Source organism: Nocardiopsis tropica (genome assembly GCF_042660575.1).
Lineage (GTDB): Bacteria > Actinomycetota > Actinomycetes > Streptosporangiales > Streptosporangiaceae > Nocardiopsis > Nocardiopsis tropica.
Genome location: NZ_JBHSUF010000008.1, coordinates 169,915 through 227,585, shown reverse-complemented (window position 1 = coordinate 227,585; position 57,671 = coordinate 169,915). Strand labels below are relative to the sequence as shown.

At 73.5% G+C, this 57,671-nt stretch carries 44 protein-coding genes (2 of these 44 only partly in view); 23 read left to right on the top strand and 21 right to left on the bottom strand.

Going from position 1 to position 57,671, the window contains the following annotated elements; genetic code table 11:
- From ACFQBR_RS15080 to ACFQBR_RS15050, 7 genes are all read left to right on the top strand, one after another.
- Positions 1–603, top strand: partial view of an amidohydrolase family protein gene (locus ACFQBR_RS15080; RefSeq protein WP_267947022.1) — the 3' portion only. The gene continues 780 nt to the left of window position 1, outside the view; only the last 603 of its 1,383 coding nucleotides appear in the window; its start codon lies off the left edge, out of view; the stop codon is at positions 601–603.
- A gap of 553 nt (positions 604–1,156) precedes the next feature.
- Positions 1,157–1,564: a hypothetical protein gene (locus ACFQBR_RS15075; RefSeq protein WP_267947023.1), complete on the top strand. Its 408-nt coding sequence runs from the start codon at positions 1,157–1,159 to the stop codon at positions 1,562–1,564.
- Between the two features lie 602 nt (positions 1,565–2,166).
- Positions 2,167–2,970 carry an ABC transporter ATP-binding protein gene (locus ACFQBR_RS15070; RefSeq protein ID WP_267947024.1) on the top strand — a complete coding sequence of 268 codons (804 nt, stop codon included), beginning with the start codon at positions 2,167–2,169 and terminating at the stop codon, positions 2,968–2,970.
- Positions 2,971–2,996: 26 nt separating this feature from the next.
- Positions 2,997–3,830, top strand: coding sequence for an ABC transporter permease (locus ACFQBR_RS15065; RefSeq protein WP_267947025.1), 834 nt, complete (start codon positions 2,997–2,999; stop codon positions 3,828–3,830).
- Between the two features lie 23 nt (positions 3,831–3,853).
- Positions 3,854–4,972 carry an ABC transporter substrate-binding protein gene (locus tag ACFQBR_RS15060; RefSeq protein ID WP_267947026.1) on the top strand — a complete coding sequence of 373 codons (1,119 nt, stop codon included), beginning with the start codon at positions 3,854–3,856 and terminating at the stop codon, positions 4,970–4,972.
- Between the two features lie 144 nt (positions 4,973–5,116).
- Positions 5,117–6,187: an LLM class flavin-dependent oxidoreductase gene (locus tag ACFQBR_RS15055; protein WP_267947027.1), complete on the top strand. Its 1,071-nt coding sequence runs from the start codon at positions 5,117–5,119 to the stop codon at positions 6,185–6,187.
- A gap of 223 nt (positions 6,188–6,410) precedes the next feature.
- On the top strand, positions 6,411–6,662 hold the full coding sequence (locus tag ACFQBR_RS15050; protein WP_352982345.1) for a DUF2795 domain-containing protein: 252 nt from the start codon (positions 6,411–6,413) through the stop codon (positions 6,660–6,662).
- A gap of 4 nt (positions 6,663–6,666) precedes the next feature.
- Here ACFQBR_RS15050 and ACFQBR_RS15045 read toward each other — a convergent pair whose 3' ends face one another.
- Positions 6,667–7,617: a fatty acid desaturase family protein gene (locus tag ACFQBR_RS15045; protein WP_344177042.1), complete on the bottom strand. Its 951-nt coding sequence runs from the start codon at positions 7,615–7,617 to the stop codon at positions 6,667–6,669.
- 292 nt (positions 7,618–7,909) lie between these two features.
- Between ACFQBR_RS15045 and ACFQBR_RS15040 the strand changes: the two genes are divergently transcribed.
- The 3 genes from ACFQBR_RS15040 to ACFQBR_RS15030 all read left to right on the top strand — a co-directional run bounded on the left by ACFQBR_RS15040 (position 7,910) and on the right by ACFQBR_RS15030 (position 11,921).
- Complete coding sequence (locus ACFQBR_RS15040; RefSeq protein ID WP_344176741.1) at positions 7,910–8,809, top strand: aminoglycoside phosphotransferase family protein; 900 nt, start codon at positions 7,910–7,912, stop codon at positions 8,807–8,809.
- Positions 8,810–8,884: 75 nt separating this feature from the next.
- Complete coding sequence (locus tag ACFQBR_RS15035) at positions 8,885–10,378, top strand: PucR family transcriptional regulator (RefSeq protein ID WP_378553628.1); 1,494 nt, start codon at positions 8,885–8,887, stop codon at positions 10,376–10,378.
- Between the two features lie 232 nt (positions 10,379–10,610).
- Positions 10,611–11,921: an MFS transporter gene (locus ACFQBR_RS15030; protein WP_344176737.1), complete on the top strand. Its 1,311-nt coding sequence runs from the start codon at positions 10,611–10,613 to the stop codon at positions 11,919–11,921.
- Positions 11,922–12,009: 88 nt separating this feature from the next.
- On the opposite strand, the gene ACFQBR_RS15025 is transcribed toward ACFQBR_RS15030, so the two are convergent.
- Positions 12,010–12,888 (bottom strand): alpha/beta fold hydrolase, encoded by an 879-nt coding sequence (locus ACFQBR_RS15025; protein ID WP_344176735.1) that lies wholly within the window; start codon positions 12,886–12,888, stop codon positions 12,010–12,012.
- 229 nt (positions 12,889–13,117) lie between these two features.
- On the opposite strand from ACFQBR_RS15025, the gene nhaA reads away from it, so the two are divergent.
- From nhaA to ACFQBR_RS15010, 3 genes are all read left to right on the top strand, one after another.
- Positions 13,118–14,389, top strand: coding sequence for a Na+/H+ antiporter NhaA (nhaA, locus tag ACFQBR_RS15020; protein ID WP_344176733.1), 1,272 nt, complete (start codon positions 13,118–13,120; stop codon positions 14,387–14,389).
- A gap of 303 nt (positions 14,390–14,692) precedes the next feature.
- A complete protein-coding gene (locus ACFQBR_RS15015) occupies positions 14,693–14,896 on the top strand; it encodes a cold-shock protein (protein WP_267947035.1) in 204 nt (67 codons plus the stop codon).
- Positions 14,897–15,149: 253 nt separating this feature from the next.
- Complete coding sequence (locus ACFQBR_RS15010; protein WP_267947036.1) at positions 15,150–16,586, top strand: DEAD/DEAH box helicase; 1,437 nt, start codon at positions 15,150–15,152, stop codon at positions 16,584–16,586.
- Between the two features lie 243 nt (positions 16,587–16,829).
- Here ACFQBR_RS15010 and atzF read toward each other — a convergent pair whose 3' ends face one another.
- The 3 genes from atzF to ACFQBR_RS14995 form a co-directional block, all read right to left on the bottom strand.
- Positions 16,830–18,527, bottom strand: a complete 1,698-nt coding sequence (gene atzF / locus ACFQBR_RS15005; protein WP_378553624.1) for an allophanate hydrolase — start codon at positions 18,525–18,527, stop codon at positions 16,830–16,832.
- A complete protein-coding gene (gene uca, locus ACFQBR_RS15000; protein ID WP_344176729.1) occupies positions 18,527–22,132 on the bottom strand; it encodes an urea carboxylase in 3,606 nt (1,201 codons plus the stop codon). The genes atzF and uca overlap by 1 nt, the downstream gene beginning before the upstream one ends.
- A 68-nt stretch (positions 22,133–22,200) precedes the next feature.
- A complete protein-coding gene (locus ACFQBR_RS14995) occupies positions 22,201–22,971 on the bottom strand; it encodes a GntR family transcriptional regulator (RefSeq protein WP_344176727.1) in 771 nt (256 codons plus the stop codon).
- A 336-nt stretch (positions 22,972–23,307) separates the two neighbouring features.
- On the opposite strand from ACFQBR_RS14995, the gene ACFQBR_RS14990 reads away from it, so the two are divergent.
- Positions 23,308–24,261, top strand: a complete 954-nt coding sequence (locus ACFQBR_RS14990) for a TAXI family TRAP transporter solute-binding subunit (RefSeq protein ID WP_344176724.1) — start codon at positions 23,308–23,310, stop codon at positions 24,259–24,261.
- 27 nt (positions 24,262–24,288) lie between these two features.
- Here ACFQBR_RS14990 and ACFQBR_RS14985 read toward each other — a convergent pair whose 3' ends face one another.
- From ACFQBR_RS14985 to ACFQBR_RS14975, 3 genes are read right to left on the bottom strand one after another with little or no spacing between them, the layout of a single operon-like run.
- The gene (locus tag ACFQBR_RS14985) at positions 24,289–25,689 is read right to left on the bottom strand and encodes a HAMP domain-containing sensor histidine kinase (RefSeq protein WP_344176722.1); all 1,401 of its coding nucleotides are present in this window, start codon (positions 25,687–25,689) and stop codon (positions 24,289–24,291) included.
- Between the two features lie 3 nt (positions 25,690–25,692).
- Positions 25,693–26,370, bottom strand: a complete 678-nt coding sequence (locus ACFQBR_RS14980) for a response regulator transcription factor (RefSeq protein WP_267947042.1) — start codon at positions 26,368–26,370, stop codon at positions 25,693–25,695.
- A 41-nt stretch (positions 26,371–26,411) separates the two neighbouring features.
- Positions 26,412–30,323: an HD domain-containing protein gene (locus ACFQBR_RS14975; RefSeq protein ID WP_344176720.1), complete on the bottom strand. Its 3,912-nt coding sequence runs from the start codon at positions 30,321–30,323 to the stop codon at positions 26,412–26,414.
- A 678-nt stretch (positions 30,324–31,001) separates the two neighbouring features.
- Here ACFQBR_RS14975 and ACFQBR_RS14970 point away from each other — a divergent pair.
- Positions 31,002–31,199 carry a DUF397 domain-containing protein gene (locus ACFQBR_RS14970; protein ID WP_267947044.1) on the top strand — a complete coding sequence of 66 codons (198 nt, stop codon included), beginning with the start codon at positions 31,002–31,004 and terminating at the stop codon, positions 31,197–31,199.
- Between the two features lie 37 nt (positions 31,200–31,236).
- Here ACFQBR_RS14970 and fxsT read toward each other — a convergent pair whose 3' ends face one another.
- The 6 genes from fxsT to ACFQBR_RS14940 form a co-directional block, all read right to left on the bottom strand.
- Complete coding sequence (gene fxsT / locus ACFQBR_RS14965) at positions 31,237–35,682, bottom strand: FxSxx-COOH system tetratricopeptide repeat protein (protein WP_344176717.1); 4,446 nt, start codon at positions 35,680–35,682, stop codon at positions 31,237–31,239.
- Between the two features lie 35 nt (positions 35,683–35,717).
- On the bottom strand, positions 35,718–36,920 hold the full coding sequence (locus ACFQBR_RS14960; protein ID WP_267947046.1) for an AAA family ATPase: 1,203 nt from the start codon (positions 36,918–36,920) through the stop codon (positions 35,718–35,720).
- Between the two features lie 21 nt (positions 36,921–36,941).
- Positions 36,942–38,501 carry a hypothetical protein gene (locus ACFQBR_RS14955; RefSeq protein WP_344176713.1) on the bottom strand — a complete coding sequence of 520 codons (1,560 nt, stop codon included), beginning with the start codon at positions 38,499–38,501 and terminating at the stop codon, positions 36,942–36,944.
- Entirely contained in the window at positions 38,498–39,433 is a 936-nt protein-coding gene (locus tag ACFQBR_RS14950) for a trypsin-like serine peptidase (RefSeq protein ID WP_352982331.1), read from the bottom strand. Before ACFQBR_RS14950 ends, ACFQBR_RS14955 begins: the two co-directional genes overlap by 4 nt.
- Before the next feature lie 213 nt (positions 39,434–39,646).
- Positions 39,647–40,090 (bottom strand): DoxX family protein, encoded by a 444-nt coding sequence (locus ACFQBR_RS14945; protein ID WP_267947049.1) that lies wholly within the window; start codon positions 40,088–40,090, stop codon positions 39,647–39,649.
- Positions 40,091–40,276: 186 nt separating this feature from the next.
- Positions 40,277–40,783 carry a MarR family winged helix-turn-helix transcriptional regulator gene (locus tag ACFQBR_RS14940; RefSeq protein ID WP_344176709.1) on the bottom strand — a complete coding sequence of 169 codons (507 nt, stop codon included), beginning with the start codon at positions 40,781–40,783 and terminating at the stop codon, positions 40,277–40,279.
- 80 nt (positions 40,784–40,863) lie between these two features.
- Here ACFQBR_RS14940 and ACFQBR_RS14935 point away from each other — a divergent pair, with 80 nt between their 5' ends.
- Both ACFQBR_RS14935 and ACFQBR_RS14930 read left to right on the top strand, forming a co-directional pair.
- A complete protein-coding gene (locus tag ACFQBR_RS14935) occupies positions 40,864–41,652 on the top strand; it encodes a dioxygenase family protein (protein ID WP_344176707.1) in 789 nt (262 codons plus the stop codon).
- Positions 41,653–41,842: 190 nt separating this feature from the next.
- Positions 41,843–42,409, top strand: a complete 567-nt coding sequence (locus ACFQBR_RS14930) for an NADAR family protein (protein ID WP_344176705.1) — start codon at positions 41,843–41,845, stop codon at positions 42,407–42,409.
- 144 nt (positions 42,410–42,553) lie between these two features.
- Here ACFQBR_RS14930 and ACFQBR_RS14925 read toward each other — a convergent pair whose 3' ends face one another.
- A complete protein-coding gene (locus ACFQBR_RS14925) occupies positions 42,554–44,701 on the bottom strand; it encodes a protein kinase domain-containing protein (protein ID WP_378553617.1) in 2,148 nt (715 codons plus the stop codon).
- A gap of 487 nt (positions 44,702–45,188) precedes the next feature.
- Between ACFQBR_RS14925 and ACFQBR_RS14920 the strand changes: the two genes are divergently transcribed.
- From ACFQBR_RS14920 to ACFQBR_RS14910, 3 genes are all read left to right on the top strand, one after another.
- Entirely contained in the window at positions 45,189–45,431 is a 243-nt protein-coding gene (locus tag ACFQBR_RS14920) for a hypothetical protein (protein WP_330162601.1), read from the top strand.
- 246 nt (positions 45,432–45,677) lie between these two features.
- The gene (locus ACFQBR_RS14915; protein WP_378553614.1) at positions 45,678–47,081 is read left to right on the top strand and encodes a hypothetical protein; all 1,404 of its coding nucleotides are present in this window, start codon (positions 45,678–45,680) and stop codon (positions 47,079–47,081) included.
- Between the two features lie 361 nt (positions 47,082–47,442).
- Complete coding sequence (locus ACFQBR_RS14910) at positions 47,443–48,093, top strand: TetR/AcrR family transcriptional regulator (RefSeq protein ID WP_344183553.1); 651 nt, start codon at positions 47,443–47,445, stop codon at positions 48,091–48,093.
- Positions 48,094–48,174: 81 nt separating this feature from the next.
- Here the strand turns inward: ACFQBR_RS14910 and ACFQBR_RS14905 are convergent, their stop codons facing one another.
- On the bottom strand, positions 48,175–49,473 hold the full coding sequence (locus ACFQBR_RS14905) for a L,D-transpeptidase (protein WP_344183555.1): 1,299 nt from the start codon (positions 49,471–49,473) through the stop codon (positions 48,175–48,177).
- A 308-nt stretch (positions 49,474–49,781) separates the two neighbouring features.
- On the opposite strand from ACFQBR_RS14905, the gene ACFQBR_RS14900 reads away from it, so the two are divergent.
- Together ACFQBR_RS14900 and ACFQBR_RS14895 are read left to right on the top strand one after the other, a co-directional pair.
- Entirely contained in the window at positions 49,782–50,105 is a 324-nt protein-coding gene (locus tag ACFQBR_RS14900) for a DMT family transporter (protein WP_344183557.1), read from the top strand.
- Positions 50,106–50,170: 65 nt separating this feature from the next.
- On the top strand, positions 50,171–50,695 hold the full coding sequence (locus tag ACFQBR_RS14895) for a TetR/AcrR family transcriptional regulator (protein WP_344183594.1): 525 nt from the start codon (positions 50,171–50,173) through the stop codon (positions 50,693–50,695).
- Here ACFQBR_RS14895 and ACFQBR_RS14890 read toward each other — a convergent pair.
- Positions 50,664–51,467 (bottom strand): helix-turn-helix transcriptional regulator, encoded by an 804-nt coding sequence (locus ACFQBR_RS14890; protein ID WP_344183559.1) that lies wholly within the window; start codon positions 51,465–51,467, stop codon positions 50,664–50,666. The genes ACFQBR_RS14895 and ACFQBR_RS14890 overlap by 32 nt on opposite strands.
- 196 nt (positions 51,468–51,663) lie before the next feature.
- On the opposite strand from ACFQBR_RS14890, the gene ACFQBR_RS14885 reads away from it, so the two are divergent.
- The gene (locus ACFQBR_RS14885) at positions 51,664–52,215 is read left to right on the top strand and encodes a TIGR03086 family metal-binding protein (protein ID WP_267947060.1); all 552 of its coding nucleotides are present in this window, start codon (positions 51,664–51,666) and stop codon (positions 52,213–52,215) included.
- A 197-nt stretch (positions 52,216–52,412) separates the two neighbouring features.
- On the opposite strand, the gene dacB is transcribed toward ACFQBR_RS14885, so the two are convergent.
- The 4 genes from dacB to ACFQBR_RS14865 form a co-directional block, all read right to left on the bottom strand.
- Positions 52,413–54,029, bottom strand: coding sequence for a D-alanyl-D-alanine carboxypeptidase/D-alanyl-D-alanine endopeptidase (dacB, locus tag ACFQBR_RS14880; RefSeq protein ID WP_378553611.1), 1,617 nt, complete (start codon positions 54,027–54,029; stop codon positions 52,413–52,415).
- A gap of 219 nt (positions 54,030–54,248) precedes the next feature.
- Positions 54,249–56,477: an ABC transporter ATP-binding protein gene (locus ACFQBR_RS14875; protein ID WP_344183562.1), complete on the bottom strand. Its 2,229-nt coding sequence runs from the start codon at positions 56,475–56,477 to the stop codon at positions 54,249–54,251.
- On the bottom strand, positions 56,474–57,313 hold the full coding sequence (locus ACFQBR_RS14870) for an ABC transporter permease (protein ID WP_267950557.1): 840 nt from the start codon (positions 57,311–57,313) through the stop codon (positions 56,474–56,476). The genes ACFQBR_RS14875 and ACFQBR_RS14870 overlap by 4 nt, the downstream gene beginning before the upstream one ends.
- 91 nt (positions 57,314–57,404) lie before the next feature.
- Positions 57,405–57,671, bottom strand: partial view of an ABC transporter permease gene (locus ACFQBR_RS14865; RefSeq protein ID WP_344183564.1) — the 3' end only. 744 nt of this gene lie beyond the right edge of the window; the window shows 267 of its 1,011 coding nt (coding positions 745–1,011); its start codon lies off the right edge, out of view — the gene reads right to left on this strand; its stop codon occupies positions 57,405–57,407.

The following is a 57,671-nucleotide window of genomic DNA, read 5'->3' as shown; positions in this document are numbered from 1 at the left end:
GCCTCGGTGTTCGGACGGCTGGCCGCCAACGACGTGGCCCTGTGCCCCACGCTGGTGATGCACGAGAAGGTGGACCTGCCGGAGCGGGCCGGACTGGAGGACCCCCGCCTGCGGTACCTGCCGCCGTACATGCGCGAGATGTGGAAGTACGTGCTGGAACAGGTCTACACACGTGGACGCAGTGCCGCCGAGGGGGCCCTGCGCCGCGACCTGTTCGAGCGGCGCCGGGAGACCGTCGTCGCGATGGACGCGGCCGGGGTGCGCCTGCTCGCGGGCACCGACCCGCTCACCCCGGGCGTCCTCCCCGGGTTCGGCCTGCACGACGAGCTGGAACTGCTGGTGCGGTCAGGGCTGAGCCCCGCGCGGGTCCTCCGGATCGCGACCCTGGAGGCGGCCCGCTTCCTGGGCCGCGAACAGTGGTCGGGCACCGTCCGGGAGGGCAGGGCCGCCGACCTCGTGGTGCTGGACGCCGACCCCCTGGCCGACATCCGCAACACCACGCGCATCCACGCCGTCGTGGTCGCGGGCAGGTTCATCGGCCCCGGGGAGCGGCAGGCGCTGCTCGACACCGCCGAGCGCGCGGCGGCGGACCAGGTCGCCTGACCCGCAGGACCCCGCGGACCGGGTTCCCGGGCGTACCGGGGACCCGGTACGCCCGGGACCTCGCGCGGCCCCGGGCTCCCGTGCCCCCTCCGCGCGGACCGCCGCCCCGCGGGCCCCGCGCCCCCTGCCGGAGGGGCCCCGCGACGCCCGAAGCGGGATTCCCCGGTCTCGTTTCGAGGACAACCGGTGATCCCACATTTCCTCCCGCGGGCCGGAACACGCTCTGAACTGGCCTTTTCCGAAGACCATGGGAAACGGCAATAGCAGAGCCCTTTTCCCTGACATCCGGGCACACCCGAAGCCACTGATTTCGGTTCGTGCCGTCCGACCTGCGAATCTACGGGAAACCTTGCCCCGAGCCCCCTGCGGAGCCTTCCCCGGCAGAGATAATACGCCTGTGAGACGCGACACGAATCCCTTCCATAAAGCCCCAGGTAGGACCCTCCGAAGCACGTGGATTACCCGCCCGGAACGACGACGCCGCGATGACTATGGGGCTTCTGTGCACTAAAGTCTTCCTACCATGGCGTATTCAGCGAGAAGTCCGTCGTCGGTGGTCTCGACCCGACCGGCCCGCCAGGGCGACCCCGGCCTGGCCGAGGCCCTGTCGGCGCACCTGGGCATCGAACTCACCCCCCGCGAGTTCACGCTGCCCGACGGCACGAGGATCGGCGTCGACTGCGCCGACGGGGGCCGCCCGAGCCTCCTGGTGCAGTTCACCCCGCTCCAGGGCCCGGTCAAGTCGACCCAGCGCAACAAGGTCATCGCCGACGCCTTCAAGCTCGTGTGGCTGCGCGACCACCACTTCCCGGACGCGCACGTCCTCCTGGTCATCGGCGAACCGCTCGCCCGGCTGTTCGGGCGGGGGGCCTGGCTCCCCGCCGCGTTCGCCTCCTACCGGATCACCGTCGCCCTGGTCGACGAGCATCACAGGATCCGCACACTCGATATCAGTACGTGATGAACACTTCATAACGTGTTAATCGATTAACCCTAACGTTCCACGCGTCAAACCCCGCGGGCCGCCGCATTCCATGCTCCCACCCGCTCTCCAACGAACGTCTCCGGTCCCTGGTTCGCCGTGCCCGGAGGCAGTCATCCCCGGAGGGTGTTCATGGATGTCCCGCCCGTCGCGCATGCGCGCCGCGCGTGCGCGCCCGCGCGCCGCCGCACGCCACATGCGCGCGCGACCCTTTCCCGCGCCGGCGACGCGCCGCCGGCGCACGCGTCCCCGATTCCCGCCGGGCGCCCGGGGCCCCTTTTCCCCGCTTTCCCCACGTGCCGCACAGCCGTTCCCGCTCCTCCGCAGCCCTTTTCGGGCACCCCCGACCGGCGCTCCTCCCTTTGCCCCGGAAACACCCATTCACCGGAGCGCCACCGTGTGCGATCATCCGATCACGCATATCGAGGAGCAGGAATGACACCGCCGCCCACCGACCCGTCCGCGCACGGCGCCGCCTCGCGAGCGCCCGCAGCGGTTCCGCGCCTCCGGCTCCCCTCGGGGACCGGGCCCCTCCCCCGGCTCCCCCTCGGGGAGCGGACGCCGCGGCACGGGGACGCGGCGTGACCGGCGACAGGATCGAGGTGCGCGGGCTCACCAAGGCCTACGAGGGCGCCGACCCGCTCCGGCCGGCGCTCCACGACGTCGACCTGGAGATCCCCCGGGGCCGCTTCGTCAGCCTCATCGGCCCCAGCGGGTGCGGGAAGTCCACCCTGCTGCGCGTGGTGGCCGGGCTGGAGCGGCACGACACCGGGACCGTCTCCGTGTTCGGGTCGACCCCGGAGCGCATGGCCGCCGCCAAGGCCGTCGGCCTCGTCCCCCAGTCCCCGGCCCTGCTCCCCTGGCAGAACGTGCGGCGCAACGTGTCCCTGCCCTCCCGCGTCAACCGCCGGGCCGGCCGGGGCAGCGAGGACCCCGACCTGCTGCTCCGCATGGTGGGCCTGGAGGACGCCGCCCGCAAGTACCCCCACGAGCTCTCCGGCGGCATGAGGCAGCGCGTCGCCATCGCCCGCGCCTTCGGCATCCGCCCCGACCTGCTGCTGATGGACGAGCCCTTCTCCGCGCTGGACGAGTTCACCCGTGAGGCGCTCCAGCTCCAGCTCCTCGGGCTGTGGGAGCGCATGTCCACGACGGTCCTGTTCGTCACCCACTCGGTCCGCGAGGCGGTCACCCTCTCCGACACGGTCGTGGTGATGTCCGCCCGTCCGGGACGCGTGCACGAGGTGCTGGACGTCGACCTGCCGCGCCCCCGCGACCGGGGCGTCGTGACCGGGCCCCGCCTGCACGTCCTGGAGGACAGGGTGCGCGCCTCCCTCCAGACCGCCTGGGAGGCCGGAGCCGCCCCCGACGACCTCGTCCCCCTGTGAGCACCGCCCCGAGAGGAGGAACGGCCATGGCCACCCAGACCCCCGCCCGTCCCCGTCCCGACCGCGAGGAGGGCCCGCGAGGGGCGGCCCCGCGCGTACGCCGCCGCCTGTTCGGCATCGGGCTGTGGATGCCCGCCACCGTGGCCGTGCTGCTCTGCGGCCTCGCCTGGACGGCGGTCGCCGAGGACCAGCCCTACCTGCTCCCCCCGCTCCGGGAGGTGGGCACGGTCCTGGTGGAGGACCCCGGCCTGTTCCTCGGCAACGCGTGGTCCACGCTCCGGATCGCCCTCCTCGGCGTGTCCTTCGGAGCGGGGACGGCGTTCGTCCTGTCCCTCGTCATGTCCGAGGTGCCGGTGGTGCGGCGCGCGATCATGCCGCTGGCCGTCGTGCTGAACGTGACCCCCGTCGTCGCGCTCGCCCCCGCCCTGGTGGTCGCGTTCGGGTTCGGCATGGCGCCCAAGGTGATCGTCACCGCGATCATCACCTTCTTCCCGGTGCTCATCAACATGACGACCGGGCTGCGGTCGGTGCCCGTGCCCGTCCTGCACGTGTTCTCGACCCTGCACGCCTCCCGCCTGGAGGTGCTGCTCCGGCTGCGCGTCCCCAGCAGCCTCCCCTACGCCCTCGCAGCGCTGCGGGTGGTGTTCCCCCTTTCCATCGTGGGCGCCGTGGTCGCGGAGTTCGTCGCCGCCGGGTCCTCCAGCGGACTCGGCACGATGATCCGCACCTCGGCCGCGACCGCCCGCCTGGAGTACGTCTACGCGGCCATCGCCTGTCTGGCCGCCATGGGCGTGCTGATGCTCGCACTCATCACCGTCCTCGAACGACGACTGCTGTTCTGGCACGAGTCGCAGCAGTGACGCACACACCCGAAGGAGCCCTCGTGGCACTCCCCCCCGCCTCCCTCCCCCGGCCCCGGATCCGGCGCGTACGCCCCGTGGCCGCCGCGGCCCTCACCTCGGCCCTCCTCCTCACCACCGCCTGCGCGGGCGAGGAGGCGACCGAGGAGCCGGCGGACGTGGCCACCGTGATCGACGAGGAGCGGTGCGAGACCAACCGCGCCGCGGGACCCGTCACCTACATCACCGGATACCAGTACCAGGCCTCCGTGAGCATCCTGGAGGCCGTCGCCGCCGACGCCCTCGGCTTCTTCGACGCCGTCTGCCTCGACGTCGAGATCCAGCCCGGCACCGGCGACACGATCGGCAACTCCCAGCTGGTCTCGGCCGGTACGGCGCACTTCACGTCGCTGGGCAACGAGGCCGAGGTCCTCCAGGCCAACGACGCCGGCCACGACGTCATCGGCATCTCCACGTACGGGCACGTCCCCATCGCCACCCTGCTGACGGGGACCGGCATCGAGGAGCTCGGCGACCTGGAGGGCACCACCCTGGGGCACAAGGGCATGCTGCCCGCCCCGCTGGAGGCCATGCTCGTCGCCGACGGCGTCGACATGGACGCCATCGAGATCGTGGAGGTCGGCTACGACCCCAGCGTCCTGCCCCGCGACCAGGTGCAGGCCCTCACCGGGTTCCGGTCCAACGAGCCGTTCCTCCTCGCCGACATGGACGAGGAGTACAACGAGTGGCTCCCCGAGGACTACGGGGTCGTCGGCTCGTTCGGCGTGATGGCCACGCACCCCGAGTGGGCCCAGGAGAACCCGACCGTGGTCGAGGACTACCTGCGCGCGATCGCCCAGGCGTTCTCGTACTGCCAGGAGAACGGCGAGGAGTGCGTCGGGTACGCCGCCGACCTGGCCGAGTCCGGGTACGACGTCGACCACAACCTGCGGGTGTGGAACGCCGAGCACGAGCTGGTCACCTCGTCCACGCCCGACGACGCCCCTCCCGGGTACATCGACCTGAACCTGACCGAGGCCGAGGGGGAGACCCTGGTGGACAACGGCCAGCTGGACGAGCTGCCCGACCTGGAGCCCCTGTTCGACCCGCGCTACCTGGAGGCCGTGCACGTCGCCACCGAGGTCTCCTGGCCCGCCGAGTAGCGCGCACGGGCAGGACCCGCCGCACGCGGTGAGCCGCCGGCGCCGCCCTCCCCCGGGCGGGCGGCGCCGGCCGCGCGGACGGCACACGCAGAACCCGAAGCGGCGGCGCGACGACGCGCCGCCAGAGAACTAGGAGCCCACAGGATGGCAGCACCAGGCGGCGCCCCGACCGCCGACACCGAGTACGGGATCTTCCTGCCCATCGGTAACGGAGGCTGGATCGTGTCGGAGACGGCACCGCATCCGCAGGCCACGTACGAGTACAACAAGAAGGCCGCGATCCTCGCCGAGGCCCACGGGCTCGACTTCGTCATGTCCATGGGCAAGTGGCGCGGGTACGACGGGGCCACCGACCACTGGGGGCGCACCCTGGAGTCCATGACGATGATGTCGGGGCTCGCCGAGGCGACCGAGCGCGTCAAGGTGTGGGCGACCGTCCACACGAACCTGTTCCACCCGGCCCTGGCCGCGAAGATGTACACCACCCTCCAGCAGGTGAGCGGGGGGCGGGCCGGGATGAACATCGTCGTGGGGTCCTACGCCGACGAGTTCGCGCAGATGGGCCTGTGGCGGGACGACCTCGGCCACGCCGACCGGTACCGGTACACGGAGGAGTGGGCCACCGTCCTCAGACGCCTGTGGACGGAGGACTCCGTCACCCACGACGGCGAGTTCTTCCAGCTCGACGACTGCCGCTCCAGGCCGCACCCCGACCCCGCGCCCACGCTCATCAGCGCGGGGCGCTCCGACACGGGGCTCGACTTCCAGGCCCGGCACTGCGACGGCTCGTTCCTGACCGCGCAGGACCTGCCCGGCCTGCGCGAGGCCAGCCTCGATGTGAAGGCTCGGGCCGACAAGCGGGGCCGGAGCATCCGGACCTACTCGATGCTCACCGTCATCATGGACGAGACCGACGCCGCGGCCGAGGAGCGCCGGCTGAGGTACGGCCGGGGCGCGGACGTGGACGCGATCGTCAACATGAAGCTCTCCTGGGGCCTGCCCCTGGACAGGGCCCTGTCGCTGACCTCCGAGCGCCCGGAGGACGAGGCGTTCCAGACCCCGTTCGTGACCGGGTCGCCGGAGACGGTGGCCGGCCGGATCCGCGAGATGGTCGAGTACGCCGAACTGGACGGCCTCATGCTCATCTTCCCGGACTACCACGCCGACCTGGCCGCGTTCGGGGAGCAGGTCATGCCCCGGCTCCGTCAGGGCTGAGCGGCGCCGGGCCCCGCGCCGGTCCGCGGGGACACGCGGGGACACGCGGCGCCCCTGGCGGGGCGCCGTCCCGGCTCCCCGGCCGGTCGCGGCCGGCGGGCCCCGGGGTTGGGGCGCTCCGCCGCCGGGTAGTCACCAGTACGTGCATCAGCGGGTCCGCCCGCGCCCCGCCCCCTCCGGGGCGCGGCGCGGGCGGACCCTCTCGCTCTCCGGGGGGACCGACATGGGCGTCAAACGCGGTATCAGCGGGCTGCGGCAGATCCTGGACCGGATGGAGTTCCCGGCGGACAAGGACCGGATCGTCGCCCGCGCCCTGGACGAGGGCGGCGACGAGGAGATCCTGAGCGCCCTGCGCGCGATGCCGTCCGCCGACTTCTACGAGGCCGGGGAGGTCCTGCGGGCGGTCCCGCTGCCCGAGACCGAGCGCGCCCGGACCGAGTCGGCCCGGGCGCGGGAGCGCGGGGAGCGCCCCTGAGCGGTCAGGCCCGCGCGGCGGCGCGCAGCGGGGCCCCGGCCCTGTGCATGTGGGTGAGCGCCTCGATGTGCGAGCGCACGAAACCGGTCTCGTGGTACGGGATGCCGACCTCCGCGCAGTAGTCGCGCACCAGCGGCTGGACCCGGCGCAGGTTCGGGCTGGGCATGTTCGGGAACAGGTGGTGCTCGATCTGGTAGTTGAGGCCCCCGAGGGCGAGGTCGGTGAACCAGCCGCCCCGCACGTTCCGCGAGGTCAGCACCTGCTTGCGGAGGAAGTCGAGCTTCTCGCCCTTCTTCAGCGTGGGCATGCCCTTGTGGTTGGGGGCGAAGATGCAGCCGAGGTAGACCCCGAACAGCCCCTGCTGGACCGCGATGAACGCGAGGGCCTGGAGGGGCTGGAGGACCGTGAACACCGCGCCGAGGTAGAGCGCGAAGTGCCCCGCGAGGAGCACGCCCTCCAGGACCCGCTGCTTGGTGCTCGGCCGGAACAGGGCGCGCACGCTGCCCACGTGCAGGTTGAGGCCCTCCAGGAGCAGGAGCGGGTAGAACAGGAACGCCTGCCGGCGGCCGAGGAAGGCGGGCACGCCCCTGGCTGCGTGGGCCTGCTCCTCGGACCACACGAAGATGTCCGGCTGGACGTCGGGGTCGAGCTCCTCGTGGTTGGGGTTGGCGTGGTGCCGGGTGTGCTTGTCCTGCCACCACCCGTAGCCGAGCCCGATGCCGAGGTTGCCCACGACCCTGCCGAACGCCTCGCTGACGCGGCGCCCGCGGAAGATCTGGAGGTGGGCCAGCTCGTGGGAGACCAGTCCGACCTGTCCGAAGACGGCGGCCATGGCGACGGCGGTGAGCATCTGCCACCAGGAGTCGCCGAGGAGGAAGAAGGCCGCCCACACGCCGGCGAAGGACAGCCCGATCAGGGAGAGCCGGACGGCGAAGTACACCGGCGTCCGCTCCATCAGACCGGCTTCCTGGACACGGCGGGACAGCTGGGCGAAGTCACTGCCCCGACGTCGGCCTAGGGTCGTCGCCTCGGCGTCGAGCATGCTCTCTCCCCTGCAAAGGTGAACGAATCACTCATGTGTTCTGCATAACACTAGGCGCAGCGGACGGCTCGGACCATGGCACGGCCACGCTGACTTTTCGGGGTGCGTGCACCCCTGCGCCCTGCGGCGGAAGTGCTTACCATCCTCCGGGCCGCGGCGCCCTCGCCGGGTGCCCGCCCCGCCGGGGCCGGTGGATGATGGGTCCATGCGCACTCCCCCCGCCGAGGTCGCCGTCACCGCCGGACTCGTCGCCGGCCTGCTCCGGGACCAGCACCCGGACCTGGCCGGCCTGCCCCTGGTCCCGTGCTCCCACGGCTGGGACAACGTGGTCCTCCGCCTGGGGGACGACCTGGCCGTGCGGCTCCCGCGGCGCGGGAGCGCGGCGGTCCTGGCCGCCAACGAGCAGCGCTGGCTCGGCACGGTCGCCGCGCGCGTCGGCTTCCCCGTCCCCGCGCCCGTCCGGCTGGGGCGGCCCGGCCGCAGGTACCCGTGGCCCTGGTCGGTCGTCCCGTGGTTCGAGGGCCGTGTCGCCGCCTCCCTGCCCTCCGCCGAGCGGGGGCGCCTCGCCGGTCCGCTGGCCGCCTTCACGGCCCGGTTGCACGTCCCGGCCCCCGGGGACGCACCGGCCAACCCGGTCCGCGGCGTCCCCCTGGCCTCCCGCGACGCGCGGGTCCGCGAACGGCTGACAGGAGGACGGGTTCCCCGCGCGGACGAGCTCCTGCGCCTGTGGGAGCGACTCTCCTCGGCCCCGGCCCGGGAGGGCCCGCCCGTGTGGATCCACGGCGACCTGCACCCCGCCAACGTCCTCGCGCCCGCCGACGGCGCTCCGGGCCTGGCCGCGGTCCTGGACTTCGGCGACCTGACCTCCGGCGACCCCGCCACGGACCTGGCCGTGGCGTGGATGATGTTCGACGCCCCCGGGCGCGCGGAGTTCCGCGCCGAGCGCGAGCGCCTCTCCCCCGTGGACCCCGCCACCTGGGACCGCGCCCGCGCCTGGGCGGTCTCCTTCGGCTCGCTCCTGGCCGCCTCCACGAACGAGGACCCGCTCCTGGCCGCGGTGGGCGCGCACACCGTCGACCAGGTCCTGGGCCCCGACCGCCCCTGACCGCCCGTCGGCGGGCATACCGGCCGAAGGCGCACAATGGTTCCGACCAGTGCGGATCGACCCCCGGAGCGGAACGTGAGCAAGACCGGCCTGACCGTCAAAGCGCTGATGGAGGCACTCGACGGGGCCGTCCACGGGCTCGTCGCCGCTCCCCGGGGGCTCGGCGCGCTCGTGCGGACGGTCGTCGTGGCGGGCGAGGGCGTCCCCGTGCCCGCCGCGTCCCTGGTCGTCGTCCCCGCCGGCGGGTCCGCCCCCGCCGCGCGGGCCGGGCTCCAGGGCGCGAGCGCCGTGGCCGCCCTCGGGGACGACGCCGCCGGCCTCCGGGACCTCGGCCTGCCCGTCCTCTCCGTGGAGCCCTCCGTCGGCCCCGAGGAGTTCGCCGTCCTGGCCCGGTCCGTCCTGGAGGCCGAGGAGACCGAGTCCCGCCACGGCGACCTGTTCTCGCTCGCGCGGACGGTCGCGACGCTGACCGGGGGCCTCGTCAGCATCGAGGACGCCGGGGGGCAGGTCCTCGCCTACTCCGCGTCCGACGAGGGCGCGGACGAGCTGCGCAGGCAGACCATCCTCGGCCGGGGCTGCCCCGAGTCGTTCCTGGCGCACATGCGCGAGTGGGGCGTCAACGAGCGCCTCTGGGCGGGAGAGGTCGTCGAGGTCGCCGAGCGCCCCGACCTCGGCGCCGCCCGGCGCCTCGTCGTGGGCGTACGGGCCGGGGAGCGCGCGCTCGGCACCATATGGGTCCAGGTCGGCGACCGCCCGCTCGCACCCGCCAGCGTCCAGGTGCTGCACGGCGCGGCACGGCTGGCCGCGGTGCACGTCATGCGCGCCAACAGCGGGGCGCGCAGCACGGGGCGGGACACCGAGGAGCTGTCCGTGGGCCTGCTGACCGGCGCCTTCGACACCGACGCGCTCGCCCGCCACCTGGGGGCCGACCCCTCCACCCCGGTCGCGGTGGTCGCCCTCGCCCTGCGCGGCCCGGAGGCCGACCTCCCCTGGCGGCTGGACCAGGCCGCGGAGATCACCTCCGTGTACGCGGCCGCCTACCGCAGGGACGCGCTGGTCATCCCCGCCTGCGGGCTGCTGTACGTCCTGCTCCCCGCGACCACCGGCCGGAGCCCGGCCGCGTGGGCCGGCGAGCTGGTGTCGGTCCTGCGGGACAACCTGGGCACGCCGGTGCAGGCCGCCGTGGCGGGGACCGCCCCGAGGATGCGCGCGGTGCCCTCCCTGAAGAAGGTCGCCAGCCGGACCCTCGACGTCGTCGCGGACCGCCCCGAGCGGCGCGTGACCGAGTTCGATGAGGTCCGCTCCTCCGTGGTGCTGCGCGACCTGTTCGACACCCTCGCCGACATGCCCCGGCTGCGCGACGACCGGCTCGACGCGCTGGACGGCGAGCAGCGCCGCTCGCTGTCCGCGTACCTGGACGCCTTCGGCGACGTGACGGCGGCGGCCGGGAGGCTGCACGTCCACCCCAACACGCTCCGGCACCGGGTCCGGCGGATCTGCGCCCTGACCGGGCTCGACCTGGACGACGCCGACCAGCGGCTCCTCGCGGCGATCACGCTCAGGGCCTGAACGCGGCGCGGCGCATCGCGGTACGGCTCCCGTGCGGTCTCCGCCCGGTCACGGGAGCCGCCCTCCGGCGCTCCCCGGGGACCGGATTGTCGGAACCGACACCGCTGCCCCGCCCATGTCGTCCGTTCTGACAACGGTGGCGCACGCCACCCGGACCTAGGCTCCCGGCCATACTCGCGGACCCTCCCCTCGTCGGCCCGCGAAATCCCCGACCCCGGCAGGAGCTCTGGACATGAGCGCGGACACCACGCAGGCACGGCCACCGAGGGCCAAGGTCCTCATCGCGAGCCTCACCGGCAGCACGATCGAGTGGTTCGACTTCTTCCTCTACGGCACCGCAGCGGCCCTGGTCTTCGACAAGCTGTTCTTCCCCTCGGAGGACCCGCTCGTCTCGCTGATGCTGTCGTACCTGACCTTCTCGCTGACGTTCTTCATCCGTCCGCTGGGCGGCGTGGTCTTCTCGCACATCGGCGACCGGATCGGCCGCAAGAAGACCCTGATCATCACGCTCTCCCTCATGGGCGGCGCCACGATGGGCATCGGCCTGCTGCCCACCTACGACAGCATCGGCGTCCTCGCCCCGGTCCTCCTCGTCGTGCTGCGGATCGTCCAGGGCATGGGCATCGGCGGCGAGTGGGGCGGCGCCCTGCTGCTCGCCTACGAGTACGCGCCCAAGGAGCGCCGCGGCTTCTTCGGCAGCGTCCCGCAGATGGGCATCACCCTGGGCATGCTGCTGGCCAGCCTCGCCCTCACCCTCATGTCCCTGCTGCCCGAGGCCCAGTTCGAGGCGTGGGGGTGGCGGGTGCCGTTCGTCGGCAGCGTCCTGCTGGTGCTCCTGGGCCTGTGGATCCGCTCCGGCATCGACGAGACCCCGTCCTTCCGGAAGGCCAAGGAGGAGGGGAACGTCGCCAAGCTGCCCGTCGTGGAGACCTTCCGCTTCCACTGGCGCGCCGTGCTGGTCGCCGTCGGCGCCAAGGTCGTGGAGACCGCGCCGTTCTACATCTTCGGCACGTTCGTCGTCAGCTACGCCACGGGCACCCTGTCCTTCGACAACACGTCCGCGCTCAACGCCGTGACCGTCGGCGCGATCGTCGCGACGGTGTGCATCCCGCTGTCGGGCCGCCTCTCGGACACCTTCGGCCGCCAGAAGGTCTACCTGGTCGGCGCGGTCCTCCTGGCGCTGTTCGCCGTCCCGTACTTCCTCATGCTGGGCACCGGCAGCGTGGCCATGCTGGTCCTGGCCACCGTGATCGGCCTGGGCGTGTTCTGGGCGCCGGTGACCGCGACCATCGGCACCCTGAGCTCGGAGATCTTCTCCACCCGGGTCCGGTACACGGGCGTCACCCTGGGCTACCAGATCGGCGCAGCCCTCGCGGGCGGCACGGCCCCGCTGATCGCGACCTGGCTCCTGTCCCGGTTCGACGACTCGTGGGTGCCGATCGCCGTCTACCTGGTGTTCACGGCCCTGATCTCCATCGTCGCCGTGTCGCTGGCCCACCGCGCCTCCAAGGCCGAGCTGGAGCGCGCCGGCGAGGCGGTCTGATCCGGCCCCGCTCCGGCGGAGGGGCGGTTCCGCGCACTGCGCGGGGCCGCCCCTCCGCCGTGTCGGGCCGGGGCGCCCGTTCGCGCCCTCAGTCCACCGTCCGCAGCAGCTCCGCGATCCGCTCGGGCTGCTCGTTCATGGCGAGGTGGCCCGCGCCCTCCATGACGACCACGTCGGCGTCCAGGAAGCGCCGGGCCGGTCCGTGCAGGCGCGCCGGGGAGTAGAAGGCGTCGTCGGACCCGGTGGCCACCACGACCGGGGTGTTCTCCCAGGGGCGCAGGCACTCCAGCGGCAGCGGCCCCGGGGCCAGGCTGGTGCGGCAGTGGCGCCCGACCAGCGTCATCCACGGGGCGAAGGGGTGCGTCCCCGACGCGGCGTAGGAGGGACCGCTCATGAAGTTGAGCAGGCGGGTGCTCTTGTCGTCCCGCGGACCGATCATCCACGGCAGGGTGGCGCGCATCAGCTCGGACGTCTTCGCCGCCGAGGTCAGGCCCGCGGGCCCGACCATCACCACGGCGTGGACCAGCGGGGAGGGCTTCGCCGCCAGGGCCACGGCGGAGCCGAGCGAGTGCGTGAGCACGGTGACCGGCCGCTCGGTCAGCAGGGGCAGCACCTCGTCGAACCATGCGCCGTAGGCCGCCGCGCGGTCCGACCTCGGCCGGACCCCGACGCTGAGACCCGGCTGGCCGGGCAGGTCGACGAGGGTGACCGGACGGTCGCGGGCGATGATCCTCGCGGTGTCCACGGACGTCGCCGAGTTGAAGTTGGTCCCGCTGAGGACGAGCACGGGGGTCGCGTCGCCCCCCGGCGCCCGGAAGGCCCGTGTCGGGCCCAGCGCGGTGGCGAGCTCGGGCAGCGACCGGAGGGAGGGCCAACCCGAGATCCGCTGCTCGCACCAGGCGCGGATCGCGCGGGCGCCGGCGGGGGATCGGTAGATGTGGGCGCCGTGAGGGCTGGACTCGGACATCGGACACCTGTTGTTTCCGGATAGGCGACAGCAACCGCCGACCAGTCTTCCCGGCACACCTCCGAAGCACTGTACTCGACGCGTCCCGGCGCGCCCTCCAGGAACGGACACAGGCCTCTGGAGTGGACATTCGCCCCATCTTCGGCGAGCATGGGCGCGGCGCGACGGCGCCTAGGTGTGCCGGGAAGACTGGTCGGCAGTCCCCGACCCATGTCCCGGAAAGCTGCCCATGAGCCTCGACCCGAACCAGTCCATCCCGACCGGAGGACCGCTCTCCCGCTTCGCGGACACCCTGCGCAGCGACACCGTCGGCGGTTTCCTCCTCATCGGCGCGGCGGTCCTCGCCCTCGTGTGGATCAACTCGCCCTTCGGCGGGGCCTACGAGGACCTGCGCGCGATCACCTTCGGCCCCGAGTCGCTGCACCTCGACCTGTCCCTGGAGACCTGGGCGGCCGACGGCCTGCTGGCCGTGTTCTTCTTCGTCGTCGGCAACGAGCTCAAGCAGGAGTTCGTGCACGGCGAGCTGCGCAACCCGCGGAGGGCGATGCTGCCGATCGTCGCCGCGGTCTGCGGCATGGTCGTGCCGGCCGCGATCTACGCGGCGATCAACGCCACCTCCCCGGACACCGTCCAGGGGTGGGGCATCCCGATGGCGACCGACATCGCCTTCGCGGTCGCGATCCTCGCGGTCGTCGGCCGCGGCCTCCCGCCGGCCCTGCGCACGTTCCTGCTGACCCTGGCGATCGTGGACGACCTCGGCGCGGTCGTCGTCATCGCGGTGTTCTACACCTCCGGCATCAACTTCCTCGCGCTGCTCGCCGCCGCCGCGGGCCTGGTGCTGTTCTGGTACCTCCAGCGCGGCAAGGGCCTGGCCGCGAAGCTCAACGCCTCCGCTCTGCCCAACTGGATCGTCTACGTCCCCCTGGCCCTCGTCGTCTGGGGCCTGGTGCACGAGAGCGGTGTGCACGCCACGATCGCCGGTGTGGCGATGGGCCTGCTGATGAGGACCACGAAGCTGCCCGGGGAGGCGCACGACCCCAGCCACGGCGTGGAGCACGTGCTGCGCCCCTGGTCCGCCGGGCTGGCGCTGCCGATCTTCGCGTTCTTCTCCGCGGGCGTGGTGTTCGACGGCGTCGGGGAGGTCCTCACCGACACCGCCGCGATGGGCATCATCGCCGGGCTCGTCGTGGGCAAGGTCGTCGGTATCGCGGGCGGCTCCTGGCTGACCACGAAGCTCACCCGGGCCGAGCTCAACCCGAGCCTGAAGTGGATCGACATCGTCGGCATGTCCCAGCTGGCGGGCATCGGGTTCACCGTGTCCCTGCTGATCACCGAGCTGTCGTTCGCCGACTCCCCGGAGCACCTGGCGCACGCGAAGACGGGCGTACTCCTCGCGTCCCTGGTCGCGACCGTGCTGGCCGCGGTCGTCCTGGGCGCCCGGTCCCGGCACTACAGGCGGCTCATGCGCGCCACGGCCCCCACGGAGACGGCCGGGGAGTGAGCCCGGGCGCCGGTCCCGGCGGGGCCGGCGCCCCACCTGCCACAGCGCGCGGACACCGTCCAACGCCCGCGGCGGGCCGATCGATACCAGCTGCCACCGTGCCTTGACACACACGACAATTCCCGCGACACCGAAACCGGGGTGTGCTAAGTTCATGGAAGTTGCAGTTGTGATTCCCGTTGGATTTTGCGTTGTTCGGCCTTCAGGCTGGGTCTTCTTCAGGGTTCGTTATTCGGGTGGTCATCACGGTGACGGGGAAACCGTCAGATTGCGGTTTTCCTTGCCCAGAACGAAGGAGAAAACATGGCTACCGGTACCGTCAAGTGGTTCAACGGTGACAAGGGCTTCGGCTTCATCGAGCAGGACGGCGGCGGCCCCGACGTCTTCGCCCACTACAGCAACATCCAGGCCACCGGCTTCCGCGAGCTCCAGGAAGGTCAGGCCGTGCAGTTCGACGCCACCCAGGGCCCCAAGGGTCTCCAGGCTGAGAACATCACCCTGCTCTGACTGAGCCCCGCGCTGCAGTCGTGACAGAGGCCCGCCCTACGGGTGCTGGGCCTCTGTCCCTTTTTCATGTTTTTCTGGACCGGTCTTCTGGCCGTCGACTTCCGACAGGCACCGGTCCGCACCACCCCACCCCACAGCGTGTTCTCCGCGTGGGCCGTGGAAACCGCAGAATCTTCCGGCGCACCACCGATGCTCCACGTCGAAGCTCCCAGAGGCTTCCTCGACCGGCACGCGCCGTCGACGAAAGGCTCGTATGAACCATCCGTCCCGCGTGAACGGACAACGGCGCTCCTCCACAGGCGGCGGCCACGGCGGCTCCTTCGGACGCTCCCGGCCCCCCAGGTCCTCCGGCCGCCCCCCGGGCGGCGGCAGGGGCCCCTCCGGCCGTCCGGCCGGCGAGTTCGCCCTCCCCGTCTCCACCACCCCGGCGCTCGACCCCGTGTCCACGTTCCAGGAACTGGACATGCCCGCGCCGCTGAAGTCGACCCTGGCCCGCCAGGGCCTGACGACCCCGTCGGCCATCCAGGCCGCGACCCTGCCCAACTCGCTGGTCGGGCGCGACGTCCTGGGCCGCAGCCAGACCGGCTCCGGCAAGACGCTGGCCTTCGGGCTCGCCCTGCTCGCCCGCCTGGAGGGACGGACCGCGCAGCCCCACCGCCCGCTGGCGCTGGTCCTGGCCCCCACCCGGGAGCTGGCCCAGCAGGTGGCCGACTCGCTGGCGCCCTACGCGCGCTCGCTCAAGCTGAACCTGACCACCGTCGTGGGCGGGATGCCGATCTCCCGCCAGGCCCGGGCCCTGCGCCAGGGCGTGGAACTGGTCGTGGCCACCCCCGGCCGCCTGCGCGACCTGGTCGAGCGGGGCGACTGCGCCCTGGACCAGGTGGACGTGGCGGTCCTGGACGAGGCCGACCAGATGACCGACATGGGGTTCATGCCCCAGGTCACCGCGATCCTCCAGCAGGTGCCGTCCGGCGGGCAGCGGATGCTGTTCTCCGCGACGCTGGACCGCAACGTCGACACGCTGGTCCGCCGCTTCCTGAACGACCCGGTCGTCCACTCGGTGGACCCGACCGCGGGCGCGGTCACCACCATGGAGCACCACGTCCTGCACGTGTCCAACACCGACAAGCAGGCCACGGCGACGCACATCGCCGCCCGCGACGGCCAGGTGATCATGTTCCTCGACACCAAGCACGCCGTGGACAAGATGGCCAAGCACCTGCTCGCCAACGGCGTGCGTGCGGCGGCCCTGCACGGCGGCCGGTCGCAGCCGCAGCGCACCCGGACCCTCAAGCAGTTCAAGGAGGGCACGGTGACCGCGCTGATCGCGACCAACGTGGCGGCCCGGGGCATCCACATCGACGGCCTGGACCTGGTCGTCAACATCGACCCGCCGACCGACCACAAGGACTACCTGCACCGCGGCGGCCGTACCGCCCGCGCGGGCGAGTCCGGCAACGTGGTCACGCTCGTCCTGCCCAGCCAGCGCCGCGAGATGGCGCGGCTGATGAGCCGGGCGCAGATCGAGGCGACGACCGCGCAGGTCAGCTCGCAGGACCCGGAGCTGGCCCGGGTGACCGGCGCCCGCACGCCCTCGGGCGTGCCGGTGACGCTCCCGGCGGAGCCCCGCCAGGAGGCCTCCCGGTCCAACAGGCCCCCGTCGCGGGGCAGGCGGCGCCCGCGCCGCTGATCCGGCGCCCCGGTGTCCCCGGGGCACCGAACCGGCTGAACGAGGAGCGGCCCCCTTCCGTGCGCGGAGGGGGGCCGCTCCCGTGTCCGGGGGACGTCCGGGCACGTGGCCGCCGGGCGGTGGCGCGACCGTCCCGGGCGCGGCGCCCACCGGTCTCCCCCGGTCCCGGGCCCCGAACCCGGGACCCCGGCGTCGGCCCCGTCCGCTCCCGGGAGGTCCGCGAGCGTCCCGCGGCCGGGGCGTTCAGCCCACCAGCGTCTCCAGGTAGGCGAGCCATCCCCCGTGGCGGCTGATGTCCTCCGCCCCCTCGGCCGCCGCCGGGTCGCACCCGAAGCCGACCACCTCACGCCCGTCGGCCAGCGTGACGGAGCCCAGGGACATGGGAGCGGGAAGCCCGGTCAGGAACGCCCCGAGGCCCGCCGGGGAGATCCGCCAGACCTCGCAGCGCACCGACGCCCCTCCCTCCGCCACGCGGAGCAGCCCGGGCTTGGGGGGCGAGGTGGGCAGGGCGACCATCCTGTAGTCGGCGCTGGTCGCGTCCTCCGCGACGAACCGCGCGCCCGCGTCCGTGAGCTGGTGGTGGAGCGGCTGCCCGCGCAGGTGGGCGCCGAACACCGCCAGTTCCGCCCCGGGGCCCGGAAGGACCTCTCCCCGCTCCTCCCCGGTGATGTCGGCCGCCAGGTCCAGGGCCACCTGGTCCTCGAACGCCCGGGTGACGACGCTGACCCCGAACGGGCGCCCGTCGGCGGTCCCCGCCGGGACCGCCACCGCCGCCATGTCGAGCAGGTTCACGAAGTTCGTGTAGGTGCCCAGGCGCGAGTTCGCGCCGACCGGGTCCGCGGCGACCTCCGCGAGCGTGGGGTGGCCGACCGTGGTGGGCAGGAGCAGGGCGTCGAAGCCGGCCAGGAGCGCACGGGCGGTCGCCCTGTAGGCGGCCAGCCGGTGCTGGTCGGCGGCGAGGGCGTGGGCGGGGAGGTTCCCCGCGGCCAGGATGATCCCGGCGACGGTGGGGTCGGCGCCCTCCGGGTGCCCGGCCAGGAACCCGCCGACGGCGGCGTGGCGCTCCGCGACGAGCGCGCCCTCGTAGAGCAGGCGCGCGGCCTCCAGCAGCGGGGCCACGTCCACCTCCACGACCTCCGTCCCGGCCGCGCCCAGGACGTCCGCGGCGGCGCGGAAGGCGGCTCGCTCCGCCCCTCCGAGCGGAGCGAGCCCCTCGGCCGTCGGCACCGCCACCCGCCCGGCCCCGCGCGGGGCGAGCCGCACGTCGGCGGGCCAGTCCCTGCTGAAGGGGTCCCCGGCGTCGGGTCCGGCCATCACGGCCAGGGCCGCGCGCGCCGGGGCCAGGCCGCGGGAGAACACGGTGACGCAGTCGTAGGGGCGCGCGGCCGGGACCACCCCCGTCGACGGCACCAGGCCGAGCGTGGGCTTGAGGCCGACCAGGCCGTGCAGGGCGGCGGGCACGCGCCCCGAGCCGGCCGTGTCGGTGCCCAGGGCGATGTCGGCGATCCCGAGTGCCACGGCCACGGCGGATCCTGAGCTGGATCCGCCGGAGACCCGTTCGGGGTCGAAGGCGTTGCGGACCGCGCCGTAGGGGCTGCGCGTGCCGACCAGCCCGGTGGCGAACTGGTCGAGGTTGGTCTTGCCGAGCACGATCGCGCCGGCGTCCACGAGCCTGCGCACGGCCGGCGCGCTCGCCTCCGGCGTGTAGGCGTAGCCGGGGTGGCCGGCGGTGGTGGGCAGGCCGGCCACGTCGATGTTGTCCTTGACCGCGAGGAGCGTCCCCGCCAGCGGCAGGTCCTCACCCGACGCGAGGCGTCCCTCCAGCGCCTCGGCCTCGGCGGCCGTCTCCCGCTCGGGGCGCAGGGTGATCCATACCTCGGGCCGGTCGGCCCCGGCGATCCTCCGGTAGGCGGAGCGGACGCGGTCGGTGGGGTGGGGCATCAGGCGGGCTCTCCTTGTGTGATGACGGCCAGTGCGCTCCCCGGGTCGAGGTGCTGGCCCGGTGTGACGAGGATGTCCGAGATCCTTCCCGCGCGGGGAGCGCGGACCACGACCTCCAGCTTCATGGCTTCGAGGCGGACCACGGGCTGGCCCTCCTCCACCGTGTCGCCCGGGGCGGCGTCGACCTTCCAGACGGAGGCGGCCAGGGGCGCCTCGACCAGGACCGCGCCGGGCGGCAGGTCGGGCGCGGCGGGGACGGCGGGGTCGGGTTCGGGCCGGTCCTCGAACTCCCCCGCGGCCTCCCAGGCCCGGCGCTCGGCCTCGAACGCCGCCGCCTGGCGGCGCTCGAACGCCCGGATGGATCCGGCGTTCTCGTCGAGGAACCGCTCGTGGTCGGCGAGGACGAACTCGCCCTCGTCGATGTCGAGCGCGTGGCGCCCGGCGAGCAGGTCGGCGCGGACGTCGAGGAGCTCCTCGTGGCCGACCGGGTACCAGCTGATCCGGTCGAAGAAGCGCAGGAGCCAGGGCGTCCCCGGCTCGAACGGCCCGTACTGGCGCAGACCCGACCAGATGGGGACGGTGCGGCCGATGAGCTGGTAGCCGCCCGGGCTCTCCATGCCGTACACGCACAGGTAGGCGCCGCCGATGCCGACCCCCGCCTCGGGGGTCCACGTGCGCGCGGGGCTGTACTTGGTGGTGACGAGCCGGTGCCTGGGGTCGAGCGGGGTGGCGGCCGGCGCGCCCAGGTACACGTCGCCCAGTCCCAGGACCAGGTAGGAGGCGTCGAAGACGATGTCGCGGACCTGGTCGACCGAGTCGAGGCCGTTGACGCGCCGGATGAACTCGATGTTGTCGGGGTTCCAGGGCGCGTCGTCGCGCACCCCCGTGCGGTAGCGGGCGACGGCCTCGTGGACGGACGGGTCGTCGAAGGACAGGGGCAGGCGCAGGGTCCGGCTGGGCACCCTCAGCCGGGAGGTGGGCGGCAGCCCGTCCTCGATCTCCCGGAGGAGGCCGAGGAGGGTGCGCAGCGGGAGCACCGCCGGGTCGGTGTGCAGGTGCAGGGAGCGCACCCCGGGCGTGACGTCCACGATCCCGGCGGGCGCGGCCAGGTCCAGGGCGGCCATGAGGGCGTGGACGCGCAGGCGCAGGCCCAGGTCGAGCTCCATGGGCCCGTACTCGACCAGGACGTTGTCGTGGCCGCCGCGCCGGTAGGTGACCCCGGGCCGGCCGTCGCCCTCCGGGACGCGGGCGAGGACGCCGTCGTCGCCGTCGGAGCCGGTGGCGCGCAGGAGCGGGGCGGCGGCGGGCTCGAAGTGCAGCCGCTCGGCCGCGGCCTCGGTGACCGGGTGGAACCGGACGGTGTCGCCGGGGCGGAGCTGTCCGACCTTCCAGCGGGAGCCGGAGACCACCGTGACCGGGCAGACGAACCCGCCCAGGCTGGGCCCGTCGGGGCCGAGGAGCACGGGGGTGTCGCCGGAGAGGTTGACGGCGCCGACGGAGTAGGCGGTGTCGTGGACGTTGGAGGGGTGCAGGCCCGCCTGGCCGCCGTCCGGTCGGGCCCAGGACTGCTTGGGGCCGGAGAGCCGGACGCCGTTGCGGGCGGACTGGGGGTGCACCTTCCAGTCGGTGGCGTAGAAGGCGTCCAGGCCCTCGCGGGTCAGGAACTCGGGGGCGGCGTGCGGCCCCTCGGACACCTCCACGTCCCAGTGCGCGTTCCCTCCCCTCCGGACCCCGAAGTCGGGACGGTCGGCCTCCGGGACCGGACGGGCCTCCGGCGCCCCCGCCGGGACGGGCGCGGGGCGCAGGACGTCGCCCGGGAGCAGGGCGCGTCCGCTGTGGCCGCCGTACTCCCCCGCGGTGAACGTGGACGTGCTGCCCAGGTACTCGGGCACGTCCAGCCCCCCTCTGAACAGCACGTACGTGCGCATGCCGGGGCCGCGGGCGGGACCCACCGCGAGCACGCCGCCGGCGGGGACCGCCACCGGCTCCCACCGGGCGACCGGCTCCCCGTCCACGGTGACGTCGGCGGGCGCCCCGGTGACGCACACGGTGGCCGGGGAGGAGAACCGCAGGGTCGGGCCCTCGATGGTGCACTCCAGGCCGGGCGCCCCCTCCGGGTTGCCCAGGGCGCGGTTGCCCAGTCTCAGCGACAGGTCGTCCATGGCCCCCGAGGGCGGGACGCCGACCTGCCAGTAGCCCGTGCGGCCGGGGAAGTCCTGGACGGTGGTGAGGGTCCCGGCCCGCTCCACCTCGATACGGGGCTCCGGGTCGCCGACCTCCGCACAGGTGGCCGTGGTGTGCGCGACCGCGCGGACGCCGACGTGCCCGGCCAGGGCGCGCAGCAGACCCAGGTTGGTCTGGAGCCCGTCGACGCGCACCTCCGCGAGGGCACGGCCGAGCCGGGCGAGGGCGTCGGCTCGGTCGGAGCCGCGCACGACGACCTTGGCGAGCAGGGGGTCGTAGTCGCTGGTGACGCGCTGGCCCGGCTCGATCCAGCCGTCCACCCGCACCCCGGGAGGGGTCTCGAAGCGGGTGACGAGCCCGGAGCTGGGCCGGAAGCCGTGGGCGGGGTCCTCCGCGTAGACGCGGGCCTCGACGGCGTGCCCGGTGCGCGGCGGCCCCTCCGGGGGCACGTCCGCGAGGACGTCCTCGCCCCGGGCCAGGCGCAGCATCCACGCGACCAGGTCGACGCCGGTGATCTCCTCGGTCACGGGGTGCTCGACCTGGAGCCGGGTGTTGACCTCCAGGAAGGAGGCCTCGCCCCGCTCGGTGTCGTAGACGAACTCCACCGTCCCGGCGCTGCGGTAGGAGATCCCCGCGCACAGCTCGCGGGCGGTGCGGTGGAGCTCGGCGCGCAGGGCGTCGGGGAGGTCCGGCGCGGGGGCCTCCTCCACGACCTTCTGGTTGCGGCGCTGGAGGGAGCAGTCGCGGTCCCCCAGGGTGACGACGTTGCCGCGGCCGTCGCCGAACACCTGGACCTCGACGTGGCGGGCGCGGGACACGAACCGCTCCACGAACACGCCGCCGCCGCCGAAGTGGGTGGCGGCCGTCCGGCCGACCTCGTCGAAGGCGGCGCGCAGGGCCTCCTCGTCGGCGCAGGGACGCAGGCCGATCCCGCCGCCGCCCGAGGTGGACTTGAGGATGACCGGGTAGCCGATGCGCTCCGCCGCCGCGGCCGCCTGCTCCACGTCGGGCAGGGTCTCGCTGCCGGCGACCATGGGCAGGCCGGCGGCGGCCGCGGCCTTGCGGGCGGTGTGCTTGTCCCCGAACTCCTCCAGGTGGCGGGGCTCGGGACCGACGAACACCAGCCCGGCGGCCTCCACGGCGTGGGCGAACGCGGCGCTCTCGGACAGGAAGCCGTAGCCGGGGTGGACGGCCCCGGCCCCGGTCGCCGCGGCGGCCGCCAGGACGCGGCCGGCGTCGAGGTAGCTCTCGGCGGCCGGGGCCGGCCCGAGCCGCACGGCCTCGTCGGCGAGCCGGGTGTGCGGGGCGCCCGCGTCGGCGTCGGAGTACACCGCGACGGTGCGCAGGCCGAGTTCGCGGGCGGAGCGGATGATACGGCAGGCGATCTCGCCCCGGTTGGCGACGAGCACGGAGTCGAACACGCTGGCTCTCCTTGGTCCGGTGGTCTGTGCGGCGGTGGGCGGGCGCGTCCGGGCGCGCGGACGCCGGGTCAGAGGGCGTCGGAGTGGAGCGCCATCTGTGTCAGCGCGCGGCGGGCGCGCTCCAGGACGACCTCCATGGACGCGCCGACGTGCTCGTGCATGGCGCGGTAGGCGGAGTCGAGTTCGCCCGCGAGGAGGTGTTCGGTGATCCCGATGTGCTCGGTGACGGTGGAGGTGATCCGGTCGGCGGTGAGGAAGTCGTACATGCGGACCCGGCGGATGCGCCGGTTGACGGAGACGAGGGAGTCGGTGAGGGCGCGGTTGCCGGAGGCGCGGGAGACGGCGGCGTGGAACTCCTCGTCGAGGAGGACGAAGGAGGGGTCGGGCTCGGGGACGTCGGCGCGGAGCTTCTCCCACCGCTCCAGTTCGGCGCGGAGGACGCCGGGGTCGTGCCGGACGGAGGGGTCCTCCATCGCGCGGGAGATGCCGCGGAGTTCGAGGGTGACCCGGAGCTCGTAGAGGTCGCGGAGCTCGGCGAGGTTGGGGACGGTGGCGTAGAAGCCGTTCTCGCGCCGCTCCACCAGGCCGTCGGAGTGCAGGCGGGCCAGCGCCTCGCGTACGGGGGTGCGGGAGACGCCGAAGAGCTCGGCGAGCCGTACTTCGCCCAGCCGGACGCGGGGCGCGATCCGCCCGCTCAGGACCTCCTCGCGCAACAGGGCGTAGACGCGGTCCCGGCGCGAGGTGGCGGTGGCGGCCTCCGGATCCCCCGCCCGCCGCATGCCGTCCCCGGGCGGCGCCTCCGGGGCGGGCACCGCCTCTGTATACATCGGTGTGTCCATGGGGCCCGACGCTAGGAAGGGCGTGTTTCGGCGGCCCTGCCTCCCCGTGAAGCCTGGGTTTCACCGTGTTTCCGCGTGTTTCGCACCGGTGTGCACGGGGTGCCGCGGTCGGAGCGGCGCGGGGCAGTGCGGGGCGGGGTGTCGCGGTCAGGACGGGGTGCCGCGGTCGGGGCAGTGCGGGGCGGACGGCGTCCGGAGCGGGCGCGGGAGCCGTTCCGGACCGGTGGGCCGCCCTCGGCCCCGAGCCCCGGACCGGACGGCGTTCCCGCAGGCACACCCGCGTCCCGCGCCGGCGCCCCGGCCCCGGACGCCGCCCGGGCTGTCTAAGCTGCATCCATGCATTCGATGGGACCGAACCGGCGCACCGTGCTGCTCGGCGCGGCGGGGGCCGCCGTCGCCGCGGCCGTGGGCGGCTGCTCCCGCGGCCCCGAGTACGGGCTCTCCGAGCTGGTCGTCGCCACGGGGCCGCCCGGCGCGGTCTTCCGGGAGATCGGCGCGAAGCTCGCCGTCCTGCTCCAGGAGGTCCTGACGGAGCTGGAGGTGAGGACGGTGCAGACCGGCGCCTCCCTCGACAACCTGTACCTCCTGGACGAGGGCGCGGCCGACCTCGGTTTCGCCAGCCTCGACGCGGTGCTCTCGTACGAGGCCGACACCGGCGAGGGCGCCCGGCTCGACGCCGTCGGACGCCTCTACGACAGCTTCGTCCACCTGGTCGTCCTCGACGACTCGCCCGTGCGCGAGCTCTCCGACCTGGACGGCCTGCGCGTGTCCGTGGGCTCGGTCAACTCCGGCACCGAGTTCACGGTCGCGGAGATCCTGGAGGAGACCGGCCTGGCCGTGGAGACCGTCCGGCTCGACCAGGCCGCCTCCGCCGACGCCCTGGCGTCGGGGGAGATCGACGCCATGTTCTCGCTGACCGGTCTGCCGACCCCGGCCGTCGCCGAACTCGCCGAGAAGCACGCGGTACGGCTGATCGACCTGGCGGACACGGCCGACGTGATGGCCGACGCCTACCCGGAGGCCTACTTCCCGGCGACGCTGCCCGCGACCACCTACTCCGGGGTCCCGGCCTGCCCGACCATGTCCATCCCCAACCTGCTCCTGTGCCGGGCCGACCTGGACGAAGCCCTGGCGTACCGGGTCACCGACACCGTCTACCGCGGCCAGGCGCGGCTGGCGGCCCAGCGCCCGGAGGCCGCGCAGATCAACGTGCGCACGGGCATCTCCACCGGCGTCGTCCCCCTGCACCCCGGTTCCGAGCGCTGGTACCGGGACAACAAGCCCGCCTGAGGCGGCGCCGGGCCTTCGCCGGGCCGGTCAGTCCCCGGAGCCGCGCACCGGCGGCAGCGTGATCACCACGCCGAACCCGCGGCGCTCCCCTCCGGGCAGGCCCGTCCCCAGGGTGAGCCGCCCCCCGGCCTCCCGTACCAGGTCGGCGGCGATCGCCAGGCCCAGGCCGGTGCCCTCGGTGTTCTGGTGCCGCGGCGAGCGCCAGAACCGGTCCAGGGCCGCTGTGTACTGCTCCTCCGGCAGGCCCTCGCCGTCGTCCAGGACGCTGATGCGCACCGGATCCCCCCCGTCGGCCTCCACCACCACGCGGGTGCCGCCCGACAGGCGCAGGGCGTTGCTGACCAGTTCGTCGAGGATGCTGCCCAGCCCGCCCGCCGGGGCGTACGCCCGGACCCCGGCGGGGACACGGGTGGTGACGGAGACGCCCCGGGCCTCGCCCAGCGCCCTCCAGCGCTCCACCCGGCTCTCCAGGACCTCGGCGACCTCCACCGCCTCCGTCCCGGTGACGCTCTCCAGGCGGGTCGCGGCCAGCAGGGAGTTGAGCATCCTGTGCATGACGGCCGCCTCGTCGACGGCGATCTCGTGGGCCTCCCTGGCCTCGGGGGTCTCCAGGTGCGGCGCGAGGTTCTCCACGGCCAGCCGCAGGCTGGCCAGGGGGTTGCGCAGCTGGTGGGAGGCCTCGGAGACGAACGCGCGCTGGCGCTCCAGGGCCCTGCGCACGACGTCCACCATCGTGTTGAACGACTCCGTGAGGCGGCGCAGCTCCGGGGGGCCGCGCTCGGCGTCCACGTGCACGTCGAGGTCGCCCGAGGCGACCGAGGTCGTGGCGGCGTCCAGCCTGCGGATCGGCCGGAGCACCCAGCGGGAGAGCGGCAGCGACGCGGTCGCCAGCACCGTCAGCGGCACGACGCTGAGCAGGCCGAGCAGGCCCCAGACCTGGAGGATGTCGGAGCCGAGCTCCCGGGTCGGGGCGACCACCACCACGGCGCCCGCGACCTCGCTGTCGCGGCCGATGGGCTCGGCGACCACCAGCGGATCGGGGTTCCACGGCCACGCGGTGGTCGGCGGTGCGGGGCGCTCGCCGGCCATCGCGGCGTCGACGGCCCCCGGGTCGGGGATCCCGTCGAGGACGTCGCGCATGCGGTGCCGGTCCCCGGAGCCGACGACGATCTGCCCGTCGGGCGCGACCACGAGGGCCGGGATGGCGTACAGCTCCTCGTAGTGGGCCATCTCCTGGGCGAGGGGGTCGAGCCGGTCGGTCTCCAGGGCGGTGCGGGCCAGGGCGGCGAACCTCCCCGCGTCGCCCAGCCGGTCGACGTACACCTCCTGGGTCCGCTGCTGGGCGATGACCGTGCCCAGGGGGACGAACACCGCGGCGACGATCACGAACGCGACCGGGAGCAGGAGGGCCAGCAGGCGCCGCAGCAACGGTCAGGCCCCGTCGAGGAGGTAGCCGACGCCGCGCACGGTGCGGATGCGCACGGCGCGGCCGACCTTGGCGCGCAGGGAGGCGATGTGGGTGTCGAGGGTCCGGGAGGAGGTCTCCCAGGCGTCGCCCCACACCTGGTCGAGGATCTGGTCGCGGGCGACGACCGAGGGGGAGCGGGAGGCCAGCAGGGAGAGCAGGTCGAACTCCTTGCGGGTCAGCCGGAGCGTCCGCCCGCCGGCGCTGGCCTCGCGGGAGTCGGGGTCGACCGTGAGCGCGCCGACCGTGAGCGGGGGCTCCGCCTCGGCGGCCTCGGCCCGCGCCGGGCGGGTGCGCCGGAGGACGGCGTCGATCCGGGCGAGGAGTTCGGCCACGCCGAAGGGCTTGACCACGTAGTCGTCGGCGCCGGCGCGCAGCCCGCGTACCCGGTCGCGTTCCTCGCTCCGCGCGGTGACGGCGATGACGGCGGTCTGGGGCCGCTCGCGGAGCTTGCGCAGCAGGTCGATGCCGTCGGCGTCGGGGAGGCCGAGGTCGAGCAGGACGACGTCGGCGGGCGGGGCGGTGAGCGCGCGCTCCGCGGTGGCGACCCGCTGGACGTCGAAGGACGCGGACCGCAGGGCCGTCACCAGGCCACGGGCGACCCGGTCGTCGTCCTCCACCACGAGAATGCGCATGTCCAGCATGGTAGGCAGTGTTGCGGACCCCCGCTGACGACGGCGCACGGTCAGACCTCCCGCGCCTCCCGCAACGGAATGAGCGGAAGGGCTTCGCGGATCGTCCCGGCGACGTCCGGAACGGTGACGCCCAGCTGCCGGTACCACTCGGCCACACGGGTGACGGGCGCGCGCATCCGCCTCCCCGCCCTGACGAGTTCCGCGAACGGCACCTCGAGGGGGGCGTCCTCGAAGCCGTCCGGGAACAGACGCGCCACGTCGGAGAACCGCAGCCCCTCCGGCAGCTGCGTGTGGGAGGCCCTCATGCCCAGACGGGCCAGGGCGGCGAGGACGCGCTCGAGGCTCTCCACCTCCTCCTGGGCCGCGGCCAGCACACGGACGAGCGGCAGCGGGTCGTTCACACCGATGTCCCCCCAGTTCAGCAGGGAGGCTCCGGTGGAGAGGGTCTCCTCCAGGGGGGAGAGGTCCGCCGGAAAACGGAGGCCGATGTCGAAGCCGAAGGCGCGCAGCCGGTCGACCGTCTCGGACATCCCCAGAGGAGATACCTCCTGGATGTCGTAGAGGTCGTAGTAATTCAAACCCTCGGACGGGGACAGCGCCCTCCCCTCCTCGTCGAAGAGGAGGTCCATGTCGTCCTCCCCCGCGTCGTCCGGGAACCTCCCGGGAACCGGGAGGCCGGCTCCGGCTACTTTCTCGATGATCTCCGACGGCTCCACCCCGGTCTCCAGGGCCTCGCCGAGGAGATTCCCGGGAGGGACGGCCTGCCCGCACGCGATCCACGGCCCCACCCCGTCGCCGTTCACGCTCAGCAGGGTCAGGAGCCGCGGGTCGGCGCAGCGGGGAGCCGCCCCGTCAACGACCCTCATCCCCAGCTCGGATATCCCGCGTTCCGCCTCCTCCACGGACACGGAAAGACTCAGGGCGACGCTGACCACCGCTCCGGGAGGGACAGGGTCCGAGAACCAGGCAGGGGAAGTGGACGGCGGGACCGGATAGGCGTCCATCAGCGCACGGGCCATCGGGCCGTCAGCGATGCGCACCAGGTCCTCGTCCAGCCCGTGCCCGCCGGTCCGGAAGGCGCGGGCCACCTCCGCCACGCTGACCTTCGATCTCCGCGCCATCCAGGCCAGCTCGACCGGACTGACACTTTTCAAACGGCTCCGGAGGATGCATGCGCACAGGACGCGCCCCAGGCCCCGGTCGTCGGCCACGGCCCGCAGGAGCGCCGCCTCGTCCCCCAGCAGACCCAGGGCCTCCATGCGCGCCACCACCTCCGAGGGTCTGACCTCCAACGCCCTGGCCTTGGCGAACAGGGCTTCGGCCTTCGGTTCGGACCACACCATGCGGCGGTCCGCATCGGTTCGCACGAGGAAGAGCTGGTCGGACGGACGGGGCAGGAGCAGGGGGCCCACCTCGGACAGCTCGGGGACGAGGTCGAGGAGTTCTCCGGACACGCACTCGTCCCGGTGGGCCAGGAGCCGCCACAGGAGGATGTGGTCCGGGGCGTGTCCGGAGACGCGCATCCACTTGGTACCCGCCCCCTCGTCCGTTTTCCGGTACTTGCGATCTGTATCGATGAGGGCGAACCCGCGGTCGGCCGGGAAGACCCCGACGTCCGCGGGGTTCGACACCCCTTCCCCGATCGGGAAGCCGGCCCCGCGCTCGACGGCCGATGCCACGAGCAGGTCCGCCAGAGCGGGGCTGGCCCCCGCCACGGAGCACAGCCAGGAGTAGTCCCGGAAAGCGGCGTCCGAGGCGAAGAGGTCCCGGGACGCCCCCTCCAGGAGCGTGCCCACCACACCGGAGACGTCGCTGAGCACCTCGCCCCGGTCCACGGAGAGCTGTTCCGGTGCCAGGGGACCGGAGAGGTTCACGACCACACCGAAGAAACCGCACCCCGAGGGGGAGAAGTACCCGCGCCGGACGGCGGGCCGGACGAAGAGCCCGTCCACCAGCAGGGCCCCGCCGTCGTCGCACCAGATCACGTCCGCGCCCTCGGGCGCCGCGTCCCAGGGGGCGAGTTCGCCTTGGACCCTGATCCCGTCGCCCTCCGCTTCCTCCGCACCGGGCGCGACGAACCCGCCCGCCCGCCATTCGTGTCCGTGCTGGCCGTCCTCGGCGGTGGTGCGGAACTCGGCTATCCCGAGAAGGCGGCGGAGGACCTCGACGCAGGACCACTCCTCGTTCCCGGCCACGTCCTCCCGAAGGTGGAGGCGCACCGTCGTCCCCGGCGCCGTGCCGCGCTCGGCGACCCGCCTGATGCGGAACAGGTGGCCGGGGCCGTGGATCGAGGCCTCCAGCACCGGGCCGGGTCCGCCGTCCGCGCCCATCCGGCAGGTGGTCACCCGGATGTCGTCGGCCAGCATGAAGTAGCTGAGCACACCGATGCCGAAGCGGCTGTTCGGGTACAGCCGCACCGGAGGGTCCAGGGCCTCCCACTTCTCCCGCTCCATGAGGTAGTCGGGCTGCTCCGCGAAACGCGCCCCCGCGTGGGAGAAGACCCCGCGCAGCTCGGCCTCGCCCATCCCCACGCCGTCGTCCGAGCAGTCCACGTACCGGCGGCCGTCCCCGTCCACCCCCTGGGTGAAGTCGATCCGCCCGTCGTAGGCGTACGATCCGGCCGAGGTGCGGTCCAGGTACTCGGTGCGCGCCCGGCGGTACCGGCAGGCGTCCAGGGCGTTCTGGTACAGCTCCCGGACCGCCAGGTCGCGGTTCTTGTACAGCTGCACCCCCGTCAGCAGCTCGCGGGCCCGGCGCTCGTCGATCCGGAACCGCGACCACCCGTCGAACACGCCCTCCGCCGGGCGCACCCCGTCGGCGGACAGGCGCACCGGCAGCTCCGGTACCGGCTGGTTGACGCTCTTGCGCACGGAGCGGTGGATCTCGTGCAGGAGTTCGTCCACCCTTCCCACGTACTCCCGCAGCGCCTCGATCACCGCCTCGTGGTGGCACTCCGCCTCCAGCACGGGCAGGCCCTTCGGGCCTCCCCAGTGGGCCCCCTCCACGGTCTCCAGCAGCCTCCCCAGGTCGACGGCGTGCGGCACTCCGAGGTGCTCGGCCACCACCTCCGGCAGCGAGGCCGCCTCCAGGACCGTGCCGAACGCCAGGGCGAGCACCAGCACCAGCCGCTGTTCGCGCACGCGCTGGTTTCCCCGGCCGCGAACCCGGTCGTCGGCCCTCAACAGCCCCAGGTACTCGGGGTTGCACACCCCCGGCCCGCGCCGCAGACCGTGGAACACCTGACCGAGCCGGGCGGGGTCCAGCGCCCCGGCGAGGTCCTCCCCGGGCTCGCGCACCAGGTCCAGGAGTTCGCGCAGCGCGTCCTCCCCCGGCACGTTCCCGGCACGCAGCGACCACCGGTGGAACAGCCACCACCCGATGCCCGCCCCGTGGTCCGGGTGCCGGCGGGCCCGTTTGACGAGCGTCCCGTGCCCCTCCGCGAACTCCTCGAAGGACGTGCGCGCCGCGTCCGCGCCGGCCACCCGTTCCAGGGAGCCCGGCCCGACCTCCGCCAGCCCGGCCGCCCGGTTCAGTTCATGGACCCGGAACACGAACGGTGCGAGGACGAGGAGCGCGGCCTCCGCCGGGTACAGGTCCAGGTCGTGTCCGGGCCCCGGCTCCCCCAGCAGCTCCTCCACTCGCCCGAGGAAGCGGAGCGGAACGCCGGGGTCCAGCCACGGGTCGTCCGCCAGACGCTTCTCCGCCGCGTCGCGGAGCGGTACCAGGCGGGAGGCCGCGTCGACGGCCGCCTCCCGGAAGGGCCCGGAGTCGCTCCCCTCCCGGACGCGGTCCCAGACGGGTGACCGGTCCACCCTCTCCGGCCAGGGGTCCGCGGGCGGGCGCGCGGGGCCGGGCCCGGCGGCGTGGTGGTGGACGGTGACGCTCCCGATGCGGCCGGCGCTCACGGCCACACCGCCGTGGACGCCACCGCCGATGGAATTGTGCGTTTCGCCCTGATTCACGTCGATCCCCTCCCTCGCCCTGGGGACAGCCTAGGAGAGCGCAAAGGCCGTCGCTTCTCCGGAGAAGTCGGGAACCGTCCGCGGTACGACCGCGACCACAATGGATTACCTGCGGAAACCTCCCTTCGGTCCGCCTTCGCGAAGTTCTCCCTATAGGTCCTGGTACGTCCCTCCGCTTTCCAGCGGTCAAGGGCTTCGCCATCGCCGGACCGCGGTCCCGGCTCTTTCGCTCCCAAGGTCACTTTGGGGCTGCTGGGAGCTGGTGCGTTTCGGGTCGGATCCACCGAAAACGCTTTACCGTCCGGCACTCGCCATCGCCGATGACGCCGGGACACAGGGGACTCCGGGGAAAGACGCACCCGGACTGAGCAGCGGACTTCCCCGATCCTCTCCACAGATCCCCCGGCGGCGTTCCCCCGGGCGAACGGGAAACATGCCGCAAGCATCAGTTTATGAACAGTCCGAGGATGACTGCATCCGGACAACATGATCAGTACCCCAGTGGGCATGTACAAGTGGGTTCGAAAGTCAGCAGAATATATGGGAGAGCCGAAGTCGGACCCGACCGGACTTACAGGGCCGCACGGGAAACAGGAGCGACCAATGGTGGAACCGGAAGAATCGAGGCCGCCGCGTGCGTAGAAACAACCAGGAAAGACAGCCCGGACAGGAGCTCTCGTGAAGGGCTTGGGACGGGGGCCCGGGCGATGGCGCACGTCGAGTTACAGCGGCGGCGGTACCAACTCGTGCGTCGAGGCGGTCATGAGCGCGCCCGCCGCGGTCGGGATCCGCGACTCCACGCACCGCGACCACGCGGAGCTCGCCCTGCCCGCGCACCAGTGGGTCGCGCTGCTCCGACTCGCGGACCGCGCCTGAGCGGGCGTGGTCCGGGGCCGGCCCCGGACCACCGCGGTCACATCTGTGCGAGGTAGATGTCCGCGTCCCCGCGCACGCTCTTGCGGATGCTCAGCGTCGCGGGGTGGTCCGCGCCCATGGCCTCCCGGTACATGTCCTCCACCTCGATGAACTCCGGGTCGACGTCCTCGCCCTGGGCCCTGCGGTCCACGAGCAGGTTGCGCCGTGCCAGGAGGGTCAGCGGGTGCCTCGCCCCCAGTTCCCTGGTGCACGCGGCCAGGGCCTCCTCGTCCAGCTCCCGGGCCCCCGCCACGTCCCCGGTGAGGAAGTGGTCGTTGGCCAGGTTGACCAGGCAGGAGAGGGCGCTGGGATGGTGCCCGCCGATCCGCTCCCGGAACAGTGCCAGGGCCCCCTCGTCCAGCTCGCGCGCCTCGGCGACCCTGCCGAGGCGGCGCAGGATGATCGCCTGGTTGATGTTCGCGGCCCCGACGTAGGGGTGCTGGTCGCCCAGCAGCTTGACGTAGCGCTCACCGGTGGTCTGCGCCAGCTCCAGTGCCTCGTCGTGCTGGTCGACCGCGCTCAGGGACATCGAGTGCACGAGCGCCGCGTACATGGTGTCGTTGCTGTCCGCGCCCTGCTTGATCCGGAAGCGCTGCCAGGCCTGCTCCGAGAGGGCGAACGCCTCCCTGTGCCTGCCGATCCGCCGCCGCATGACGGCCAGCGTCCGCACGTTGCTCAGGACCCCGGGGTCGTCCTCGCCGAGCAGGCTGGTGACCCGCTCGACCTGGTTGGTCTGGATCGCCTCCGCCTCCCGGTACAGGCCCCGCTCCATCAGGGCCTCCGCGTACCCGTTGTTGGTGCCGAGGGTGCGCCCGTGGTCGGGGCCGAAGACGATCTCCAGCCGGGTCAGGGTGTCGCGGTACTGCTCGGCCGAAGCCGCCGGGTCACCGCTGAGGAGCAGGTTGAAGGCGCGGAAGTGGGCGGTGAGCAGGGTGTGCGGATCGTCCTCCCCGAAGAGGCGTACCCGGCGGTGGTAGGCGTCGGCGGCGGCGGCGAGCGAGTCCCGGAACCTGCCGACGAACCGCAGGCTGCGGATGTGCTCGATCTCCGCCTCCAGGGTCTCCGGGTCCTCCGGGTTCTGCTGCTCGCGCAGCGTGGCCAGGGTGGTCTCCCCCAGTTCGAGGGCCTCCGCCAGGTGGCCCTGGCCCCGCATCGCCACGGCGACCTGGACCGCCATCCCGAGGGTGGAGGGGTGCTCCTCCCCCAGGTGCTGCTTCCACCACGCCCACGCGGTGTCGCCCAGGCGGCGGGCGTCCTCGAACTCCTGGCGCAGCAGGGCGATCCGGCACATCTGGACCACGACGGCGCGGACCCACGGGTCCGCGCAGTCCCAGGCCTCGGACGCCCACACGTGCGGCAGCAGGTCGGTGAAGCGGCTGGAGTCGTTCGTGACGTCCTGGAGGTCGCTGCGGCCCAGCAGCTGGTGGGCGCAGTGGCGCATCTCCTCCCGCTCCGCCTCGTCCATGGGCGCCTGGACCGCCCGCTGCACGAGCCGGTGCAGGGAGATCGTGTTGCGCTGGTGGTCGATGTGGGCGAGGCTGTTGCGCCCGATGTCCCGGATGGCCATGCCGAGTTTGGCCGGGTCCTCCAGCGCCGTCCTCAGCTCCGCCGGGCCCTCGATGCCCCGCGCGTGGTTGAAGAGGGTGCGGGGGATGGGCGCCGTCGCCATGAACGAGCAGAGCTGGAGCAGCTGGAGCGCGGCCGGGTTGGTCATGGCCAGCCGGTCCAGGGACACGTTCCACGCGGCGGCGACCGCCACCGGGTAAGTCCCGTCCGGGCGCAGCAGCGCGAGCATCTCCTCGCTCTTGTCCGCGAACTGGCGCAGGTACTCCTCGGTGGCCATGCCGCTCTCGTGCAGCCACACCGCCGCCTGGTTGAGCGCCAGGGGCAGGTCGCCCAGCTCGCGCGCCAGGGCGTCCGCCTCGTCGTCGGTGAGCGTCGCCGGACCGCGCCGTTTGAGGAGTTCGATGCTCTCCTTGCGCTCGAACTCCCGGACGGAGAGGAAGGCGTCACCCCCCGCCACGGTCCAGCTGTTGTCCCGAGAAGTGATGATCACGTGCCCCTCGCCCCCGACAGGAAGATACTGTTCCAGTTCGGCCCGGGCCTGCGCGTTGTCGTAGACGAGAAGCCAGCGCTGGAAGAGCCCGCCCTGGTGGAGCGCCGCGAGCACGTCCTCCACGACGTGCCCGCTGCCGGCGCCGACGCTGTCCAGCCTCAGGCGGGACGCCAGCACGGAGAAGCTCTCGCGCAGCTGGTTGCCGTGGGCGGAGGGGATCCAGACGATGAGATCGTATTCGGAGGCGTACCTGTGCAGGTACTCCTTCGCGAGCTCGGTCTTGCCCACCCCGGACATCCCGTTCAGCGCGGTGATGACCTGGCGCTGCCCCGTGAGGAGCTGTGCCCTCAGCGCGGAGAGCAGCTCCTCGCGCCCCGTGAAGGCGCTGTTCTTACGGGGGACCTGCACCCAGACAGCACTCAGCGGCCGACCGCTGGTGGACGATCTGCCCGCGCGGCCGCTGCGAATGTCGCCAGAATCGTTCATTCTATCCCCAATTGACGGGTTTGTAGACATAAGCGGCTTTTCACCCGACCGATCAGAAAAGGGTGCGGTATTCCGTGTCTTCCGGTTATCGCTCTTACTCGTTTGCGCAGATCCGGGAACCTTGGTCAATCCTAAACCAGACGAGGACGGGGGCCAGTTTTCCGGCACAGAATGATCCCGGTATCCGTTTCGCCCGGCCGCTTCGGCATATTCCCTGATCGGTGCCGAATAACGGCGTACGAGGGCCGCGCTCTCCACCGCGGGGAGCATGGACCGCACCCACGAGCGCGACGCCCCCGTGTTCGTCGGGGAGACCACGTGCTCGCCGCGGAGCATCCTCGCGAGGTCGCCGAACCAGGGGTCCACCCTCAGCAGGCGCTCCGCCGCCAGGCCCAGCATCCGGCGGATGTCGGACACCCGCCCTCCCCGGGCGAGGAGGGCCTTGCGGACCCCGTCGCGGAAGTCCCACCGGACCGCCCCGCGCTCGGCCGCGTCCCCCATCCGGACGAGCCCGCTGAAGAAGACCTCGGTCAGCTCGGACGGCGACGCCCGGCCCATCACGTCCTCGCACACGGCCTCCACGAGGCCCGGGTCCAGCGGGACGGCGGCCAGGGCCACGGCGAGGTCGAACGCCTCGGGGGTCGCCGCCCGCTGGAAGCGGCCCACCTCCCGGTCGGGGTCGAACTCCCCGTCGGCCCCGGCGTCGGGCGCCAGCACCGGCCCCGGCCGCCCCGGGAACTCTGCGGTCTGCGTCCACAGCCGCGCGCGACCGCGGGCCATCACGAACGACGCCCAGTCGTGGAGCGCGGACGGCTTCAGCGGGAGCACCGGGACCAGCGTCCCGGCCGCGGGCTCGTCCTCGTCCGCGACCAGGTCGGCGAGCGTCCGCTCGCGCACGTACCGGGTGTTCGGCGCCCCGGCGGCGGCGGGCCAGGACGTGCCCAGCTCCGCGGGGACGGTGGCGATGGCGCCGCGCCTCCACAGCCGGGGGCTCAGGAGGTGCAGGATCGCCAGTGCGCCCTCTCCGGCCGCGCCCGCCACCCACTCCTGGAATTCCCGGTCCCGCCAGGCCCCGCCGAGTCCGTCGGTGAGGATCAGGGTGACGTGCGCGCCGGTCGCCCGGCGTCCGCCGAGCCCGCGGCCCCGCCCGTTCGCGTCCCTCAGCTCCGGCGGCCCGGCCCGCTCGGAGTCGAAGTGCAGCGCGCGCACCGTCCGGAAGACCCCGCTGTCCCGGAGGAGCCCGGCGAACTCGCCCGCCGGACCGCGCTGGAAGAGCATGGTGACACCCTCGTCGAGCAGGAGGGTCAGGTCCACCGCCCTCTCGTCGCGTGCCCGGAGCACGGGCACGACGGGGACGCCGGCGCTCGCGCGCTCGCCGTCCGTCCAGTGGAGGCTGTCCAGCAGCGCGCGGGCGTACGCGCGCGCGGTGCCCTCCGGGTCGACCCGGTCGGGCTCGCCCCGGGGCGCCTTGAGGTTGAACGGGGACAGGGCCGCGACGAACTCCTGCCGCCGTTCCAGGACGGGCTGGACGAACCCGGGCGACTCGGCCCCCTCCTCGGAGGGGGCCTGCTCCCGCCCGGAAGGGGCGTCCGGTGTCGGCACGCGCCCGTCCGGGGCCGCCGGGCGGTCCGCGCCGGTCGCGGGTGCGGGCTCCCGGGGCCGGCCGGCGCCGGGGTTCCCGACCTGCTCCGGGACCGTGCCGGGAGGCCACGGGGACGGCGCCGGCCCGAAGTCGTGGCCCGTGTCGGCCACGAGCTCCTCCCGGCCCTCCCCGAGGCGGTGCGCCCGCCGGGCCCGGCGGGCGCTCGCGTCCCACAGGGCCGCCAGGTGGATCGCGTCCGCCAGGTCGGTCGCGGTGAGCCCCGGCCCCCGGCGCGTGGACCCTTCCGCGTCGCCTGTCACCCGGGGTCGGTCGCTCCCCGGTCCACGCCCCGAACTCATCCCGGGCTTTCCGTGAGCCGGTGCCAGAGGAGCTCCGAGAGCTCCCGCACCTGATCCCCCCCGGGTCCGGCCTGGTCGGGGCCGAGCGCGCCCACCAGGTGCACGGCGTTGAGCAGCTGGTCGATGGCGAGTTCGTGCCCGCTGCCGCTCCTCTCCAGGAACTCCGTCACCAGCGGGCGCGCCCCGGAGGGCAGGTCGCCCCCGAAGTGCCCCGCCACGGCGGCCAGCAGCTCCTGCTCGTCCGGGAGGCCCATCCGGACCGGGATGCACCGCCGCATGAAGGCGGGGGAGAGGTCGCGTCCGCTGTTGCAGGTGAGCACGGTGATGGGGAAGGCGGAGCAGAGCACCTCTCCGTGCGCGACCGGCACGGTGCGTCCGGGGTCGTCGGTGGCCACCTCGATCGTCGGCGCCACCCCCGCCAGCCTGGCCAGCTCGGGGATGCGGTAGCCGCCGTTCTCGAACAGGTCGAGCAGGTCTCCGGGGAGGTCGAAGTCGCCCAGGTCGAAGTCGTCGATCAGCAGGACGCGGGGCGCCCTCGTCGGCAGGAACGCGGTGCCCAGGGGACCCAGGGCGAGGTAGCGGCTGATCGACTCCGCGCTGCTGCGCAGGTGCGCGTCGCCGTCCCCCGCGTAGCGCCGGTCCGGGGCCTGCCCGGTGGCCCGCCGGTGGGCGTTCTCCAGGTTGAGGTCGTGGATCTGGGTGAGCGGGTCGTAGGAGTACAGGCCGTCCCCGACGGTGCTCCTGCTGGTCACCGCCCAGCGCAGCGTCCTGCCCAGGTTGAGCTCGCGGGCGATCTGGTGGGCCAGGCTGGACTTGCCCACCCCGGGCGGCCCCGTGACCAGGAGCGGCCTGCGCAGGTGGATCGCCGCGTTGACCTTGTCCAGGAGGTGCTTGCGGTGGGGGCCGAGCGGGACCGTGCCGGGGCGCGGGTGCTGCGGGCCGAGGTGCCGCGCGCTCTCCGCCGTCGCGACGGCGTCCTCCCCCGGCTCCGCCGGCTCACCGGGCTCCCCCGGGGGAGCCGACGGTTCGTAGAAGGGGGACGTCGAACCGGAGTTCAACGCCCCGCCGTAGGTACGCCACTGCGGAGGCGGGGGTAACCGCGTCGCGAGGTCCAGATGCGCGCGCGGCTGACCAGTGCCGTGGAAGACCCACCACTCCGGTACGGAGTCGGTCGGCCCGGGTCCGGCGTGTGCGGTCATGGCGAGCCCTTCGAGCCTCGGTCAACGGGGGGTGGTGCGGATACTGCTGGCGGTCAGCGGAGGGGGGTCCGGGAGGACCGGCAGGGAATCGTGGTAGAAGACGGCGACCTCGAAGCTTTCTTCGATGTACCCGCTATCGTCCGGCGAAACGCCCCCTGAGCGGGACTTGTGGAGCACCTGGGGGATCGACTGGAGTTTCTCTGATGACACCGTCACCTCTCGTCCCGTCTTTCCCAGATTCAGCCACGGACCGATTCCCCGACCGTTGTCGGCGGAACGCCACACCACAACCGGAACTCCGAACCTGAGCGCGGACCGGACCGACTGGTGGCAGTCGTCCAAATGGGAGGGTACCGAGAGAATGGCTATTCTATCGTCCGGGAGCCGATCCTCCAATGGTTCCCGGTAGGTCCGACCGCTCAGCCGCTCCTTGGTCTGCGCCTCGTGGGCCGTGTCCAGGTGCACCCCCGAACCGCACCTCAGCAGGGCCGCCCACCGTCGGCCCAGGGCCCTCCTCCCCGCGTCGTAGTCGCGCCGCGAGGGGTCCTCCAGCTCCGCCGCCCGGTAGACCACCTCCGCGCGGGCCCCGAGCGGCGGCGCCCCGGCCGCTCCCCCCGCCTCCTGCCACCGGTCGGCCTCCAGCTCCCGCAGCAGGTCCAGCTCCGCGACCAGCTCCACCCGCATCCTCCCCCGGTGGTGCTCCCTGCGGTGGTCCACCTCCACGAGGCCGAGCAGGACGCCGACGCTGTCGGCGATCCTGTCCGGGGTGACGCCCTTGCGGGTGCCCGAGTCGCAGAAGTCGGGCCGGTCCCCGCCGTGCTCCCTGAGCACCGTCCAGTACCGCAGGTCGTGGCGGTCGCGCTCCTCGCCCCTCTCGACGTGGACGACGAGGCGGGCCGGCACGTCCTCCCCGGCGTCCGGCCCCGGCGGCGCCCCGGGGGCCTCGGGGGCGCTCCCCCCGCCCCAGCCCTCCAGCAGCGCCGCGCAGCGCAGCGCGCCCCGGGCGCCCAGGATCGCGCAGAACTCGACCAGCGCGGACTCCCCCTCCCGGCCGGGGATCTCGGCCAGGGCCACGAACGTGTGCCACGCACGGTCGGACGGCGTGCGGTCGATGGGCCGCGCCCCCCTGACGCGGTCGGCGATCTCCCGGAAGTCCGCGGCGTCGTACAGGACCAGCTCCTCCCGGACGGTGTCGACCTGCTGCCGGGTGGCCTCGGGTATGGCCTGGCTGACCTGGGCCCACTCCTCCTCCCTCACCAGGGGCTCGGCGATCAGGGCCGCCGTCCGCCAGCTCCGGCTGTCGTCGGACCAGTAGCCGATCCACCGCATGAGGACGCCGAGCAGCCGGCTCTCGCGGCAGCGGCCGACCAGGGCGTCGGTGAAGACCACGGGCACGGCGTTCCGGTTGATCCCGGAGCGGACCCGGGGGAGCTTGCCCAGCAGCAGCTCGTGGTACTCGGGGGACGTGACGCAGGTGACCGAGCACAGGGCCTTGGCCAGCCGGGCGTAGTCGGCCTCGTCCACCCGGGGAGGGACGGGGCCCTCCAGCGGCTGGTCCTCTATCCCGGCCGCACGGCTCACCCGTCCCGCCCCGTCAGGAGCGGCGCCGCGGCCTCGCGGACGCGGAGCATGCCGGCGCTCCCCTCCTCCCTCTCGTCGAGGAGGTCGAGCACGGCGCCGAGGAGTCGGTACTCCTCGTGGGCGAGGGAGACCAGCTGGGAGGCGAAGACCGTCAGGTCCTGGTCCGCGCGGAGTCTGCGGCGCAGCCTCGGGTCGAGGGCCGTGTAGAGGTCGAACCTCAGGTCGGGGGAGAGCAGGGTGCGCAGGTCGGTCATGGCGCGCGCGGTGCGCGCGACGGCGGTCGCGGTGTCCGGTCCCGCCCCCCAGACCCGGGGGACCCGGTCGAGGGGGATCATCCAGCCGGCCCTGCCGTTGGCGGCCGCCTCGCAGACGATGCCCAGGAGCCCGTCGCCCGTCCCCTCCCGGACACCGCTGCCGCTGAAGCCCGGCAGGACGGTGAAACCCGTGGCGGAGTCGACGTCGATCTGCGTGTAGCCGAAACGGCTGCCGCTGTCGCCGGTGATCCGTCCGGTCACCCAACGTCCGGTCTCGGCGTTGGGGAAGCCCAGGACGCGTACCCGGTCCCCGACGCGGTGGCGGGCTGTCGCGGCGGGCGGCCCCGGGGCGGTGCGGTCGAGGCGGAGCACGGCCGCGTCCCAGGGCGCCTCCCCGTCCCACCACCACCCGCCGGCGAGGACGGTGCCGACGGACTCCCATCCGGGGAGTCCGCGCGGCGCGTCCAGGCGCACCTCGCTGCCGGGGCCCGCCGAGGGCCCGACGGCCTCGACGACGACGTGGGCACAGGTGAGGGCGTACTCCGGCGCGACCAGTACCGCCGCTCCGTGGAGGGCGGTGCCGTCCCGGTCGGTGACGCGGAGCTGCCAGTCAGGGGTGTCGGGTCGGTTGGACAGGAGGGACACGGTGCTCCCGTTCGGCACAGGGGGTCGGGTCACGGAGGACGGACCCGGTGACGCGACCCCGCTGTCAACGTGGATTGTGTTTGGTTTTTTTATTCTACCGATCGAACCCGAAACGCCACGAGGATAGGACAGAAACTCGATATTGTGCGAACTAATGTCTGTTTTGTGAAAGGTGTTAAGTAAGTTAAAAGTATTTTCTGGCGGCCGGGCCGCCCGCCTCCGGCAGCGGGCGACCGGGCACCCCGGTCAGGAGGCCGGCAGTGATTCCGATGTCCGTCGGCGCGGGGCGCGGCCCCACGGCATGACGCGGTCCAGGGAGTAGCGCCCGCCCGCGAAGCCGAGGGCGACGGCGGTGACGGCGAGGACCACCAGGTACTCGTAGCCGCCGATGAACGCGTCACCGAGGTGGGCGAAGTAGTAGGCGCTTCCCATCATGAAGGCCAGGAGGAGTCCGGCGAGGGGCAGGGCGAACCCGACGGCGAGCGCCAGCCCGGCGCCCATCTCGATTCCCGCGCCCAGAAGGGCGGAGAACTGGGGAAAGGGAATTCCCAGGGAGGCGAACCCCTGGGCGGTGCCCTCGAGGTCGGCGGCCTTCGGCCAGCCGTGGGCGATGAAGACGACACCGACGACCGCTCTGGCGAGGAGGGTGGTGGTGTCGCTGATTCTGGAGACGACTGTTTTCTCGTTCACGGGTGATTCCTGTTCTGTGAGCGGGTATCCCAGAGGAGATCGCGGCCCGAGTCCAACACTTGAGACCGCAACCTTTTTCTGGGAAGCCAGATGATAGTACGCATCCGCCCGAACACATAGAGTGTCTCCCCGCGTTTTTCCCTCCCGCGCCGTAACCCCCGGTCAGGACAGGTCACAGAACCCGGTTCAGTCCCGGCCCCCGGCCCCTCCGGACCCCGGGCACCGCGGCTCCCGCCCCTCCGGGTCCAGCTCGCCGAGCATCACCTCGGAGATCTCGCGGAGCTGGTCGACCTGCTCCCTCGTCAGGGAGTCGAACAGGACCCGGCGCACCTCGCGCACGTGGCCGGGCGCCGCCTCCCGCAGTACCTTGAGCCCGCGCGGCGTGAGCTCGGCGATCGTGGTCCGCCTGTCCCCCAGCCGCTTGAACCGGTGGATCAGGCCGTCCTCCTCCAGCCGGGCGGCGGCGTGCGAGAGCCGGCTGGGCGACGACCTCAGCAGCCCGGCCAGCTCGGTCATCGTCAGTGCGCCCCCCGGGGCCTCGGACAGCATCGCCAGGGCCTGGTAGTACGCGTGGGGGAGCCCCGAGTCCCTTCTGAGCTGCCGGTCCAGGGAGCCCTCCAACAGGTGGACGGCGGCCAGGAAGGTCCGCCAGGTCCGCTGCTCGCCCTCGTCTAGCCACCTCGTGTCGGCCATCAGGCCCGTGCCCCCCGGAATACTTGAGAGTTCAATTATGTTCTGGTCAAAATCCGATCTCCCAGTCACAGGAGGACCCCATGGCACCGCGGCCCACACGCATGCCGACCCTGTACCTCAGCCATGGGGCGCCGCCGCTGGCCGACGACGCCCGGTGGACCCGGGAGCTGGCCGACTGGTCCGGTGGCCTCGCCCGGCCGGAGGCGATCCTCGTGGTCTCGGCGCACTGGGAGGACGCTCCGCTCACCGTCGGCGCGACGGCGGACGGAGTCCCTCTGACCTACGACTTCTGGGGCTTCCCGCAACGCTACTACGGTGTCACCTATCCCGCCCCGGGAGCGCCGGCCCTCGCCGCGAGGGTGCGCGACCTCGTCACCGGTCCGGTCGGAACCCTCCACCAGGAACCGGGGCGCGGACTCGACCACGGCGCCTACGTGCCCCTCCGGGAGATGTACCCCGAGGCGGACGTCCCGGTCCTCCAGGTGTCCATGCCGACCCTCGACCCGGCACGGCTCCTCGCCCTGGGGCGCCGCCTGGCCCCGCTGCGCGACGAGGGCGTCCTCATCGTCGGCAGCGGGTTCACGACGCACAACCTGCGCGAGATGTCCCGGCAGGCGCACGGCGACGCCCCCTCCTGGTCGGTGGAGTTCGACGACTGGGTGAACCGGACGGTGGCCGACCACGACGTCGACTCCCTGCTCGACTTCGGGCACAAGGCCCCGGCCGCCGCGATCGCCCACCCGCGCAGCGACCACTTCGCGCCGCTGTTCGTGGCCCTGGGCGCGGGCCTGGACGGGCACCGGAGCTCGCGGTCCACCGTGGACGGCTTCTGGCACGGCCTGGCCAAGCGCTCCTTCCAGTTCGACTAGCGGGCCGACCGCACCCGTTCCCGGTGCGGCGGGGATCCGGCCCGGACGGCCCCGTGCTCATGGACGGCTCCGGCGCCCCGACGGGCCGTGAGCACGAGATCGCGGCGGAGGCGGCGGGGCCGCGGACCGCTCCGGGCGCCGGCCGGGAAACGGCCGGCCGAACGTCGGCGGCCCCTGGCAGACTCCCCCCATGACCGACGCACACGGCCCCGCGGACGCCCGGTCCGTGCGGGAGCTCATCGACGCCACGGGGCGGGCCCGGTACCTCTGCTTCTGGGGCCACCGGCCTCCGGCCGGCGGGGGCGTCTCCGCGAGCTGCCTCTCCCAGTGGTGGGCCGCCGACTTCACGGTGGACGGGGTCCTCTACCCGACCGCCGAGCACTACATGATGGCCGGGAAGGCGCGCCTGTTCGGCGACGCCGGGGCGGAGGCGCGGATCGTCGCCGCGGGGCACCCGCGCGACGCCAAGGCGATCGGCCGCGAGGTCCGCGGCTTCGACCAGGAGGCGTGGGAGGCGGCCCGGTTCGGCATCGTGGTCGAGGGCAACCTCGCCAAGTTCGGCCAGAACCCGGACCTGGGGGCCTACCTGCTCGGCACGGGCTCCCGCGTGCTGGTGGAGGCCAGCCCCCGCGACCGCGTGTGGGGCATCGGGCTCGGCGCCCGGCACGACCACGCCGAGCAGCCCGAGCACTGGCGGGGCCTCAACCTGCTGGGCTTCGCGCTCATGGAGGCGCGCGCCCGCCTCGCCGCCGCCTGAGCCCCGCCCACCCGCGGGGACCGCGGCGTCCCGGGGACCGCGCGTGCCCCGGCCGGACCGGGCGGGCGGTTCGTCACCGGCACGGTGATCGGCGTGGACGGGGGCGTCAACGCCTGACCCGGGCCCCGGGCGGGACCGGCGGGGTCACCCCTCGGTGATCCGGGAGACGTGGTCGGCGACCACCCGCGCGCCGACGGAGTCCGCCAGCGGCGTGTACCCCGCCCCCTCGGCGATCTGCGCGCCCTCGTCCCCGAGGGCGTAGGCCCAGAAGTCGCGCAGGACGGAACCGGTTCCCTCCGGGTGGCCGCACTCGTAGGCGAACACGTGGTTCACCCGCATGATCGGGTAGGCGCTGTCCCCTTGGACCGCGTCGAGGGAGAAGTCCGTCCCGTCCAGGTCGATCTGCTCGGTGGCGGCCCTGGTCGTCTCCGGGGTGAGGTCGACCTCGACGCCCCGGTCGCTGCGCAGCGGCATCACGTCCAGGCCGTGCTCCTCGGCGTAGGACGCGTTGACGAACCCGATCGCGCCCGGGGTGGCCGCCACCTCGGCGTGCACTCCCTCGTCCCCGGACGCGGCGACCACTCCGGGGCCCCACCGGGTGTCGTCCCCGACGTTGTCCGCTCCCCAGGACCCCCCGTCGGCGGCCAGGTAGCGGCTGAAGACGTGCGCCGTGGAGGCCTCGCTCTCGTGGCGGACGGGGACGATCTCCAGGTCCGGGAGCCCGAGGTCCGCGGCCCCGTCGAGGTCGGAGTAGGCGGTCACGGCGCCCGAGTAGATGTCCGCCAGTTCCGTCCGGTGCAGCGCGAGGCCGTCGAGGCCCTCGGCGTCGTACACCAGGGCGATGCCCCCCGCCAGCACCGGGAACTGCACGACGGGGCAGCCCCTGGCCTCCGCCGCCTCCGTGACCTGGCTCTCGGTGAGCGCGTTCTCGGAGGCCCCGAAGTCCACCTCGCCGCGCACGAACGCGTCGGCGCCCGCCCCGGAGCCGGTCGCCTCGTAGGAGATCCGCGTGTCGGGCTGCCGCTCAGCCGTGTACGAGGCCGACCACGCCTCGACCGCCGAGGAGAGGAACGTGGAGCCGGCGCCGTTCACCGTGCCCGCCAGGGTGCCCGGTTCCGCGGTCTCCACCGACGGGGCGGGGTCGGGGGCGGGCGGGTCCGGATCGCCGCCCTCCAGGGCGTTGACCAGACCGATGCCGCCCACGGCCGCCACCGCGAGCGCCCCGGCGGCGATCACCACGGGGGCCCGGCGGAACCGCCTCCGCGGTGGCGGGGCGGCTCCCGCTCCGGCGCGCCCGGGCCCGCCGCCCGCCGGTCCGCCCCCGGGGCCGACGGCGGGGGGAGGCGGGGCGAAGGCGGTCGGCGCGGTCCGGGGCGCCGGGGCTCCCCGGACCGCGCCGCCGGCCCAGTGGGCGCGGATCAGCCCGTCCACGATGGTGGTGTCGTCCGCCCCCGCCGCGGCCTCCGGGTCAGCCGCCGCGACGCGGTGCAGCAGTTCCCCGGCCGACGGCCTGGACGCGGGGTCCTTGTCGAGCGCGCGGGTGACCGGCTCCTCCAGCTCCGGGGGGAGCCCTTCCAGGTCCGGGTCCTCGCGCAGGATGCGGTACATCAGGGTCTCGGCTCCGCCGTCCCCGAAGGGAGGCCGCCCGGTGGCCGTGTAGGCGACCATCGCGCCCCACGCGAACACGTCGGCCTCGGGGCCGCTGGTGCCCCGGTAGCGCTCCGGGCTCATCCAGGCGGGTGAGCCCACGAGCCCGCCGGTCCGCGTGAGGGCGGTGGCGTCGGCCGCCCTGGCGATGCCGAAGTCCAGCACCTTGGGACCGTCGGGGGCGAGGATGACGTTGGCGGGCTTGAGGTCCCGGTGCACGACCCCGGCCGCGTGGATGGCGGCGATCGCCTCGGCCATCCCGGCCGCGACCACCCTCGCCTGGTGCGGCGCGAGCGCCCCGCCCTGCCGCACCCGCGCGCCCAGGGTGGGTCCGGGGAGGTAGGGGGTGGCGTACCAGGGGAGTTCGGCGCGGGTGTCGTGGGCGAGCACGGGGGCGATGCAGCGGGCCCGCACCCGGTGCATCAGGGCGACCTCGCTGGCGAACCTGGAGCGGAACTCGGGCTCTCCGGCGTACTCGGGGCGTACGACCTTGACCGCCGCCCACCGCCCGTCCGGGCCCACGGCGCCGTAGACCACGCCCATGCCTCCCGCACCGAGCCTGCCGTGCACGGCGAACGGCGGGATCACGCGGGGGTCGGAGCTCTGGAGGGGCGTGAGGTTCGGCGGCGGGGGCGGGTGGGCCATGGCGGTCCTCGGGTCGGAAGCGTTGCACGGGGCACCCTGGGGAGAGGGGTCCTGTCCGTTGGACGACCGCAGAGCGTGAACCGTTCGCCTCGGCTCGCTACTGTTTCCCTCTGGTCGCGCCAATCACACGAATCACAGCAATATAGACCGATATACACGGTGGTTTCCGAATCACCTCCGCCGCTCACCCGCGGATCACCCGGATTTCACCGCCCGTCACCCCGTTTTCGGCTCCCGCCCCCACCCGGAGGAGTAGAGTCCGAGGACACGGAAGGCACGGTGCACCGGCACCCGCACCCGTTCCCCGGAGCACTCCGGGTCTCGGCACTCTCGCCGCCACCCTTCAGGCACACCCTCGCGGTCGACGACCACTCTCGTCCCGCCGCACGCACCGGGAAACCGATCCCCCTGCCGTTCGAGGCGGCACGCACGTTCCGGGGACGCACCGTCCTTCCTCCCAGGACGAACCAGACCCCAGGGACTTCCCATGGCCTACTACCGCATCCAGTTGAGCAACGGCTCCTCCCACACCCTCCAGGCGGTGCGCATGCGCACCGACGCGCGCAGCCTCTACCTGGAGGAGCGCACTGCGGGGGCGTGGACCGAGGTGTTCGCGAACCCCCTCACGGACGTGGAGCGCGTCCAGCGCCGCTTCACCGAGAACGACGGCACGTGGACGTGGCTGAACGAGCGCCTGCCCGCGCCCGTCGGCGGCGTCCGGTCCTGGTAGGACCGCTCCGCGGCGCCTCCGTCCCGGTCGCGCCACGGCCGCCCCGACCGCGCCGCCGCCGGGACGGCACGCGACAGGATTCCGGGGCCGCCCCCGAACCGGGGGCGGCCCCGCGCCGGGCCCCGGCCGGCCCGCCCCGCCCGGCGCGGCTCGGTGCGGCCCGTGCCCGCCCCCGACCCCCGGAGTGCCCGGTACGCCCCGGAAGGCCTGTGTAGTCTCGGTTGGGGCACAGCGAGGGAGACGGCGATGGACGGTCAGACCGGCTCCGGCGGAATCCGTCGGACCGCGGATTCCGCACTCCCCCACCGTGCCCCGGGCGGTTCCCCTCCCGCACGCTCCCGCGAGCGGCGCCCGTCGCCCGGCGGCTCCCTGCTGACGGCCGTCCTGCTCCCCCTCCTCCCGGCCGTGCTCCTCCTCGCCGTCGCCTCGGTGGCCTTCCCGGCCCACGGACTCCTCTCGCCGGCCCCGGACGGAGGGGCCGCGCCGCCGCTCTCCCTGCCGGCGGAGCCGCCCGCGGGCCTCGTGGTCCTCGCCGGTCTCACCCTGGCCGCCCTCGTGGTCGGCCTCCCGGTGTCCGTGCACGCGGGGCTGCTCGTCGGCGGCGGCGCCGTGCTCGGGCAGGACGTCGGTGCGCCCGCGTCCTGGTCACGCGCCCTGCGCCGTGTCCCGGGGACCCTGGCCCTCCTCCTTCCGTCGGCCGCGTCCTGGGCCGGGCCGTTCTGGGGTCTGCGCCGACTCGCGTCGGAAGGCGTGTGGTCCGCGCCGGCCGCAGCCGCGACGGCGGCCGGGATCGCCGTGACGGCCCTCCTCCTGGCGGCGCTCCCCCTCCACGTGCTGGCCGACCTGTCCCCGGGACGGGCCCTGGCCGAGACCTGGCGGACCGTCCGCGCCCGGAGCACCGCCCGGCTGACCGCGCCGGTCCGCGCCGCCCTCCCCCGTCCCCGCCCCGGCGACGCCCACGGCATCCCGGCCGCGGTGCCCGCCCTCGTCTGCGTGCTGGCGCTCCTCCCGCTCGCCGCCCCGGGGCTGCTCCGTCCGGAGCCGGCGCCCCCCGGGGCGGCGCCCTCCGCCGCCCTCACGGCGTCGGCGGAGAACCGGACGACGGTGCAGATCGAGGACGAGGACGGCACCGCCCACCTGTTCGAGGTCGGTCCCGGGGGGCTGCGCGAGGCCGGCTGCGGTCCCGGGTGCACCGTCGGTCCCGCCGAGCCGGGCCGCGAGGCGCACGTCGACGCGGACGGGTCGCACGCACGGGTCGGCGGCCGGGTCGTGGCCGCCTACTGGCGCACGGACCCCGACCACGGCCCCTCCACGCTCTACCTGCGGGTGTGCGACACCGGGAGCCCGTGCCCCGACGACGCGGAGGCCGCCACACCGGCCGCCGCCCCGGGGACGCCGGCCGGCTCACGCGCCGAGGTGCTCCGGGACGGGAGCGCGCGGGTGTTCGGCTGTGCCGAACCGTGCGCGGCCGACGCCGCGGACCGGGCGGACAAGGCGCCCGGGCCCGAGCGGCCGGACCCGGCGGCGGTCCGGTCCGCGCACCGCGCCGGGGCCGTCACCGTCGAGGTCAGCGGACCGGAGACCCTGCGCCTGGTCATGCTGGCCTGCGATCCCTCCGGCGCCGGGACCGACTGCGGCGCGGACGTCTGAGGGCCCGGGGCCGCTCCGGTCCGGGCGGGGATGCGCGTTGAGGGGCTGTCCGAAACCGTTGCCGGTGTGACGTGGGAGCCCCTGCCCCCACCGCTCCCGTACCGCCGGACCCGGTGGGGGCCGTCCGACGCGGGTGCGCAGGTCCGGAGCCCTGGGCCCCGCCGTCTCCTTCCATGAGGAACGCCGCGCCGCGGCGCGGCGGGGGCCGTCCTACCCTGTGGTGTACGTCTCTTGGTCGGGAACCTTACTTAATGTTTATTAAGCAAAGGGAGGAAACGAGATCTCGATACCGTGGGCGACGGGCCCGCCCCCGGCCACGGGCCCGGAGTACCCGCCGGGTACAACGAAGTGGAGAGCAGGAATGAGCGAGACGACCCCCGCACCGGACACCCGGCCCCCCGGCGGCCCCGAGGCCCCGACTCCGCGGAAGCGGGTGAACCGGCGGGAGCAGATCCTGCGCACCGCCGCCGACGTCTTCGCGGCCCGGGGGTTCAACAACACCTCGCTCGCCGACATCGCCGCGATGCTCGACATCACCCCGGCCGGGGTCCTGCACCACTTCGGCTCCAAGACCGACCTGCTCACCGCCGTCCTGGAACTGCGGGACGACACCGAGCCGGCTCCCGGGGGCAGCCGGATGCTCGACCACCTGGTGACCACCGCGGAGCGCAACGCGGCCCGCCCGGGAACCACGCAGCTGTACGCCGTCCTCTCGGCGGAGAGCGCCACCGACCGGCACCCCGCCCAAGCGTGGTTCCGGGACCGCTACACGGTGCTGCGCGGCGAGATCTGCGACGCCGTCCTGGACCGGCTCGGGCCCGAGCACCGGGAGGCCGCGTCCACCCCCGGCCCCGACGGGCGCACCCCGGCCGGAGCCGCCGCCGCCGCGGTCATCGCCGTCATGGACGGCCTCCAGGTGCAGTGGCTCCTGGACCCGGAGGCCGTGGACATGGCCTCCGTGACCGCGCTGGTGATAGACGCCCTCGTCGCCCGACTGTCCCAGGAGGACTGACCCGCACCGGTACGGCCCGGAACGCGACGAGGGGGCGTCGGGAACCAGGTGGTTCCCGACGCCCCCTCGGACGTGCGGCGGCTACTGCTCGCCGTGCACGGAGCCCGGGGTGCCGGAGCCGTCGGTGATCTGGGCCTCGCCGGTGGCGCTGCTCTCCAGCCACTCGTCCCAGGACTTCTGCCAGACGCCCCAGCCGTTGTCCCACTCCTTCTCACGGTCGGTGCCCGTGGTGTCGAGGACGTCGCCCATCAGGGTGTTCTCGAAGAACCACAGCGCGTCGTCCATGCGCAGGTTGGTGCAGCCGTTGGAGGTGTTGGCCGAGCCGATGTTGCCGTTGTAGGACGCCTCGTGCACGAACTCGCCGCTGTGCGAGGTGCGGACCGCGTACTGCACGTCGACCTTGTAGGAGCCCGGGGAGTCCGCCGGGATGCCCACGGTCGCGGAGTCCATCGTCAGGCTCTCGTAGCGCTCCATCAGCACGTGGGTGCCGCTGCTCGTGGTGTCGAAGTGCCGGCTCTCCTTGCCGTTGCTCACCTCGATGACGCGTTCCTGCTCGCCGTCCACGGTGATGACCATCTCGTGGTCGGGCACGTGCATGGTGGCGATCAGCTCGCGGCCGATCTCGAAGTCGATCCGGTGGTTGCGCACCCCGTAGACGCCCTCGGACGCCTCGACGCCCGCGAGGCGGAGGTCGACGCTGACCTGCTGGTAGGGGTCCCAGTACTCCTCGGGGCGGAACTGCGCGGTCTTGTCGTTGACCCAGTTCCAGGCGCCCGCGACCTCCTGCTCGGACACGACCTCCATGGAGTTCTCGACCTGGGCCTTGTTGGTCACCGGCAGGTCGAAGTTGATGACGATCGGCATGCCGACCCCGACGGTGTCACCGGAGCTGGGGAAGTTGGACTCCAGTTCCAGGCGCTGACCGGCCACCGCGTCCAGGGTGGTGAACTCCTGGACCAGCTCGGTCGTCTCACCGGCGTCGTTCTCGGCGGTGGCCGTGACCACGATCTCCGAGCCGGGGCGCAGGTTCCAGTCGCTGACCCACTCGGTCCCCTCCTCGTTGAGGGTTCCGGTCATGGCGTAGAGGTCGGGGTCCTCCTCGCCCTCGTCCGCGGCGGCCTCGTTCATGACGACCTGCTCCACCGCGACGTCGGTGATGACGCCGTTCTCGGCGGTCACCGTGACGGGGGAGTTGGGCGCGACCTCCTGGGCGCCGTCCTCCGGCGTGATCACCAGCTCGGCCGCTTCCGCGCCGTCGGCGTCGGGGCTGTTGCCCTGCGTCTCCGCCTCGCCGGACGTACAGGCCGTGGCGACGAGCGCGAGCGCCGCCAGTCCGATGCCGAACCGACGCGTCACCGCCGCAGGGGTCTTGCCCGTCACGTCTGGACCTCCATGTCGTACCTCGAACGCCGTGTGCCTACTGCCACTAAGACGCACCAGCGGGGAAAAGGTTCTGAAAACCCGCACATCGGTATAGAGCGGTTACCACCGGCGCGGGGCGAGACGCCGGAACCGCCGACCATACACCCAGGGGGTACGCACCAGAAGCCCTCCATGTATGAGATTACGGCCATCTCCGAACCGCCCTGTACACCGGGATGCCCCCGGGGATAACATCTTGGCCGAACGCTCAGGTTTCTCTTCAGTCGAAACCTGGTCGAGCGAACAACTTTCTCTTGGGGGATGACATGCCGTGGTTCTGGTTGGTCGGCGCCATCGCCGCCGAGGTGACCGCCACCACCTCGCTCAAGCTCTCCGAGGGGTTCAGCCGACTGATCCCCTCGGTGGTCGTCGTGGTCGGCTACGTCGCCGCCTTCGCCATGCTCAGCCAGGCCCTCGCGCGGGGAATGGACCTGGGGGTGGCCTACGGTGTGTGGGCGGCGGCGGGCATCGCGCTGGTGGCGGTGATCGGAGCGCTCTTCCTCGGGGAGTCCCTCACCTGGATCCAGGTGGGAGGCATCGCCCTGGTCATCGGAGGAGTGATGGCACTGGAGATGGGCGGCGCGCATTGACGGGGAGCAGCACCGTGGACGGTACGGCGGACGAGGGGACCACCGACGGCCGCAGGCTCAAGGGGATGCAGCGCCGTCGGCTGCTCCTCGACGCCACGATGCGGGTCGTGGAGCGCGAGGGCGTGGGCGCCGTCAGCCAGCGCCGCGTCGCCGCGGAGGCGGGGGTGCCGCCCAGCACCGTCACCTACTACTACGCGGCCGTCGACGACCTGCTCGTGGACGCCCTCACCAGGGTCAACGACACCTACGTGGAGGCCCTGGGGACCCTCCCCCGCGAGGCGGACGCGGCGCTGCGGGGGTTCGCCGAGCTGATCTCCTGCGCGGGGGCGGGGGGCGACCGGGCCTCGGTCGTCGCGGAGTACGAGCTGTTCCTGCTCGCGTCCCGGCGTCCCGCCCTGCGCCCGCAGATCGACCGCTGGAACCGCGCGGTGGACTCCTTCCTCGCGCCGTACCTCCCCGATCCGGACGACCGCGCAGCCGCCTCCGCGACCGTGGACGGCCTGTTCATGCGCTCCTGCACCGACCCGGAGCTGACCGCGGACGCCGTCCACCGGGTCCTCACCCGGCTCCTCTCCCTCCGCTCCTCGTGAGAGCCGCGTAGCGGGCGGGCGGGACCCCGATGACCGAGGTGAACTCCCTGGTCAGGTGCGACTGGTCGCTGAACCCCAGTTCGGCGGCCAGCACGCCCCAGTCGGGGGCGGCCCCCCGCCTCGCCCGCTCCGCCGCCTCGTAGAGCCGGTACCTGCGGATCACCGCCTTGGGCCCGAGTCCGACGTGGTCGGCGAACCTGCGCTGGAGCAGCCGCACACCGACCCCCTCGCGCTCGGCCAGGTCGGAGACGCCGACCACCGCCGGGTCCGCGGCCACCCGCTCGACGAGGTCGCGGGTGTCCTCCGCCGGGTGCCGGCCCGCGGGCAGCCTCCCGGCCAGGATCCGGTCCACCTCGGCCATGAGGGGGTGCGGGGCCCCGGGGAGCACGTCCCCGGCGAACACCTCCGACACGGGCAGGGAGGCGTCGACGATCCCGCTCATCGGGCGGCCGAGGAGGGGCCGGAACCCGGCCGGACGGAACATGACCCCGAGCGCCCACCCCTCCCCCTCCAGGCGGCGCCCGGTGACCTTCGTGGCGGGGCCGTGCACCGCGGCCCCATCCGCGGTGAACACCACGTTGACCACGGGGTGGGCGAGGACCCGCTGGGTGTACGGCTCGTGCCCGGACAGGTTCCACGAGGCCACCCAGTAGCGGTCCACGAAGCGGGCGACCGGCGCGGAGGGCGCGTACCTGTCGAGCCGGAACCGGGTCAGCCCCGTCCCCGGGTCGATGATGCCCCGCGCGTCCCGCTCGACGGGCTCTGGTCTCACACGCACCAGGGTAGGTCCCCGCTCGGACGGTTCCCGGAGCGCCCGCGATCCGGACGGTGGTCCGGCGCCGCTCCGCTCCCCCGGAGGGGCCCGGCCGTGCGGGCCGCCCGGCCCTGTCGCGTTTCTTCAAGACCCCGGCGGGACCGCGGGACGAGGATGGGGCCGGAACTCGACCGATCCAGGGGGACACCTGCCCATGAGCGACATCTCCGAGCGCTACGCCCGCCTCTCCGACGCCTTCGCCTCGACGGTGGCCGCGGTGCCCGACGACCGGTGGACGGCCCCGTCCCCCTGCGAGGGGTGGACCGCCCGGGACGTGGTCCGCCACGTCGTGGACACCCAGGGCATGTTCCTCCGCCTGGTCGGCCGGGACCTGGGGGACATCCCGTCGGTGGACGCGGACCCGGCCGCGGCCTGGGACGCGGCCCGCGCGGTGGTCCGGGCCGACCTGGACGACCCGGAGCTCGCGGACGCCGGGTACGACGGGTACTTCGGACCGACGACGTTCGCGCGCTCCGTCGACCAGTTCCTCTCCTTCGACCTGGTCGTGCACCGCTGGGACCTGGCCCGCGCGGCGGGGCTGGACGACCGGCTGGACCCGGAGGACGTGCGGTGGGCGCACGGGAACACCGCCGCGTTCGGCGACAGCATGCGGGGCAACGGCGTCTGCGGCCCCGAGCTCACCCCGCCGGAGGGCGCGGACGCCCAGACGCGGTTCCTCGCCTTCGTCGGGCGCCGGGCCTGGTAGGCGCACGGGAGCGGACCGGGGTCCGGGAACGGCCGAGGGCCACGGGGGCGAACCCGTGGCCCTCGTCCCCGGCGGGCCGCGTGCGGCCCGCCGGCCCCGCTTCCGCCGGCCGGCACGCCGCCGGGCCGGCGCCGTACCGGATCACTCCGCCGGAGGGCCCCCTCGGGCCACCGCCGGACGCCAGGTGCTCCCTCCGGTCAGCAGGCCTGCACCCAGGAGCACTCCAGCTCGCCGCTGCCCTGGACAGGGCCGCGCATCATCCTGGCGCCCTCCGGCGCCTGGTGGCCCGCGTACTCGGCCAGGCGCACCGCGATCGCGTCCTGCACCGCGAGGGGCGCGGGACCGGAGTGGCCGTTGTTCACGATGCTGAACGCCAGCTCGCCCTCCGGCCCGGGCACGTACCCGGAGAGGGCGCTGACCCCGCTCATCGTCCCGGTCTTGGCCTCGACCACGCCCTCGGCGGCGGTACCGCGCATCCGGTTGGCGAGGGTGCCGCCGACGAACGGGTCGCTCTCGCCCGCGACCGGCAGCGAGGCGGACCAGGTCTGCGCCCAGGGGGCGGAACCCGCCTGCCCGAGCAGGTCGACGACGGTGTCCGCGGTGACCAGGTTGCCCCGCGACAGGCCGGAGCCGTCGTTGAGGACCAGGCCGGCGGTGTCCACGCCCAGGCCGGACAGCGCTTCCTCCACGCCGACGAGCCCGGCGTCCCAGGTGCCCGCGCCGGCGGTCTCCTGGCCGATGCTCTTGACCAGCATCTCGGCGTGCCCGTTGTTGCTGAACTTCATGAAGGGCACGAGGATCTCGGAGAGCTCGGCCGACGTGTGGTCGGCGAGCACCTCGGCGTCCTGCCAGTCGGCGGGGACACCGCCCAGGCCGACGTCGCCCTTCACCGTGACGCCGTTGCTCTCCAGCGCCTCCTCGAAGAGGTGGCCCGCGAGCGCGGCGGGCTCGTCGACCGTCCGCAGCGCGGTCACGGGTGCGGCGTCCGCGGGGAGCGAGCCGGTGACCGCGATGGTGTTGGTGCCCACCGGGCGGTCGATGACGAGGGTGTTGGCGCTGCCGGCGGCGCCGGTGACGGCCCGGTTGTCGAGCTCGGCGTAGCCCTCCGCGGCGCCGAGGTCCACGTCGGCGGGCTCGCCCTCCGCCGCGGGGGTCACCGAGACCTCCGTCACGCCGGTGTCGAAGCGCTCCCCGTGGGCGACCGTCAGGGCCGAGATCTGGGCCGAGTAGGCGTAGGGCTCGTCCTCGGGCCACCAGTCGTCCACGAGCCGCTCGGAGTCGAACCACGTGTCGTCGGCGTACAGGTCGCCCCTGACCGTGCGGACCCCGGAGGCCGCGACCTCGGCGGCCATGGCGTCCAGGTCCTCGGCGGAGAGCGTCGGGTCGCCCCGGCCCACCAGGTAGAGGTCCTGCACCTCTCCCCGGCGCCCGGGAGCGGACTCGGCCGCGACCTCGGTCCCGAAGGAGTAGTCGGCGCCCAGGACCTCCAGGGCGGCGGCCGCGGTGAACAGCTTCATGTTGGAGGCGGGCAGCAGCTGCTCGCCGCCGTCGCGCGAGTACAGCTCCTCGCCGGTCGCGGTGTCCACGACGACCACCCCCGACACGGCGCCCTCCAGTGCGGGGTCCTCCAGGATGGCGTCGATGTCCTCGCGCAGTTCGGTCAGGCGGGCTCCGGAGGCGTCGGCGAGCGCGGGGGACGCTCCCAGGAGCGTCATCGGCAGCAGGGGGATCGTGACGAGGGCGGCGGCCCTCCGGGCGCCGCCGCGCCCTCCGGTGCGGCGGGGGCGCAGGGGTTCGGGGGAGGATTGCTTCATGGGTCTCCTCGAAGGGGGCGGAAGCAACGCACCCTAGCCCAGGAACGGCCGCCGATCCAGGGTTTCACCGCGAGTCCCCGCGCGGCGGAGCGGTTTCGTCCGGGATCCGCCGCATGCCCGGAGGCGGGGCGGGGCTCCGGCGGGCCCCCGCCCCGGGGGAACGCCGTCGGGCCGGCGCCGGGGCTCCCGCCCCGCCGCCGGCCCGACGCCCCGGACGGATCAGATCAGCTCGACCACCTGGGAGTAGTGGCAGGCGTCCCGGTGCCCCGTCCCCCGGTCCAGCAGGTCCGGGGGCTCCTCCACGCACCTGACCCGCTCGGCCTCCGACAGCTCGCCCGCGAACTTCGGGCACCTGGTGCGGAACCGGCAGCCGGACGGGGGGTCGGCCGGACTGGGCACGTCGCCGGTGACGACGATCCGCTCCCGGGTCCTCTCCTTGACCGGGTCCGGCAGCGGGATGGCCGAGATCAGCGCCTGCGTGTACGGGTGCGCCGGGGCGCTGAACAGCTGGTCGGTCGTGCCCGTCTCCACGATCTTGCCGAGGTACATCACGGCGACCCGGTCGGCGATGTGCCGGACCACCGACAGGTCGTGCGAGACGAACAGGTACGACAGCCCCAGCTCGTCCTGGAGGTCCTCCAGCAGGTTGATCACGCCCGCCTGGATCGACACGTCCAGGGCCGACACCGGCTCGTCCAGGATGAGCACCTTGGGGTTGAGCGCCAGGGCGCGGGCGATGCCGATGCGCTGGCGCTGGCCCCCCGAGAACTCGTGCGGGTAGCGCGAGCCGTGCTCGGGGTTGAGGCCCACCAGTTCCAGGAGTTCCTTGACCCGGGTCCTCGCGCCCTTGGCCCGGCCGTGGATCTGCAGCGGCTCCGCGACCGTGTCCGAGACCGTCATGCGCGGGTCGAGGGAGGCGAACGGGTCCTGGAAGACCAGCTGGAGGTCACGGCGCAGCGGCCGCATCTGGGCGTCCGACAGGTCGTGCAGCGGCCGCCCCATGTACCGGACGTCGCCCGACGTCCGGCGGATCAGCTGGAGCAGGAGGCGCGCCGTCGTGGACTTGCCGCAGCCCGACTCGCCGACGAGCGCGAGGGTCTCGTGCTCGCGCAGCTCCAGGGAGATCCCGGAGACCGCCTGGACCTCCCCGACCTTGCGCCGGAGGATCCCCTTGGAGCGGATCGGGAAGTTCTTGACGAGGTCGGTGGCGGTCAGAAGGACCTCGGACCCCCCGCCGGGCGCGCCGGCCCCCGTCCCGGGCTCCGCCTCCGGGGCCTCCCCGGCGGCGCCACCCGCCGGCCGGGTCCCCCCCAGCTCGGCCGCGAGGACCTCGGCGGGCGCTTCCGCGTCCACGGAGGTGGGCCGGAAGAGGTCTTCCGGGCGGACCCCGGCCAACTGCTCGCTGAAGTGGCAGGCCGACCGGTGCCGGCGCAGGGGGTCGTCCTCCTCCCCCGCGCCGGGGGCCCCGATGTCCGCCGGCTCCGCGAGCTCGGGCACCTCCTCCTGGCAGATGTCCTGCGCCATCGGGCAGCGCGGCGCGAACGCGCACCCGCGCGGGAGGTTGAGCAGGGAGGGGGGCGTCCCCAGGATGGGGGTGAGCCGTTCGTGCCGTCCCCCGTCCAGCCGGGGCACCGACCCCAGCAGGCCCAGGGCGTAGGGCATGCGCGGACGGTAGAAGACGTCCTCGACCGTGCCCGTCTCCACCAGGCGACCCGCGTACATGACGGCCACCCGGTCCACGTGTCCCGCGACCACGCCGAGGTCGTGGGTGATGAGCACGAGGGCGGCGCCGGTCTCCCGGCGGGCCGCCTCCAGCGCCTCCAGCACCTGGGCCTGGACCGTCACGTCCAGCGCGGTCGTGGGCTCGTCGGCGATGATGACGTCGGGGTCGTTGGCCATCGCGATGGCGATGACCACCCGCTGGCGCATACCGCCGGACAGCTCGTGCGGGTACTGGTCGACCCGGCGCTCGGGGTTGGGGATGCCGACCTTGTCGAGGAGTTCGACGGCGCGCTCCCGCGCCTGCTTCTTGGTCACGTCCCGGTGGGTGAGCACGGCCTCGGCGATCTGGTAGCCGATCGTGTACACCGGGTTCAGCGAGGTGAGGGGGTCCTGGAAGATCATCGCGATCTTCTCGCCGCGGATCTTGCTGATCGCGGCGTCGCCGAGCCCGATGACCTCCTGGTCGAGGACCCTGGCCGATCCCGTCACCCTGGCGGTCCTGGGCAGCAGGCCCATGATCGCCATCGAGGTCACCGACTTGCCCGAGCCGGACTCCCCGACGATGCCCAGCGCCTCGCCGCGGCGGACCTGGTAGGTGACGCCGCGCACGGCGTCCAGGGGGCCGTCCTCGGACGAGAAGGTGACGCTGAGGTCCCGGACGTCCAGGACGACATCGTGCCCCGCGGTCGGGACGGGGCCGTCGCTCATGTGTTCGGTCGTGGTCATCGCCGCACCATCGTCTGTCGTGGGTCGAGTGCGTCCCGGAGTCCGTCACCGATGAAGTTGATCGTCAGGCAGATCATGACGATCAGGATGCCGGGCGGGTAGAACAGCCAGGGCCGGGTGAAGGCCGCGGTCCTGGATCCCTCCACCATCTTCCCGAGGGAGATGTCCGGCGGCTGGATGCCGAACCCGATGAAGGAGAGCGCGGCCTCGGTGAGGACCGCCACCGCCACCAGCAGGGTCGCGGCCACGATGATCGGCCCGGCCGCGTTGGGCAGCAGGTGGCGGAAGATGATCCGCGAGGCCCTGGCCCCCACCGCCCTGGCCGCCTCGATGAACTCCTGTTCGCGCAGGGAGAGCACCACGCCGCGGACCACGCGGGCGATGGTGGCCCAGGAGAACAGGCACATGATGAGCGCCACCGCGTACCAGGTGGTCCCGCCCCGGACGTTGCCGTTGATCGCCGCCACGGCGACGATGAGCGGCACGATGAGGAACACGTCGACGACGCGCATCATGATCGCGTCGACCCTGCCGCGGTAGTAGCCCGCGACCGCGCCCCAGACCGAGCCGATCACGGTCGACAGGACCGCGACGGTGAGGGCGACCTTGAGGGACTGCTGGGTGCCGCGCATCGTCTGCGCGAACACGTCGTTGCCCTGGTTGGTGGTGCCGAAGGGGTGCTGCAGGCTCGGCGGCTGGTTGCCGAGGATGTCCCGGCTGACGGTGTGGTCCCACGGCCACACGAAGGGTCCGACGAAGGCGAACGCCGTGATCAGGCCAAGGAAGACCAGGCTGACCATCGCCGCCCGGTGCCGGCGGAACCGGCGCCAGACCATCCGGACCTGGCTCAGCTCCTCCCCCCGGTTGACGTCGCCTCCGGCGGGGAGCCCGGCGGGGCCCTTCCCGCTCGCCGTACGGCTGTCGATGTCACTCATAGCGGATCCTCGGGTCGAGAACGCCGTACAGGATGTCGGCGATGAGGTTGGCGACGACGACGAGGGTGCCGCTGAGCATCAGCCAGGACATGAGCGCGAACGCGTCCTGTGCCCTGACCGCCTCGATGAAGAAGTACCCGAGACCGCGCCACTGGAAGATGGTCTCGGTGATCACCACGCCCTCGATGATGCCGACGAAGCCGATGGTGGCGACGGTGACCAGGGGGATCAGCGCGGTGCGCAGCGCGTGCCGCCTGAC

What these genes read in the sequence shown, in the direction of transcription:
- ACFQBR_RS15065 (WP_267947025.1), top strand. Translation starts at nt 2,997, where the DNA reads ATGGCCACCCAGACCCCCGCCCGTCCCCGTCCCGACCGCGAGGAGGGC.
- ACFQBR_RS15055 (WP_267947027.1), top strand. Translation starts at nt 5,117, where the DNA reads ATGGCAGCACCAGGCGGCGCCCCGACCGCCGACACCGAGTACGGGATC.
- ACFQBR_RS15050 (WP_352982345.1), top strand. Translation starts at nt 6,411, where the DNA reads ATGGGCGTCAAACGCGGTATCAGCGGGCTGCGGCAGATCCTGGACCGG.
- ACFQBR_RS15045 (WP_344177042.1), bottom strand. Translation starts at nt 7,617, where the DNA reads ATGGAGCGGACGCCGGTGTACTTCGCCGTCCGGCTCTCCCTGATCGGG.
- ACFQBR_RS15040 (WP_344176741.1), top strand. Translation starts at nt 7,910, where the DNA reads ATGCGCACTCCCCCCGCCGAGGTCGCCGTCACCGCCGGACTCGTCGCC.
- ACFQBR_RS15030 (WP_344176737.1), top strand. Translation starts at nt 10,611, where the DNA reads ATGAGCGCGGACACCACGCAGGCACGGCCACCGAGGGCCAAGGTCCTC.
- ACFQBR_RS15025 (WP_344176735.1), bottom strand. Translation starts at nt 12,888, where the DNA reads ATGTCCGAGTCCAGCCCTCACGGCGCCCACATCTACCGATCCCCCGCC.
- nhaA (WP_344176733.1), top strand. Translation starts at nt 13,118, where the DNA reads ATGAGCCTCGACCCGAACCAGTCCATCCCGACCGGAGGACCGCTCTCC.
- ACFQBR_RS15015 (WP_267947035.1), top strand. Translation starts at nt 14,693, where the DNA reads ATGGCTACCGGTACCGTCAAGTGGTTCAACGGTGACAAGGGCTTCGGC.
- ACFQBR_RS15010 (WP_267947036.1), top strand. Translation starts at nt 15,150, where the DNA reads ATGAACCATCCGTCCCGCGTGAACGGACAACGGCGCTCCTCCACAGGC.
- atzF (WP_378553624.1), bottom strand. Translation starts at nt 18,527, where the DNA reads ATGCCCCACCCCACCGACCGCGTCCGCTCCGCCTACCGGAGGATCGCC.
- ACFQBR_RS14995 (WP_344176727.1), bottom strand. Translation starts at nt 22,971, where the DNA reads ATGGACACACCGATGTATACAGAGGCGGTGCCCGCCCCGGAGGCGCCG.
- ACFQBR_RS14990 (WP_344176724.1), top strand. Translation starts at nt 23,308, where the DNA reads ATGCATTCGATGGGACCGAACCGGCGCACCGTGCTGCTCGGCGCGGCG.
- ACFQBR_RS14980 (WP_267947042.1), bottom strand. Translation starts at nt 26,370, where the DNA reads ATGCTGGACATGCGCATTCTCGTGGTGGAGGACGACGACCGGGTCGCC.
- ACFQBR_RS14960 (WP_267947046.1), bottom strand. Translation starts at nt 36,920, where the DNA reads ATGACCGCACACGCCGGACCCGGGCCGACCGACTCCGTACCGGAGTGG.
- ACFQBR_RS14940 (WP_344176709.1), bottom strand. Translation starts at nt 40,783, where the DNA reads ATGGCCGACACGAGGTGGCTAGACGAGGGCGAGCAGCGGACCTGGCGG.
- ACFQBR_RS14935 (WP_344176707.1), top strand. Translation starts at nt 40,864, where the DNA reads ATGGCACCGCGGCCCACACGCATGCCGACCCTGTACCTCAGCCATGGG.
- ACFQBR_RS14930 (WP_344176705.1), top strand. Translation starts at nt 41,843, where the DNA reads ATGACCGACGCACACGGCCCCGCGGACGCCCGGTCCGTGCGGGAGCTC.
- ACFQBR_RS14925 (WP_378553617.1), bottom strand. Translation starts at nt 44,701, where the DNA reads ATGGCCCACCCGCCCCCGCCGCCGAACCTCACGCCCCTCCAGAGCTCC.
- ACFQBR_RS14920 (WP_330162601.1), top strand. Translation starts at nt 45,189, where the DNA reads ATGGCCTACTACCGCATCCAGTTGAGCAACGGCTCCTCCCACACCCTC.
- ACFQBR_RS14915 (WP_378553614.1), top strand. Translation starts at nt 45,678, where the DNA reads ATGGACGGTCAGACCGGCTCCGGCGGAATCCGTCGGACCGCGGATTCC.
- ACFQBR_RS14910 (WP_344183553.1), top strand. Translation starts at nt 47,443, where the DNA reads ATGAGCGAGACGACCCCCGCACCGGACACCCGGCCCCCCGGCGGCCCC.
- ACFQBR_RS14900 (WP_344183557.1), top strand. Translation starts at nt 49,782, where the DNA reads ATGCCGTGGTTCTGGTTGGTCGGCGCCATCGCCGCCGAGGTGACCGCC.
- ACFQBR_RS14895 (WP_344183594.1), top strand. Translation starts at nt 50,171, where the DNA reads ATGCAGCGCCGTCGGCTGCTCCTCGACGCCACGATGCGGGTCGTGGAG.
- ACFQBR_RS14885 (WP_267947060.1), top strand. Translation starts at nt 51,664, where the DNA reads ATGAGCGACATCTCCGAGCGCTACGCCCGCCTCTCCGACGCCTTCGCC.
- dacB (WP_378553611.1), bottom strand. Translation starts at nt 54,029, where the DNA reads ATGAAGCAATCCTCCCCCGAACCCCTGCGCCCCCGCCGCACCGGAGGG.
- ACFQBR_RS14875 (WP_344183562.1), bottom strand. Translation starts at nt 56,477, where the DNA reads ATGACCACGACCGAACACATGAGCGACGGCCCCGTCCCGACCGCGGGG.
- ACFQBR_RS14870 (WP_267950557.1), bottom strand. Translation starts at nt 57,313, where the DNA reads ATGGTCTGGCGCCGGTTCCGCCGGCACCGGGCGGCGATGGTCAGCCTG.